Origin of the sequence: Citrobacter sp. C1, assembly GCF_014596895.2 — a bacterium.
Classification (GTDB): Bacteria; Pseudomonadota; Gammaproteobacteria; order Enterobacterales; family Enterobacteriaceae; genus Citrobacter; species Citrobacter gillenii.
Window position 1 is genome coordinate 455572 of sequence record NZ_CP115035.1, and the last position, 57164, is coordinate 512735.

A 57164-nucleotide genomic window follows, 5' to 3' on the forward strand; every position below is an offset into this window, starting at 1 on the left:
TGCAAATTCTGTGCTTCTTGTGTGTTCACCTGATTAACCGCCGCACTGGCGCCAAAAGAGAGAACGGAAAGAAGGCTTAAGGTTGCAACAGTCGTTTTGATTTTCATGATATTTACCTCGTCGAATTCTTTTATTGGGGTCTTCGTTTCGTGACCCTCATCACAAAATCAAGTATACACTAATCACTCGATAAATTAATACCACGCTAATGGTTTCTGCTGTAATTAAGTGTTAAGAAATGTGGTTTTAATAACTTATTGGAATTAAAAACGCATAATTGAACTCATTATTTTAAAAAATACAGTAAATTCATGGTGATAGTTAATTTCGCAATTTGTGCGTTTATAATTCGAGGTATTCACTGTGTGAATGTTTTTGGGTAGTGAAACGCACTATTTGTTAAATGGCAGGCAGAGGAAAAGAGTGGTCAGGAGTCAGAAAGAAAGGTTTTTCCCCGCCACGTGATGCGACGGGGAGGGGATCACAGTTCTTGTTCGAACAGTTCCAGAATAGCTTCGTACAGATCTTTTACCGAGAACCCCATCGCCGGAGTGGTGAAGATAGTATCGTCGCCCGCAATAGTGCCGAGGATACCTTCTGCTTTACCCAGTGAATCCAGCATACGTGCGATCAACTGTGCGGCGCCTGGGCTGGTATGAATGACCACCACGGCATCGTTGTAATCAATGTCCAGCACCAGATTTTTCAGTGGGCTGGAGGTTGTCGGTACCCCCAACTCTGCCGGAAGGCAGTACACCATTTCCATTTTGGCATTGCGGGTACGCACGGCGCCAAACTTGGTCAGCATGCGTGAAACCTTGGACTGGTTGATATTATCAAAGCCCTGATCCTGCAATGCGAGGACGATTTCGCCCTGAGAGCTGAATTTCTCTTCCTTGAGAAGCGCTTTAAACGCCTTTACTAATTCTTCTTGTTTTGCCGAGCTTCGCATAAGTCACCCGTAATATGGCGGTAGAAACAACATTATTGTGCATACAGATGAATTTTTATGCAAACGGTCTGCCTCATTCAAGGCTGAAATAATGTTATGAAAGAGCGGAATTTTATCAAATTTCGTTATCAAGAAACATGCCTATGTCACGGCATGCAAATAAGCTTAAAAGTAAATCAATTGTTATCAAATTGATGTTGTTTTGGGAGGGCAGTTAGGTATATTGTCAGCACCTGTTGGAAAGTTGCTCTACTGTGCGAGTCGTATTGAATTACGTAACTTAGCTTTTAATTTACGTAAGTTAAATGCATAAAAGCCAAATTTGCGCAACTACGCATTCTTGACGCGTGGTTGTTGTGTTCATCGGATTTGTGAATTATGGTCGCCGCCGCGGAGCAACAGACACTTTGCTTATCAATATAATAAGGAGTTTAGGATGAAAGTTGCAGTCCTCGGCGCTGCTGGTGGAATCGGTCAGGCGCTAGCATTACTGTTAAAAACCCAACTGCCTTCAGGTTCAGAACTCTCCCTGTACGACATCGCTCCAGTAACGCCTGGTGTGGCCGTTGATTTGAGCCATATCCCTACTGCTGTGAAAATCAAAGGTTTCAGCGGCGAAGATGCGACCCCGGCACTGGAAGGTGCTGACGTAGTACTGATCTCAGCAGGCGTCGCGCGTAAACCGGGTATGGACCGTTCCGACCTGTTTAACGTCAACGCAGGTATCGTGAAGAATCTGGTTCAGCAGGTTGCGACCACCTGCCCGAAAGCATGCATCGGTATCATCACTAACCCGGTGAACACCACCGTTGCAATCGCTGCAGAAGTGCTGAAAAAAGCAGGCGTTTACGACAAGAACAAACTGTTTGGCGTGACCACGCTGGACATCATCCGCTCCAACACCTTTGTGGCGGAACTGAAAGGCAAGCAGCCGACCGACGTTGAAGTTCCGGTTATCGGCGGACACTCTGGCGTGACTATTCTGCCACTGCTGTCACAGATCCCTGGCGTAAGCTTCACCGAGCAAGAAGCTGCTGAGCTGACCAAACGTATCCAGAATGCGGGTACTGAAGTCGTCGAGGCTAAAGCCGGTGGCGGTTCCGCAACCCTGTCTATGGGCCAGGCCGCAGCACGTTTCGGTCTGTCGCTGGTTCGCGCACTGAACGGCGAAAAAGGCGTGGTGGAATGTGCATACGTTGAAGGTGACGGCCAGTACGCTCGCTTCTTCTCTCAGCCGCTGCTGCTGGGCAAAAACGGCGTAGAAGAGCGTCAGTCTATCGGCAAACTGAGCGCGTTTGAACAGAGCTCGCTGGAAGGCATGCTGGACACGCTGAAGAAAGATATCACCCTGGGCGAAGAGTTCGTTAAGTAACGCGACAAGGGGCCGGATGCAAATACCTTATCCGGCCTACGGTCAGCGTGTATTTGTAGGCCTGATAAGCGTAGCGCCATCAGGCATTACGTGCTAAGTCCCTACGATATCGCCTAATAAAAACCGGAGCTAATTCAAATTGCTCCGGTTTTTTATGGTAAGTGGGAGACGTGATGTTAATTGGTGGCCGGGTATTCCTGAATGGTGACCTGCAGCGTTAACTGTTTATCATCACGCATCACGACGACGGAGATCACTGAGCCTGGGCGAATTTCCGCTACCTGATCCATGGTCTCCAGCGCAGAGACGGCCGGTTTATTATTGACCGAGATAATCAGATCGTTAACCTGAATGCCTGCTTGTGCCGCCGGGCCATCCGGGGAGACTTCGTTAACCACAATCCCCTGAATTTGATCCATTCCGCCGCCCTGCGCGTGCAGTGGCGCAATCTCGCGACCGCTAATCCCGATATACCCGCGAATGACGCGACCATCACGAATCAGCTTATCCATAATCTTGGTTGCTAACTGGAACGGAATAGCAAAGCCGATCCCTTCCGGCGTTTCGCCATCGTTGCTCTTATCAAACGACAGGGTGTTAATGCCCATCAGCTCACCCAGCGAGTTGACCAGCGCACCGCCGGAGTTGCCGTGGTTGATAGAGGCGTCTGTTTGCAGAAAGTTTTGCCGTCCCGTGGGGTTCAGGCCAATACGACCGGTGGCGCTGATGATCCCCTGAGTAATGGTTTGCCCGAGGTTGTACGGGTTCCCGATAGCAAGAACGACGTCGCCAATGTGCGGTATCCGTTTGTTGTTGATAGGGATTGTGGGCAGCCCACCAGAGGCGTTGATTTTCAGCACCGCCAGGTCAGTCAGGGTATCGGAGCCGACCAGCAGCGCTTCAAACACGCGTCCATCCTGCAGAGCGACGATGATTTGGTCGGCATCATTAATCACGTGTTTGTTGGTGATGATATAGCCGCGCTGATCCATGATAACGCCGGAGCCGAGCGTGCGGATCTCGAGCTGGTTGTGCGTCGTGCTGTTCATACTGCGGTTATACACGTTAACAACGGCGGGGGCGGCACGGCGAACCGCCGGGTTATAGCTGGCAGGCGTTTCATCAGCACTGTCAAACTGGGGTGCTGTAAGCGTATTAATTTTGCGCAGAGAGGGCATCGCGGCCAGCAGAATGGCGCCGACGATTAAACCAATCGCGACCGAACGTAAAAGCTTCACAAACATGATAGCGGCGTCATTAAAAAGGGGAACGGCAGCAGCATATCACGAGTTTACCGGACATCACACGGTGGGCTGATGTCCGGTCTACCAGCTTAACGCAGGAGCAGATAAATATTCTCGTTACCGCGTACCACCTGCAACGCGATGATCGACGGTTTCGCTTCCAGCACCTTGCGCATTTCGGCAATGGAGTTCACGCGATCGCGGTTTACACCGATGATAACGTCATCTTTGTGCAGACCGGCTTGCGCGGCTGGGCTGCTTTTTTCGACGTTATCAATCTTGATGCCTTTAGTGCCGTCTTTTAACTGACCGTCGCTAAGCGTTGCACCTTGTAATGCTGGGGCGATCATTTCCGCACTGGCGGACGACGACGTGCTGGTATCCAGTGTGACTTCCACCTCCAGTGGCTTACCGTTACGTAGCAGACCCAGTTTAACCTTGGTGCCCGGTTCAGTGGTGGCAATACGCGAACGTAACTCGGCAAAACTGTTCAGCGGCTTGCCGTTGAGGCTGGTAATGACGTCACCGGATTTCACGCCCGCCTTCGCGGAGCCAGAGTTCGGCAGCACTTCGCTAACAAACGCGCCGCGCTGTACATCCAGCTTGAACGCTTTGGCGATGTCGGCGGTCATTTCCGTCCCTTTAATACCCAACAGGCCGCGTTTGATTTCGCCAAACTGCATTAACTGCTGCGCCAGCGTGCGCGCCATGTTGCTGGGAATGGCAAAGCCAATGCCGATACTGCCGCCGCCCGGTGCCAGAATGGCGGTGTTAATACCGATCAATTCACCATTCAGATTAAGCAGCGCGCCACCGGAGTTACCCCGGTTAATGGACGCATCGGTCTGAATAAAGTTTTCCAGACCTTCCAGATTCAGGCCGCTGCGACCCAATGCCGAGACGATGCCGGAGGTTGCCGTTTGCCCCAGCCCGAACGGGTTACCGACGGCGACGGCAAAATCACCCACGCGGAGTTTGTCGGAGTCGGCGATGGCAATTTGTGTCAGGTTGCTAGGGTGCTGGATTTGCAGCAGGGCGATATCGCTCTGATCGTCGCTACCAATCAGCTTGGCGTCAAACTCGCGACCGTCGTTGAGCTGGATACTGATCTTCTGTGCCTGATTAATAACGTGGTTATTGGTTAGCACGTAGCCTTTGGCGGCGTCGATGATGACTCCTGAACCCAGGCCTTCGAACGGTTGTGACGGCTGATCGGGTAGGTCATCGCCAAAAAATTTTTTGAATTCTTCCGGGACTTTCTGCCCCTGCGCGGCGGTACCTTCGACCCTCACGCTCACGACCGCAGGTAACACTTTCTCCAGCATTGGTGCGAGGCTGGGGAGTGCGGCTTGACCGGGAACCTGGCCGGGTATCGACGCAATGGCCTGAAACGGCGCCGAGAGAGTTAACCCGACACTTAACGCTAATGCACTCAACAGCTGGGTTTGTTTTTTCATTGATCCTGCTCTCGTACCTTGAGTAAACGGAAGATGATTCAAAACAGTTTGATGTTATTGAATTTTCGGTTTGGTCACAATGCGGCTAACGACTAAATAATAGCTGGGACGGGAAGAGAAGCGGAGGGCGCAATTGCTGCGCCCAATAAATTTCTTAACGATGTGCAGTTAGTCGCGCTTTGCGCCACTACGCAGCAGGCCGGAGGCCCCTTCGGAATAGTCGCGTGGCATCTGAACCGGTGCCTGATCGTTGCCTGCTTCAGACTCTGCCAGACGGTTACGGAACGGGTTGGATTCTGGCGACATACCCGGCAGCAGGTTGCTGGAACTTTTTGCCATATGTTGGTAGATCTGACGATAGTCGTCGGCCATGTTATCCAGTAGCTCAGCGCTGCGGGCAAAGTGGCTTACCAGCTCTTCACGATACTCTTCCAGCTCAGCTTTGTTTTTTTCCAGTTCGTACTGCAATGCCTGCTGTTGGCGTAATTTACGATTACCAAAACGCATGGCTACGGCACCAATAATGATACCGACGACTAACCCAATTAGCGCATATTCCCAGGTCATGAACATCTCCCGTTGTCTTGTGTTTCCGTAGGGTGTTGGCTTTAGGCTCCATGCCTGCGCCTGATTATGCCACTATAACCGCTAATCCCGTAGAAGTGGAATCCCGACTTTATATCGCGTAGTGTAGAACGGCCTTTTTTTCGTCAACCGTGAGCGACGGCACATCGATTCTCAAGGAATAACAATAACATCATGCAAAGCTTTTCCCCGACATCGCGTTACCTGCAGGCCCTCAACGACGGCAGTCATCAACCCGACAACGTACAGCAAGAGGCAGTGAATCGACTGGATATTATTTTCCAGGAACTGACTGCCCCAGCCCGTCCTGCGTTGCAGGAAAGTGGGCTGATTGCTCGCTTTAGCAAATTTTTGGGTAAACGTGAACCGACGGAGAGCACGCCGGTGCGTGGTCTGTATATGTGGGGGGGCGTGGGGCGCGGGAAAACCTGGCTGATGGACCTTTTCTACCATAGCCTGCCGGGCACGCGTAAACAGCGTTTGCACTTTCACCGCTTTATGCTGCGCGTACATGAAGAGTTGACCGCCCTGCAAGGGCAAAGCGACCCGCTGGACGTGATTGCCGACCGCTTTAAGGCAGAAACCGACGTGCTGTGCTTTGATGAGTTTTTTGTCTCGGATATCACCGATGCGATGCTACTCGGTGGATTAATGAAAGCGCTGTTCGCCCGCGGCATCACGCTCGTGGCGACATCCAATATTCCGCCTGATGACCTGTACCGCAATGGTCTGCAACGTGCCCGCTTTCTTCCGGCGATTGAGGCTATTAAACAGTACTGCGACATCATGAATGTGGATGCCGGAGTTGATTACCGTCTGCGTACGTTAACCCAGGCGCATTTATGGTTATCGCCGCTGAATGATGAAACCCAACGGCAGATGGATAAGCTGTGGCTGGCGTTAGCGGGAAGCAAAAGTGAACATGCGCCGACGCTTGAGATAAATCATCGCCCGATGCAGACACTGGCCGTCGAAAACCAAACGCTGGCCGTCTCGTTTACTACCCTGTGCGTCGATGCCCGCAGTCAGCACGACTATATTGCGCTATCGCGCCTGTTTCACACTGTGTTGCTCTCTGACGTCCCAGTGATGACGTCGTTGATGGAGAGCGAAGCACGCCGCTTTATCGCGCTGGTAGATGAGTTCTACGAACGCCACGTCAAGCTGGTGGTGAGTGCGGCAGTTCCTTTATATGAGATCTACCGGGGAGAGCGCCTAAAGTTTGAATTCCAGCGCTGTTTGTCGCGTTTGCAGGAGATGCAAAGCGAAGAGTATCTGAAGCGCGAACATTTAGCCGGTTAAACCCATCGCAAATCACATAAAGGGGTCGATCTTTGACCCTGACTTCTCTATAATCTTGCGACCCCACGTTACGAGAGAGTTTTTTTCCCAAAACTTTCTATGTGCCGGCATAGGCTATTCGAAGGGGTAGGTTTGCTGGACAATGTCGTGTGAACCTCAACTGACAAAACGTTTGGGTGTTCACCAACGTGTAACTAATTTATTTGGGTAAGCTTTTAATGAAAACTTTTACAGCTAAACCAGAAACCGTAAAACGCGACTGGTATGTTGTTGACGCGACCGGTAAAACTCTGGGCCGTCTGGCTTCCGAACTGGCTCTGCGCCTGCGCGGTAAGCACAAAGCGGAATACACTCCGCACGTAGATACCGGTGATTACATCATCGTTCTGAACGCTGACAAAGTTGCGGTAACTGGCAACAAGCGTACTGACAAAATGTACTACCGTCACAGTGGCTACGTCGGTGGTCTTAAAGAAGCGACCTTTGAAGAGATGATTGCTCGCCATCCTGAGCGTGTGATTGAAATCGCGGTTAAAGGCATGCTGCCAAAAGGCCCGCTGGGTCGTGCAATGTACCGTAAACTGAAAGTTTACGCGGGCAATGAGCACAACCACGCGGCACAGCAACCGCAAGTTCTTGACATCTAATCGGGATTATAGGCAATGGCTGAAAATCAATACTACGGCACTGGTCGCCGCAAAAGTTCTGCAGCTCGCGTTTTCATCAAACCGGGCAGTGGTAAAATCGTTATCAATCAACGTTCTCTGGAACAGTACTTCGGTCGTGAAACTGCCCGCATGGTAGTTCGTCAGCCGCTGGAACTGGTCGACATGATTGGTAAACTGGACCTGTACATCACCGTTAAAGGTGGTGGTATTTCTGGTCAAGCTGGTGCGATCCGTCACGGTATCACCCGCGCACTGATGGAATATGACGAGTCACTGCGTGGCGAACTGCGTAAAGCAGGCTTCGTTACTCGTGATGCTCGTGAAGTTGAACGTAAGAAAGTCGGCCTGCGTAAAGCACGTCGTCGTCCTCAGTTCTCCAAGCGTTAATTGGTTTCTGCTTCGGCAGATTGCAATTTGCGAAAAAACCCGCCTCGGCGGGTTTTTTTATGGATTTTTACCCGCGAATAAGCACGGTAATCTGCTGATTGCCACCTCTTTTTTCCCATTTCCAGAATCGACTCACCACAAAGGTCACAAAATCTGGTAAACTATCATCCAATTTTCTGCCCAAATGTGCGGTATTGTTCATTTTTTGTTTGTATTTTGAACAGCAATGGCTTTCCGAATCTGGGTGACATCACTTCTGGCTGGCCACCTGGTGGCTGGTAGCAGTAAAATTCTTAATATACCTGGAGGTTTTCATGGCTGTCGCTGCCAACAAACGTTCGGTAATGACGCTGTTTTCTGGTCCTACTGACATCTATAGCCATCAGGTCCGCATTGTACTGGCGGAGAAAGGTGTTAGTTTCGAGATTGAGCATGTGGAGAAAGACAATCCACCTCAGGATCTGATCGACCTCAACCCGAATCAGAGCGTACCGACACTGGTGGATCGTGAGCTGACCCTATGGGAATCTCGCATCATTATGGAATACCTGGATGAGCGTTTCCCGCATCCGCCGCTGATGCCGGTTTACCCGGTTGCGCGTGGTGAAAGCCGCCTGTACATGCAGCGTATTGAAAAAGACTGGTATACGCTGATGAACGTCATCGTAAACGGTTCTGCTTCTGAAGCGGACGTCGCACGTAAGCGACTGCGCGAAGAGCTGCTGGCAATTGCGCCAGTGTTTAGTCAGAAACCGTATTTCCTGAGCGATGAGTTCAGCCTGGTAGACTGCTACCTGGCGCCGCTGCTGTGGCGTTTACCGCAGCTGGGTATTGAATTCAGTGGTGCTGGTTCGAAAGAGCTGAAAGGGTATATGACCCGCGTATTTGAACGTGACTCTTTCCTGGCTTCTCTGACTGAGCCTGAACGTGAAATGCGTCTGGGCCGGGGTTAATCTGTATGGATTTGCCACAGCTATCACCGCGCCGTCCGTATCTGCTGCGCGCATTCTATGAGTGGTTGTTAGACAACCAGCTCACGCCGCACCTGGTGGTGGATGTGACGCTTCCGGATGTGCAGGTTCCTATGGAATATGCGCGTGACGGGCAAATTGTTCTGAATATTGCTCCACGTGCAGTGGGCAACCTGGAACTGGCAAACGACGAAGTGCGTTTTAACGCGCGCTTTGGCGGTATACCGCGTCAGGTTTCCGTGCCGCTGGCTGCTGTTCTGGCTATCTATGCCCGTGAAAACGGTGCAGGTACCATGTTCGAGCCAGAAGCGGCCTACGACGAAGATGTCGCCAGCTTAAATGATGACGACAACGACACGTCCGGCTTTGAAAGCGAAACGGTCATGTCCGTCATTGATGGCGATAAGCCCGATCACGGTGATGACAACGACCCGGATGATACGCCGCCACCTCCGCGTGGTGGGCGTCCGGCGCTACGCGTAGTGAAGTAAAATCAAACAGGCCCTTGCGGGCCTGTTTTGCTTTCTGTGCCAGCCATCAATAAAACAGCACAATCGTGGCTATCATATTCACCACAAATCCTACCGCCATTGGGATCGCCGTGCGTTTAACCACCTCAAAAGGCGATACACCCGCAATACCGGAAGTTACTACAATGACCGCAGTAATGGGTGAAACCGCGCGGGCCAGGGTAGTGGCAAAGTGCATTGGCATAATCATTACCACCGCCGGAATATGCAGCCCTGCGGCGATGTCCGGGATCAGGCTGGCGAAAGACATAAACGGCGCGTTACCGGAACCCATGACAATGGCGCAGGCGGCGATGACCACCGCCATGATGATCATCACGCCGATACCGCCAAGCCCGGAATGTTCCGCCCCCCTAATCACCGCGTCGACAGTGCCGATGGTGGTTAAGCCTTTGGCAAAGATCTCACCGGCGACAACCAGCGTAACGACGTTGGCAAACTGGGTGCCCATGCCATCAAAAAACGCCTGCACATCATCCATGGTTTCGCGCAGATTATGGGTGCGAAAGAATTCGACAAGCATGGTGACTGTCATGCTCATCAGCATCACCACCACCAGATTCAGCTCTGTTTTCATGAGTCCACTATGTGCAAGGAACAGCGAGCCTAGCATCAGGATCAGTGGCATCACCGGTAAAATGGCGTAATAGAGCGGCGGAACATCTTCCAGCACCTTTTGTTCGGTAAAGCCGATGTTTTCTGGTGCCGCTTTTTTATCAAACTGGCGCTGCACAAAAAAGTGCGCAATAGCAACGGCGATAATCACGCACGAGGCCACGGGTAACTGGTAGTGGAAGAAGTAGGTGGCGATTTTCATTCCCGCTACCTGAGCGGCAAAAATCGAGTTTGTTTCCAGAATACCCCATTCAATCGACATTGACGTGGCAATGACCGCTACTGCCGACAAACGGCTTACGCCAAGGCTGACCAGCGTCGGGAAGAGGGTGACCATCAGCAACATCCCTAACCCGGAGGCGCTGGTAATGAACTGCGCCATGATCTGACCGATCACATAGGTGGCGGCAAGCACGATATACGGTGATCGGATAAGCTTTAGCGGACGGCTCAGCAAGCTCACCATCGCCCGACTGGCTCCCATCCTGTCCATATAGCGGGCATAGCCACCGACGGCCATAATCGACAGCCCCAAACCTGCTGCACGACTGGAGAGCATGCGCAGAATTTCGTTATAAATATCAACCAGCAGGTAGCCGCTGCTTTTTTCGGGTGCAACCAGCGCACCGTACCCCAGCCAGACGCCGCAGATCATTAGGAAGATCCCGGCAGCCGCAAGGACCACCTGGGGTTTGTAGTTTTTGAGGATCAGGTAACCCATCGTTAATAAAACGATGACAGAAAGTATGATGCCGAACATTTTTTCACTCCATGCAGGAAAGAAGATAAATCCGGTAATAGCGCTGTTATAAAAGCGGATGTTATATTTTTTTTACCGTTTTTTATGGAGTGAATATCGTATTTTTAAAATCGAGATTAAATTATTTTTTGTTTTAAAATAGTAGGTTATGATAATTTTTCACGATCATATTCGCAGATTTCATAAATTCGATGTCATACTCAGAAATTAAAATTCATCATATTGTTTTTGAGTGAAAATATATTTGTATTTCATATGTTATCAATAAGCGGGCTAACCCGATTGACCTCCATTTCACCCCGCTTTCGATCCTGTGTTACGATGAACCCGCTGTTGTTTTTCACCAATGACTTAGCTGAATGGACCCTATGAACGCATTTGATTCGCAAGCTGAAGACTCTCCATCCACCATTGGCCGTAGTTTACGTAACCGCCCGCTGGCGCGTAAAAAGCTGTCTGAAATGGTTGAAGAAGAACTGGAACAGATGATTCGTCGTCGGGAGTTTGGCGAGGGTGAACAGTTGCCGTCCGAGCGGGAGCTGATGGCCTTCTTTAACGTCGGTCGTCCCTCGGTACGAGAAGCCCTGGCGGCGTTAAAACGTAAAGGCCTGGTGCAAATCAACAACGGCGAACGTGCCCGCGTTTCGCGTCCATCTGCGGACACCATCATTGGTGAACTGTCGGGGATGGCGAAAGATTTTCTCTCGCATCCCGGCGGCATCGCGCACTTTGAACAGTTGCGACTGTTCTTTGAGTCAAGCCTGGTGCGTTACGCCGCAGAGCATGCAACCGACGAGCAAATTGACAGACTGGCGAAAGCGCTGGAGATTAACAGCCAGTCGCTGGATGACAACGCGCTGTTCATTCGTTCGGACGTGGATTTTCACCGTGTGCTGGCGGAGATCCCTGGTAATCCTATCTTTATGGCGATCCATGTCGCGCTGCTGGACTGGCTGATCGCCGCACGTCCGACCGTCGCTGACCGCGAATTATACGAGCACAATAGCGTAAGTTATCAACAGCATATTGCTATTGTCGACGCCATTCGTCAGCACGATCCTGATGAAGCAGACCGCGCATTACAAGACCATCTCAACAGCGTTTCCGCTACCTGGCACGCCTTCGGTAAAAATAAAAAATTGAGGAAGTGATCGCGATCCTGATGATCGTTTAGTGAGGCAGATCGCAATATAAGCGTTCTGTATTGTATTGCTGCTTATTTGATCTGGTATAACAGGTATAAAGGTACGCAGTTAGACAACACTAATCATCGACAGAGGTAGTTATGGCAAGAGATTTAAGAGGCGTAATGCCAGCGTTGTTAACCCCATTTGACAACCAACAGCGACTGGACATTGAGAGCCTACGTCGTCTGGTACGTTTCAACATTGGGCAGGGTGTTGATGGCCTGTACGTCGGTGGCTCAACGGGTGAAGCGTTTGTCCAGAACCGGGCTGAAAGAGAGCAGGTACTGGAGATCGTGGCGGAAGAAGCGAAGGGTAAAGTCACGCTTATCGCACATGTGGGCACGGTGAGCACCGAAGAGAGCCAGCAGTTGGCGAGCGCAGCCCATCGCTACGGCTTTGATGCTGTCTCTGCCGTCACACCGTTTTACTATCCGTTCAGTTTTGAAGAGCACTGCGATCACTACCGTGCAATTATTGATTCCTCTGATGGCTTGCCAATGGTGGTCTATAACATCCCGGCGCTGAGCGGCGTAAAACTGACGCTGGATCAGATCAACACGCTGGTCACGTTGCCGGGTGTTGGCGCGTTGAAGCAGACCTCTGGCGATCTCTATCAAATGGAGCAGATCCGTCGCGCCCATCCGGATCTGGTGCTGTACAACGGCTATGACGAAATTTTCGCGTCAGGCCTGCTGGCTGGGGCAGACGGTGGTATCGGCAGTACCTACAACATTATGGGCTGGCGCTATCAGGGAATAGTGAAAGCACTCAAAGAAGGTGACATCCAGACGGCACAAAAGCTGCAAACCGAGTGCAATAAGGTTATCGATTTACTGATTAAAGTCGGCGTGTTCCGTGGACTGAAAACGGTTCTGCACTATATGGACGTGGTTTCCGTCCCACTGTGCCGTAAGCCGTTTGCCCCTGTTGACGAAAAGTACCTGCCAGAACTGAAAGCGCTGGCTGACCAACTGCTGGCAGAAAAGGCGTAACAGCGGATTGCCGGGGGCTCTTTGCTTGCCCGGCCTACACAGGCAGACCGTAGGCCGGATGAGGCACAGTCGCCCACCAGTACAACAATGAAAATCGTCGGGAGAGTCACATGAGTACTTCTACCCAGAGCATTCCGTGGTACCGCCATCTCAACCGGGCACAATGGCGTGCGTTCTCTGCCGCCTGGCTGGGATATTTGCTGGATGGTTTTGATTTTGTCTTAATTGCCCTTGTGCTGACGGAAGTACAAGGTGAATTCGGGTTGACGACGGTGCAGGCTGCCAGCCTGATCTCGGCCGCCTTTATTTCTCGCTGGTTTGGCGGGCTGATGCTGGGGGCGATGGGCGATCGCTACGGGCGTCGCCTGGCGATGGTCACCAGCATTATTCTGTTCTCGCTAGGGACGCTGGCTTGCGGTTTTGCACCGGGCTACACCACCATGTTTATCGCCCGCCTGGTCATCGGCATGGGGATGGCAGGTGAGTACGGTTCAAGTGCGACCTATGTGATTGAAAGTTGGCCTAAACAGTTGCGCAATAAAGCCAGTGGTTTCCTGATTTCTGGCTTCTCCGTGGGGGCCGTGATCGCCGCTCAGGTCTACAGTCTGGTGGTACCGGTGTGGGGGTGGCGCGCGCTTTTTTTCATCGGCATTGTACCGATTATCTTCGCCCTCTGGCTGCGTAAAAATATTCCGGAAGCCGAAGACTGGAAGGAAAAACACGAAGGCAAAGCGCCGGTGCGCACGATGGTGGATACCCTCTATCGGGGTGAACATCGGGTCATTAATATTCTGATGACGCTCGCCGCCGCAACCGCACTGTGGTTCTGTTTTGCTGGTAACCTGCAAAACGCGGCTATCGTGGCGATCCTCGGTCTGGTCTGCGCGTTTATCTTCATTAGCTTTATGGTGCAAAGCAGCGGTAAACGCTGGCCGACGGGCGTAATGCTGATGGTAGTGGTGCTGTTCGCCTTCCTCTACTCGTGGCCAATTCAGGCGCTGCTGCCGACCTACCTGAAAACTGAATTGATGTATGACCCGTCGACGGTCGCCAGGGTGCTGTTCTTCAGCGGCTTTGGGGCGGCGGTAGGCTGTTGTGTCGGTGGTTTTCTGGGTGATTGGCTGGGTACGCGCAAAGCCTATGTCTACAGCCTGCTGGCCTCACAGTTGCTGATTATTCCCGTGTTTGCGATTGGCGGTGCCAACGTCTGGGTACTGGGTTTGCTGCTGTTTTTCCAGCAAATGCTCGGGCAGGGGATCTCCGGGATCTTACCCAAACTGATCGGCGGTTATTTCGATACCGACCAACGTGCGGCGGGTCTGGGCTTTACCTACAACGTGGGTGCGCTGGGCGGGGCACTGGCGCCGATCATCGGTGCGCTGATTGCACAGCGTCTGGATCTGGGCACGGCGCTGGGATCGCTGTCGTTTAGCCTGACTTTCGTGGTGATCCTGCTGATTGGCCTTGATATGCCGTCCCGCGTGCAGCGCTGGCTGCGCCCGGAAGCGCTGCGTACCCATGATGCCATTGATGGTAAACCGTTTAGCGGAGCCGTGCCGTTTGGCAGCGATAAAAGCGCGCTGGTGAAATCAAAAAGTTAATCCGATAGCCCGGTCCTGCACCGGGCTATTTTGGTAAGGGAGTAAGTATGTCGTTACTTGAGCTACTGACGCTGAAAAAGGTCGTGCTATGACAACGCTGGCGATTGATATTGGCGGCACCAAACTGGCCGCTGCACGGGTAGACCGCGATTTACAGATCCGCGAACGCCGTGAACTGCCGACACCTGCCAGCAAAACGCCGGATGCCCTGCGGGCCGCGTTACAGACGCTCATTGAGCCACTGCAGGCGCAAGTAGAGCGCGTTGCCATTGCCTCCACCGGTATTATCCGCGAGGGCACACTACTGGCGATTAATCCGCTCAATCTTGGCGGGCTGATGCACTTCCCGCTGGTACAAACCTTAAGAGAGTTGACCGGCCTGCCGACCATGGCGGTCAATGATGCGCAGGCGGCGGCCTGGGCGGAATACCACGTAATGGCTGACGAGATAAGCGACATGGTATTTATCACCGTGTCGACCGGTGTGGGCGGCGGCGTGGTCAGCAACGGCAAGTTACTCACCGGGGCTGGTGGTCTGGCGGGGCATTTAGGGCATACGTTGGCAGACCCTAATGGACCAGTCTGTGGCTGCGGTCGTACCGGCTGCGCGGAGGCTATTGCATCTGGTCGCGGAATTGCCGCTGCCGCACAAGGCGACCTTGCTGGTTGCGATGCCAGAACGGTGTTTACGCGTGCGGTGCAAGGGCATGAACAGGCCACGCGGTTGATTGCACATTCTGCACAGGTGCTGGCGCGACTGATTGCCGACGTCAAAGCGTCTACCGACTGCCAGTGCGTAGTTGTGGGTGGCAGCGTTGGGCTGGCTGAAGGATATCTGACGCAGGTCCGCACGCTGCTGGCGCAGGAACCCTCGGTGTATCACGTCCCACTGCGCACCGCACATTACCGACATGACGCCGGGTTGCTGGGCGCAGCATTGTTAGCACAAGGAGAGTTATCATGATATTAGGCGAGTTACAGTCGCTATCCGCCGCGGGATTACCCCCAGTTCTGCTTGATGCGCTGACCCTTGCGCTGGCGGCAGACGTGCAGAATAACGCGCCGGGACACTATGTACTGAAAGGCGACGATCTGTTTATGAACGTGATGCAGTTCGCCACGCAACCGCCACAAGAAAAAAAGGCGGAGCTGCATGAATGCTATATTGATATCCAATTGCTGCTGGCAGGTGAAGAGCGTATTTTTTTCGGTTTGGCAGGTTCCGCACGTCAGTGCGAAGACGTGCATGTTGAAGAGGATTATCAACTGTGCAGCGAGATTGCCGATGAACAGGTTGTTACCCTGAAACCGGGGATGTTCGCGGTGTTTATGCCTGGCGAGCCACATAAACCGGGCTGCGTGGCGAGTGCATCTGGAGAAATTAAGAAGGTGGTGGTGAAGGTCCGAGCCAGCTTGCTACACGCCTGATAGGAATGCGCCAACATGGTAATTGCCGCAGCTGCGTGTCTGCGGCAATTATCCAAAAGACAACCTACCGCTTAAACGTCACTGTTTCCGGCTGCGACAGATGCAACGTTGTTTGGCTCGGTACGGTCTCGGCGATGACCCGCCCGTGGCGAATGGAATAACGGGCAGGTGTTTGGCGACGAACTGCGTCAAACCCATTTTCTGCCGGTAAAATTACCAGGTTAGCGGAATTTCCAACGCTCAGGCCGTAGTCTTGCAAGTGCAGGGTTTTTGCGCTGTGAGTGGTTATCAGGTTCAGCCCATCATTAATCTGCCCGTATCCCATCAGTTGGCACACGTGTAATCCCATATGCAGCACCTGCAGCATATTCGCGGTGCCCAGCGGATACCACGGATCAAAGACATCATCATGGCCAAAGCAGACGTTGATCTCTGCCTCCAGCATCTCTTTGACGCGGGTGACACCGCGACGCTTGGGATAGGTGTCAAAACGTCCCTGCAGGTGAATGTTCACCAGAGGATTCGCAACAAAGTTAATACCTGACATTTTCAGCAGACGGAAAAGACGGGAAGCATACGCGCCGTTGTAGGAATGCATCGCTGTGGTATGGCTGGCAGTAACGCGCCCGCCCATTCCGTCGCGATGTGCCAGTGCTGCAACGGTTTCAACAAAGCGTGATTGTTCATCATCAATTTCGTCACAGTGCACATCGATAAGGCGGTCGTACTTCTGGGCCAGGGCGAAAATTTTATGCAGCGACTCCACGCCATATTCACGCGTAAATTCAAAGTGGGGAATCGCACCAATCACGTCGGCGCCCAGGCGTACCGCTTCCTCTAACAGTGCCTCACCGTTGGGGTAAGATAGAATCCCCTCTTGTGGGAATGCCACAATTTGCAGCTCCACCCACGGTGCGACCTCTTGCTTCACTTCCAGCATCGCTTTCAGTGCCGTTAGTGTGGGATCGGAAACGTCAACGTGCGTACGAACATACTGGATGCCGTTGGCCATCTGCCATTTCAGGGTTTGCATGGCACGCGTCTTCACGTCTTCGTGAGTCAGCATCGCTTTACGTTCAGCCCAGCGCTCAATACCCTCAAACAGCGTACCCGACTGATTCCAGTTTGGCTCGCCTGCCGTTTGCGTGGTGTCCAGATGGATATGCGGCTCGACGAATGGCGGGATGGCGAGTCCACCTTCAGCGTCCAGTACCTCACCTTGCGGTAAAGAGGCGGCTTCCTGGGATTCAATACGGCTAAAACGCCCGTTTTCAATTGTAAGTTGCCATAACCCTTCGCGTCCCTGTAAACGTGCCTGACGAATGGTGAGGGTATTAGTCTGCATGGCTGACCTCCGTGGACTGAGCAAGACTGCGATTAAAAAGTGGATTCAGCAGGATATAGCTGACTACACCGCCGAGTACGGCGTTGACGGGCACAATACCGGGAATATAGTGGCCGGCAGCGATGCCCAGTGCAACGGACAGAATGGCTATCCAATTCACCGGCGTAAATTGTGCGTTGTTGAAATCGGCGTATCGGCGGTGGTTTAACAGATAGTCGGCAATAATCACCCCGCCAATCGGAGGGATCGCGGCCGACAGAAATGTCAGCCAGCCGACAAAGTTATTGTACAGCCACAGCGCGCACAGCGTGCCAATAATACCGTTAACCACCGACAATGTACGGCTGGAAAAACCGGTAATATTGGCAAAGCCCAGACCCGACGCATACAGCGCGTTGTCGTTGGTTGTCCAGATATTCAGGCCGAGAACGACAATCGCTGGCAGCAGGAGCCCCTGGGCAATCATCACGTCGGAGATGTCCGCCTGTCCTACAGCGGCAGCGCCAGCAGCACCGAAGATAAACATCAGGGAGTTGCCGAGGAAAAAAGCCACCATGGCAATCAGCACCGCAGCTTTGGCATTACGGCCAAAGCGAACGAAGTCGGCCGTCAAGGTACCTGCGCTGACAAACGATCCCACGACCAGCGCCAGCGCGGTTGAAAAATCCAGCGGCGTCTGTGGCACAATCGTTTTTAAATGATCTAAGCCGCCCACGTCGGATACTGCAAGCCAGACGGAGTAACTACCAAGAATAACGATAGCGGGTACGGCGATAATCGATAAAACCGTCAGCGCCGAAATGCCAAAAAAGATGGTCATGGTCATCAACAGGCCAGACACAGCAATCAGGATATTAACGTCGATTCCCGTCGCTTTGCTGACTGGGATAGCAAACATCGCCACGCCAACACCAAACCAGCCCACCTGCGTGCCGCCTAACAGCATTGAGGGAAGCCATGAACCTTTTACGCCAAATGAGTAACGCGCCAGGAGATGGGTAGAGAGTCCGGTTTTTGCGCCGATGAAACCAAGAAAGGCAGTGTAAATACCGAGGAGAAGATTACCGAAGAGAACTGCCAGGAAGAAATCATTATAGGAAAGACCGGTACCGAGTGTGCCCCCGGTCCACATACTGGCGGAAAAAAACGTTAATCCCAACATTACAAATGTCAGTGGAACTACGCCTTTCCGCGCGGCCAGAGGGACGGGGCCCTGGCTATAATTGTTATCTTGCGACACAACGCCTCCATGAATTTTGCCCAAAAAATCCGCCGCATAATATACACTTTTCAGAAGAATGCAAACGTTTACGTACTGGCTTTTTAAGCTGGTTGGTCGCGAATTTATGCTATGTAGCAACTACGTATTTTTAGAAGAGAAGACGGATATCCGGCATCTCATCCATATGTGCGGACGAGATGCCAGAAAAGATGTGTTTATACTTCCAGGTAATTCAGGATCCCGTCAGCGGCTTTACGGCCTTCGGCAATTGCCGTCACCACCAGACCCGAACCGCGCACGATGTCGCCATTGGCTCAGTCGCTCCGTGAATGATCTCATTGAGACGCTAATCGAGTTTGTGAACGGGCCACGTATTGCTTGTTATTTTGAAAATAAAGATAAAAAGCTCGAATTTGTCGCAAGTTTCCCGTGGAAACCCCACGTTTGTATCGCTGGTTTAAACCGACGGCCAATCTCCCAATAGGTTGCCGTCATAATTGTGTTGATGCTGCGGACCGTTTCTGTCCTGGCGTTTTCCAATAAATGAATTATACCGTCATGGATTTGCTGATAATCCTCAGCATGGTGTGTCGAGGGGAGTGTATTCATGTCTTTCCTGGCGTGATAGTTGCGAAATAAAAATATATCGCGTATCAATACGCTCGAGGTCTAATGCTGTTAATCCATGCCGATTGCATTACATGGACTTGCATCAGTATTTGCGAGTCGCTTTCCAGGAATGACGTGAATGTGTGAAGCAGAAGAAGACAGGGCCTACCCAGCAATGTGAATTTTGGCTGGGAGCCAGAAAGGTTTTTACACTATCAATCAATATATAATTTAAAGTTATCAATGGATAGTATAAATATTCTTGGTGTTATAATGATGAATGTGAATCTATTTTTCGGATTTTATTTATTCATTTTTTATCAACGGTTATAGTAATTGAACTGATTTTATGTTGGGTTAAGTTTTAATTAATTTCGTATTTAATATTATTAACTTTATTCTATTGATGCCGATGGCATATCCTATCCTGGTCATTCATGGGTTCATTAAGTGAATGATTTGTTTGCATTCAAACACATCTATTTTTCATTTCATACGTTAAGGATTAACCGTGAAAAAACTCCTTCTGGCAGCGTCGTTAGGCGCTGCTCTGCTCACCTCATTCAACGCCAGCGCCAGCAGTGATGTTACCCTGAAAGTGACGGGTTCAATTATCCCAGGTGCTTGTGTTCCAACATTGCCAAATGGCGGCGTGGTGGATTACGGTACTATCCGTAATGTGGCAATCGAACCTACAGGGACCACTAACAAGCTGGTTCAACTGGGGCAAAAGACTATCACCCTGACAGTAAACTGCGACACTGAAATTGCAGTGGCCCTGACTTCAACGGATAACCGTAGCGATTCTCGTGTTCCTCTTTCCTCGACCAGCTATATTGAATCAGCTAACTCGAATGGTGAGAATCTGACCCTTAGCCCAAATGCTTTTGGGTTAGGTAAGGCGCCAGATGGCACAACGAATATCGGTGATTATGCTGTCGCTTTTGATATTGGATCTGTGACCGCAGATGGTGATGTGGTTGATGTTATTACAACAGCTGACATTACCGCATCAACGGTAACGTGGGTAGCTACTACAAGAGCGGCATTTTGTGCATTGAACAATAGCTGCTCAACTGATAAGCCAGCATTATCTGTTGCTGAAACTGGCACTGTAGTACCTAAAGCATTCAAAGTATTGACCGCACCACTATTGGTTACTACTGCGGTACAGGATAATACTGTACTGGGAACAGAAGATACTATCACGCTGGATGGTAATGCCACCATCAGCCTTGTTTATCTCTAATAAATAATAAGTACGGTGAATTCGTTTTTATTAACGGATTTATCGTACTCATTTTTTCGCTAAATATTGAAAGGAATGGATACCTTGAAACATTTAAATGGATGCCGGAAGTTATCTCTTTTTGCCCTTATGCTTTGTTCCTTAAATAGCTTTGCTACTGGAATGGTGCCGGAAACATCAATACTACTGGTTGATGCGCAGAAAGGTGAAGCCAGTATGAACGTCACCAACACCGATTCATTTCCGGTGCTGTTGTATAGCAATATTGTCGAATTACCAGACGGTGATAAATCTGTACGTTTAATTGTCTCCCAGCCTGTCGTACGTGTGGAAGCGGGCCAGGTGCAGCGCATGCGCTTTATGCTCCAGACGCAAGCACCGCTGAAATATGAGCAGCTCAAACGTGTGACATTCGAAGGTATCCCGCCAAAAGAGAAAGGCAAGGATCGCGTGGCGGTGACGGTGCGTCAGGATTTGCCGGTAATTATCCACCCGGCAGGTTTAGCTGAAGAAACGCAGCCGTGGAAATTCCTGGAATGGAAAAAAGAGGGCAGCACGTTAACGATCAGCAATCCCAGCGACTATGTGGTGCGCATGACCCAGGCGTTTAAAACACTGCCGTCGAAGAAAGCCGGTGCGCTGAATAAAACCTATATGTTGCCCCATACCAGCACGACGGTAGCACTACCAGCCTCGACCGATACTCAGGTTGAATTTTATCCGGCCAGTCGCTATGGCTACAAAGGCCAGATTCAGGTTGCAGACTTAAAATAAGCCCAAACAAGGATGAGTGCGGTAATGTATAAAAAGACACTACTGGCCAGCCTGGTCAGTCTGCTGCTCACCCATAATGTCAGGGCTGAAGGTATTGATCTGGCCGCCGTCGATTTTGATCAAGAGACGCTTAAATCCCTTGGCGTTAATCCTAATGTCGCACACTATTTTTCGAGCAAATCCCGCTATATGCCGGGGAGTTCATCTGTCTCTCTGAATATTAATGGCATAGACAAAGGCAGTGTGATTGCCCGCTTTGATGACAATGGCCAACTCTGTTTTGATAAAGAATTCCTACAACAGGCAGGGCTGAAAGTACCCTCGGATTACGAGAGCGGCTGTTATCCCTATGAACAGGCTTACTCAGGAACGGTGGTAGATGCATCTCCGGCACAGGAAAAATTAACCGTCGTTGTTCCCGCTGATGCAGTGATTCCTGTTGGTGCGGATATGTCGGGCTACGCTTCGGGTGGCACAGCAGCGTTACTCAACTACTCATTGATGTCCTCCCGTAATGAGTTTAATGGTGGAAGCGCTGATTATTCTCAGGCGTTGCTTGATGGGGGCCTCAATTTTAATGACTGGCTGTTGCGCAGTCACCAGCTGTTGAGCCGCTCTGACGGCAAGTTCAACAGTGAAAACTCATCGACTTACATGCAGCGTACCTTTACAGGAATTAAGAGTACGGCGCGTTTTGGCGAAGTGAACCTGAACAATATTTTACTGCAGGGAGCAGGGATTTATGGGGTTGAGCTATCACCCGAAAACGCCCTGACGAAAAGTGGCGGTAATGTTCAGGTTCAGGGTATTGCTAACACCGCGCAGGCGCGCGTTGAAGTGCGCCAGCAGAACGTGCTGATTTTCTCCACGCTGGTGCCGGCAGGCGCGTTTACGCTTACCGATATTCCGATGCGTAACCTCAACAGTGACTTAAACGTCACGGTGGTTGAAACCGATGGTAGCCAGCACAGCTACGTCGTTCCTGCCAGTTTATATAATCAGACCGTCGGCAGCGCGGGCGGCCTGTATCTTTCCGTCGGGCGCGTTAACGATGATTATGACCATAAGCCGTGGGTCATGAGTGCAGCAGGTGGCTGGCAGCTTAACAGCCGGATCAATACACATCTGGGCGCGCTGGCGGCGGAAGATTATCAGGCCATTGCGGGGAGCGTGGATACGCTTCCGCTGGCGGATCTTACTCTTGGCATGCAGGTTAATCAGACGAATGATACCCGCCAGTCGTTACAGGGACAGAAATACACGGTGTCTGCGAATTATGCTGCGCCATATGGGTTCGGTTTAACCACGTCGTATTCTCGCCTGACTCAGGATTATCGTGAGTTCAGTGATTCCCTCGACGAAGATTTTGATGAAACCACCAAAAATGAGTATTCCGCCGGGATCAACTGGTCTCATCCGCTGATTGGCGGGCTGAGTGCCAGCTTCTATGAAACCAAAGGTTATGACAGCATCAATGATTCGCGTTATGTCTCTGCTGGCTGGAGTAAGTCATTCCGCTATTTCTCCGCATCGATTAACTGGCAGCATCAAATTTCAGCCGGGGGTGACGACGATGATGATGACGTCAATGAAGATGATGGCGATCTGTTTTACGTCAATATAAGCATCCCATTGGGTAACCATAGCGTGAATACCTACAGCCGTCGCGACGATCATAAGACGCGTTATGGCGCGTCGGCGATGGGAACAGTGAGTGAAAATACCTCCTATTCTGTTGGGGCTGAACACGATCAGGCTCAGAGCCAGAATAACTTTAATGCTGGCATAAGCAGCAATCTTCACTACACCCAGCTTGGACTTAATACCAGTATGGGCAGTGAACATAACCGCAGCTACTCCGGAACATTGCAGGGGGGCGTTGCTGCTCATAGTCAGGGGGTAACGTTCTCCCCGTGGGCAATACGTGACACCTTCGCGATAGCCTCACTGGATAAACCGGTTTCGGGCATCAAGCTCGATACCCCGCAAGGACCGGTGTGGACGGATTATCGCGGTATGGCAGTGATCCCTTCCGTGGGCGCCTGGCGTACCTCACGGGTGGAAGTGAACACTGAAACATTGCCGAAGAATATGGATATCGGTAACGGTACACGAATGCTGAAACAGGGGCGTGGTGCGGTAGGGCGAGTCGGCTTCAGTGCGGTAACTCAGCGACGTGCGTTGCTGACAGTCACGCTGGCTGACGGGCGTAAGTTACCGAAAGGGCTGGCAGTTTCAGATAACGAGGGGCGTTACCTGACAACTTCCGTTGATGAAGGCGTGGTGTTCCTGAACGATGTGACTCCGCAGCAGTTGTTGACGGTGCAGCTGGATAACAGTACCTGCCAGTTCGCTTTAAACCTGCCAGAACAAGCCAACCCGGATGTCTTTTATGAAACCGCGAAGGGAGTATGTCAATGAAGCGCTTTTATATGGCGGTAGCACTGTTGCTCAGTACTTCCCAGGTGCTGGCAGAATGCACGCTGTTACAGAATCATCAGAGCTTAAGCTATGGTCGTCTCAGCGCTGCAGAGCGACAGGCTCAGGGTGATATTATCGATCTTCCGGAAAAGCAGATTGTTATCAATATTACCTGTGATGAACCACAACAGATTCGCCTGTTTACCGGCACGACTTCTCCGAAGGGGGGGCAATTTGGTTTTGGTGATGACGGCGTGATGACGGTGACGGCCTCACAAGCGATAGTTGATGACAATTCAGTGCGTCTGGCAGTGGTACATGCTGGAGATGCCTCCCAGATAACCAACGGTTCACAAGAAATAACACCACAGGTGAATCAAGGGATCGCATTTGTGAATGGGCAGGAACTGAAAGGCAAAGCAGCGTCGGTTACCCTGACTATTAAACCGCGCTTTAAAAATGGATCTATCACCGATAAAACAACCTGGCGTGGAAACCTTCGCGTAAGGATGGTTACGCAATGAAAAAATTGAGCCTGTTGTTGATGCTATACATACCCTGTCTAGTCAGCGCAAACAACGATGTGGTTGATATCAACGTTGACGTGACTTCCGATGCTGCTGCCTGTACGCCAGTACTCAGCAACGGTGGTGTTGCAGACTTTGGTACCCGTTACGCTGGCAGTTTATCGCAGAAATTTTTTAATCAGCTTGGGACCCGTGATCTGACATTAACGATCACTTGTGAGTCTGCAACTGGTGTAGCGATTACCGCCCGAGATACGCGTGTAGATTCAATGACTTCCGGGAAGGATGATACCGGCACGGCTGGGGCTAAATTTCAGATTAATGGCGCTGGCTATATCAGTGATGCCTCACGCCTGTTTGGCCTGGGCGTGACGTCTGAAGGTAAAAAGATTGGCAGCTACGCGGTGCAAATCAACGCTGGCTCGGTTGTGGCGATGGATGCAGATGCGGAAGTTAAAGTGGATATGGCCGGTGCGACTGATAAAAGCGGTCCATGGTCAGCTGTTACGATGTTACCTCTGCCGACCAATCAGGATTATTTTTATACCTTTGTCCAGAAGGGAACGACCACGCCACAGCCCATTATGACGGCTAGCGTTCCCTTGCAGGTGAGTGCTACGGTAGCGCCAGATATCAGCAGTGACCAGGCGATAACGCTGAACGGTGAAGCTGTGATCACTATCGCGTATCTATAAATGAGACGTTGCCGGATGGCAAAGCATCCGGCATTTCTTTTTACACTTCCAGGTAATTCAGGATCCCGTCAGCGGCTTTACGGCCTTCGGCAATTGCCGTCACCACCAGATCCGAACCGCGCACGATGTCGCCACCGGCGAAGATTTTCGGGTTGCTGGTCTGGAACGCGTTGTCGCTGCGTTCCGGGGCGATAATGCGGCCCTGCGAATCCAGCTCGACGCTGTGCTTTGCCAGCCATTCCATGCTGTGCGGACGGAAACCGAATGCCATCACCACGGCATCGGCGGGTACCACGTGTTCAGAACCGGGCACGATCTCCGCACGGCGGCGGCCTTGTGCGTCCGGTGCACCCATTTCAGTATGCGCCATTTTCACACCGCACACTTTGCCGTTGGCGTTAATTTCCACGCCCAGCGGCTGCACGTTGAACTGGAATTCTACACCTTCTTCACGCGCGTTTTTTACTTCGCGTTTCGAGCCAGGCATGTTTTCTTCGTCGCGACGATAGGCGCAAATCACGTGTGAGGCGTTCTGACGAACGGAAGTACGTACGCAGTCCATCGCAGTATCACCGCCGCCCAGCACCACCACGCGTTTGCCTTCCATACTGATGTACGGCTCGTCGCTGCTTTCGCCAAAGCCCATCAACTGCTTGGTATTGGCAATCAGGAACGGCAGGGCATCGAATACGCCATCGGCATCTTCGTTTTCCAGCCCACCGCGCATCGACTGATAGGTTCCGACGCCGAGAAACACAGCGTCATAATCTTTCAGTAGATCGTCGAGCTGCACGTCACGACCCACTTCTACATTGAGTTTGAACTCAATGCCCATACCGGTGAAGATTTCACGACGACGGGTCATCACCTCTTTTTCCAGCTTGAAGGCTGGAATACCGAAGGTCAGCAGGCCGCCAATCTCCGGATGACGGTCAAACACCACCGCCTTTACGCCGTTACGGGTGAGTACGTCGGCACAGGCCAGCCCTGCCGGACCGGCACCGATAATGGCGATGCGTTTATCGGTCTGGCGTACGCCGGTCATATCCGGGCGCCAGCCCATTTCAAATGCTTTATCGTTGATATAGCGCTCAATGTTGCCGATGGTTACCGCGCCGAACTCATCGTTCAGCGTGCAAGAACCCTCACACAGACGGTCCTGTGGACACACGCGACCGCAGACTTCCGGCAGCGTGTTGGTCTGGTGTGACAGCTCGGCTGCTTCAAAAATACGTCCTTCGTTAGCCAGCTTCAGCCAGTTCGGGATGTAGTTGTGCACCGGGCATTTCCACTCGCAGTACGGGTTGCCGCAGGACAGGCAGCGATCGGCCTGCGCCTTAGCCTGGCCTTCGGAAAACGGCTCGTAGATTTCGATAAACTCGATCTTGCGGATCTTCAGCGGTTTCTTCGGCGGATCAACGCGCTGCAGGTCGATAAATTGGTATACGTTCTGGCTCATTGCTGCTACCCCTTACTGCGCCTGCACGCGCAGCTCAGCTGCGCTACGACTACGGTGACCCAACAGTGCTTTCACATCACTGGACTTCGGTTTAACCAGCGCGAATTTCGCTGAGAATGCCGGCCAGTTGGCCAGGATCTCTTCTCCGCGTGACGAACCGGTATGCTGTACATGCTCGGTGATCAGTCCACGCAAATGCTCTTCGTGGATAGCCAGCGAGTCCACGCTCAGGACTTCGACCAGCTCTGGATTCACGCGTTTGCGGAATTCGCCGTCTTCGTCCAGCACGTAGGCGAACCCGCCCGTCATGCCTGCGCCGAAGTTGACGCCCGTTTTACCGAGAATACAGACGATGCCGCCGGTCATGTATTCACAGCCGTTGTCACCGATGCCTTCGACCACGGTGATGGCACCTGAGTTACGAACCCCAAAGCGTTCACCCGCGCGACCTGCGGCAAACAGACGACCGCCGGTTGCGCCGTACAGGCAGGTGTTGCCGATGATGCTCGCTTCATGGCTGCGGAAGGCAGAACCGACCGGAGGACGTACCGCCAGCAGGCCGCCCGCCATACCTTTACCGACATAGTCGTTGGCATCGCCGGTCAGATACAGCTCCACGCCGCCCGCGTTCCACACGCCAAAGCTCTGGCCTGCGGTACCGCTGAAATGCGCCTTGATCGGGTCGGAAGCCAGCCCCTGATCGCCGTGTGTCTGAGCGATATAGCCCGACAGTGATGCGCCGACAGAACGGTCGGTGTTGCGGATGTCGAACCAGAAAGTTTTACTCTGGCGCTCATCAACAAATGGTTTGGCCTGTTGCAGCAACTGCGCGTTGAGCACGCCGTTGTCGAACGGTGGGTTGTTCTCAGTACAGTACACCGCTTTGCCTGGGTGAGGTTGTGCGGTTTCCAGCAGATGAGACAGCTCCAGTTTCTGCTGCTTGGCAGTATACCCGTCCAGCTCTTTGAGCAGGTCGGTACGGCCAATCAGATCCACCAGGCGTGTTACGCCAAGCGATGCCATCAGCTCGCGGGTTTCACGGGCGACAAACTCAAAGTAGTTGGTCACTTTGAACGGCAGACCGTGGTAGTGGTTCTTACGCAGTTTTTCGTCCTGGGTTGCTACACCGGTTGCACAGTTGTTCAGGTGGCAAATACGCAGGTATTTACAGCCCAGCGCAACCATCGGGCCGGTACCAAAGCCGAAGCTTTCCGCGCCGAGAATGGCTGCTTTGATGATGTCGACGCCGGTTTTCAGACCGCCATCAACTTGTAAACGGATCTTATGGCGCAGACCGTTAGCCACCAGTGCCTGCTGAGTTTCTACCAGCCCCAGTTCCCACGGACAACCTGCGTATTTCACCGAAGAGAGCGGGCTGGCGCCGGTGCCGCCGTCGTAACCGGCAATGGTTATCAGGTCCGCGTAGGCTTTTGCCACGCCGGTGGCGATGGTACCGACGCCCGGTTCGGAAACCAGCTTCACAGAGATCATCGCCTTCGGGTTAACCTGTTTTAAGTCGAAAATCAGCTGCGCCAGGTCTTCGATAGAGTAGATATCGTGGTGTGGCGGCGGGGAGATCAGCGTCACGCCCGGCACCGAATAACGCAGTTTGGCGATGTACGGAGTAACTTTATCTCCCGGTAACTGACCGCCTTCGCCGGGCTTCGCGCCCTGTGCGACCTTAATCTGAATGACGTCAGCGTTGACCAGATACGCCGGGGTTACACCGAAGCGACCAGAAGCCACCTGCTTGATGCGCGACACCTTGTTGGTGCCATAACGTGCAGGGTCCTCACCGCCTTCGCCGGAGTTGGAATTGCCGCCGATGCTGTTCATCGCTTCGGCCAGCGCTTCGTGCGCTTCCGGGCTTAACGCGCCGATGGACATGGCTGCGGTATCAAAACGTTTAAACAACTCGGTTGCGGGTTCGACGTCGTCAATACTTACTGCTTCATTGCCAGGTGCGATAGCCAGCAGATCGCGCAGCGTTGCTGCCGGACGCTCGTTAACCAACTTCGCGTATTGCTGGTAGTCGCTGTATTCGCCGCTTTGTACTGCCTGTTGCAGGGTGCGTACCACGTCCGGGTTGTAGGCGTGGTATTCGCCACCGTGAACGTACTTCAGCAGGCCGCCCTGGCTAATCGGTTTGCGCGCCAACCAGGCATGTTTGGAGAGGTTCAGCAGATCCTGCTGGAAGTCGGCAAAGCCTGCGCCGCTGATGCGACTGACCACGCCCTGGAAGCACAATGCCACCACGTCATCATGCAGGCCGACGGCTTCAAACAGCTTCGAACAGCGGTAGGAGGCAATGGTCGAAATGCCCATTTTGGACATGATTTTGTACAGACCTTTGTTGATGCCGTTACGGTAGTTCAGCATCACGGTCCGGTAATCTTTGGCAATAGCGTGAGTGTCAATCAGACGCCCCAGCGTTTCATAGGCCAGATACGGATAGATTGCTGTGGCACCAAAGCCGAGGAGTACCGCGAAGTGATGTGGATCGCGGGTACTGGCGGTTTCGACGATGATGTTAGCGTCGCAGCGCAGGTTTTGTTCCACCAGACGCGTTTGCACCGCACCAACCGCCATCGGTGCCGGGACCGGCAGGCGATTTTTGGCGATGTTACGGTCAGAGAGCACCAGCAATACCGTGCCGTTACGCACCATCTGTTCGGCTTTATCGCACAGCGCCTTGACGGTCTCTTCCAGCGTGGTTTCACTCACGTCGAAGGTGATATCGAGCCGGTCAGCGCGATAATGTTCCTCTTTCATGGTGGTGAGCTGGGTGAAATCAGAGTACAGCAGGATCGGTGATTTAAAGCTCAGGCGATGCGCCTGGCCTTCGGCTTCACAGAAGACGTTCATCTCACGACCAATGCTGGTGGCCAGCGACATCACGTGCGCCTCACGCAGCGGATCGATAGGCGGGTTGGTCACCTGCGCGAACTGCTGACGGAAGTAGTCATAAATGATGCGCGGCTGGCTGGAAAGCACGGCAAACGGGGTGTCATCGCCCATTGAACCGACCGCTTCCTGGCCGTTTTCACCCAACACGCGAATCACGGAATCCAGTTCTTCGGCGCTGTAGTTAAACTGTTTTTGGTAGCTGGCAAGGGTGTCGTCGTCCAGCTCACGGCTGCCGACTTGATCGTCAGCCAGGTCTTCAAACGGCACCAGACGGCGGACGTTCTTTTCCATCCACTCTTTGTACGGATGGCGACTTTTCAGGTCATCATCGGTTTCCGCCGAGTGCAGAATGCGACCCGAGCGGGTGTCGATCACCATCAGTTCGCCGGGACCGACGCGGCCTTTCTCGACGACTTCATCGGGCTGATAATCCCAGATACCCACTTCGGAGGCGCACGTGATGAGCTTGTCTTTGGTGATGACGTAGCGCGCCGGGCGCAGGCCGTTACGGTCAAGGTTACAGGCGGCAAAGCGACCGTCAGACATAACAATGCCTGCCGGGCCGTCCCACGGCTCCATGTGCATGGAGTTAAAGTCAAAGAATGCGCGCAGCTCCGGGTCCATATCTGGGTTGTTCTGCCAGGCCGGTGGCACCAGCAGGCGCATCGCGCGGATGATGTCCATCCCGCCTGCCAGCAACAGTTCGAGCATGTTATCCATTGAGCTGGAGTCGGAGCCGGTTTCGTTGACGAACGGCGCGGCATCGTGGAGATCCGGGATCAGCGGGGTCTGGAACTTATAAGTACGGGCGCGCGCCCACTGGCGGTTACCGGTAATGGTATTGATTTCGCCGTTGTGTGCCAGGTAGCGGAACGGCTGGGCCAGCGGCCAGCGCGGTACGGTGTTGGTGGAAAAGCGCTGGTGGAACAGGCAGATGGCCGATTCCAGACGCAGGTCCGCGAGGTCCAGGTAAAAGCGCGGCAGATCCGCCGGCATACACAGACCTTTATAGATATTGACCAGATTGGACAAGCTACAGACGTAGAAGTCTTTATCGTCCTGTAAACGTTTTTCGATGCGGCGACGCGCGATGAACAGACGGCGCTCCATATCGCGTGGACGCCAGCCCGCAGGGGCGTTAACAAAAATTTGCTCAATACGGGGCAGGGAGGAGAGGGCAATTTCACCGAGAACACCGTCGTTGGTCGGCACGTCGCGCCAGCCCACAATCGACAGGGTTTCCTGCTGTAACTCTTCTTCAACGATGCGACGAGACGCCGCCGCCAGTTCAGCGTCTTTATTTAAAAAGATCATGCCGACCGCGTAGTTTTTGGCTAAACGCCAGCCGCGCTCTTGCGCAACAATGCGGAAAAAGCGATCGGGTTTTTGTAATAACAGGCCACAGCCGTCGCCGGTTTTACCGTCCGCGAGGATGGCTCCACGGTGCTGCATACGGGCCAGTGCGTGTATGGCGGTACGCACTACCTTGTGGCTAGGTTCGCCTTCTATGTGGGCGATCAGGCCGAAACCACAGTTATCCTTCTCAAGGGATTTATCGTACAACATATCAGTGAACCTCCCCAGGCTCTGCGGGACGCCTCTCCGATACCGTTTGCGCACAGGCACACCAAGAGCATGGCGACGGGGGTTGCGCGTTATACGCTCACCTCGCATTCGCCCTCTTTAATCCTTTTCGCATAGGTCAAACAAGTTTGAGGACTTGCTTCAGAGGGAATCTCAATTACTGCATAAATATGATGAGCAGGCTGCTCATCCAGAAAGCTTCCAGCGGATTTCCACGTTATCGGGAATCCACACACAGGTCAAATGGCAATCTTATTTATGCAAAAATGTGCTATAGGTCGATTAACGATATGAATATATTGAAATTAATAGCATTTTTACATTGATTTAACGCACAGTGGATGGCGAGGGAAGTGTGATCTGTCTCACTGTCAGAAAGGTCCGTTATCGCTTGTCCTCCCTTTGTTTATCGCGATGTTTGGTATTTTATGCTGGTTTATAGAGTTTACGCGTCTTAAAGATACTGTTTTTATCCGTTGGCCGTCGGAAGATAAAAAAAATCATCGGATATAAGGAAAAGTAATCACATTTTGATTGAATGAAATTTCATTTATTTTGCTTGAATATGCAATGAATAAAAGCACGCCTGGGCGATTGATCCAGGTCATCGCCGACGGGGGCTAAAAATGGCAGGCTTTGGCCTCTTTTCAAGGCGCGGTCTATCAGATTATGCAGTTACAGAAATTAGTCAATATGTTTGGTGGGGATCTTTCTCGTCGTTATGGGCAAAAGGTTCATAAACTCACGCTGCACGGCGGGTTTAGCTGCCCAAATCGCGATGGCACCATTGGACGTGGCGGGTGCACCTTCTGTAATGTCGCCTCCTTTGCCGATGAGGCACAGCAGCATCATTCGATTGCTGAGCAGCTCGAACATCAGGCTCAACTGGTGAATCGCGCCAAGCGCTACCTGGCCTATTTTCAGGCTTATACCAGCACGTTTGCCGAAGTGCAGGTGCTGCGTTCGATGTACCAGCAGGCGGTCACTCAGGCCAATATTGTCGGGCTGTGCGTCGGGACGCGCCCTGACTGCGTGCCAGAGGCGGTGCTCGATCTGCTGTGCGAATATAAAGATCAGGGCTACGAGGTGTGGTTGGAACTGGGGCTGCAAACGGCCCATGATAAAACGCTGCACCGTATTAACCGTGGGCATGACTTTGCCTGCTATCAACGCACCACGCAGTTGGCGCGTGAGCGTGGGTTGAAAGTGTGCTCACATCTGATTGTTGGCCTGCCGGGAGAAGGGCAAGCGGAATGTCTGCAAACGCTGGCGCGCGTGGTGGAGACCGGCGTTGATGGCATTAAGCTGCATCCGCTGCATATCGTGAAGGGCAGCATTATGGCGAAGGCCTGGGAAGCAGGGCGTCTGAGCGGTATTGAGCTGGCCGATTACACCGTGACGGCGGGCGAGATGATTCGCCATACGCCGCCAGAGGTTATTTATCATCGTATTTCTGCCAGCGCCCGTCGCCCGACGTTACTGGCGCCGCTGTGGTGTGAAAATCGCTGGACCGGGATGGTCGAACTGGACCGTTATCTCAATGAGCATGGTGTACAAGGCTCCGCTCTTGGAACGCCGTGGGCTCAGCCGGGGAGCTAACCCTTTGTAGGCCGGATAAGGCAAAGCCGACATCAGGCAATCTGCGCCTGCTTGCCTGATGGCGCTTCGCTTATCATGTCTACGATGGCCTCTCCTCAGTCATTTCACCGATAGCCTCCGCATTTATTGCACAATCTCAAACGTCACGCCGAGAATTGAGTATTATTGTGCCAAGTTGTCGTGAAGGAACCCTCTATGAAGCAAATTCGAATGCTGGCGCAGTATTATGTCGACCTGATGATGAAATTAGGTCTGGTGCGCTTTTCGCTGCTATTGGCGCTGGCTCTGGTGGTGTTGGCCATAGTGGTGCAAATGGCCGTCACCATGGTGCTGCATGGCCAGGTAGAAAGTATTGATGTAATACGTTCCATCTTTTTTGGCCTGTTAATTACCCCCTGGGCGGTCTATTTCCTGTCAGTGGTCGTGGAGCAACTGGAGGAGTCCCGGCAACGCCTGTCACGACTGGTGCAGAAGCTGGAAGAGATGCGCGAACGCGATCTCAAGCTTAACGTGCAGTTAAAGGACAATATTGCGCAGCTTAACCAGGAGATTGTCGAACGTGAAAAGGCGGAAGCGGAGCGCCAGGAAACGTTTGAACAACTCAAAGTCGAAATTAAAGAGCGTGAAGAAGCGCAGATCCAACTGGAACAACAATCCTCTTTTCTGCGTTCTTTTCTCGATGCTTCACCGGATCTGGTTTTTTATCGCAATGAAGATAAAGAGTTCTCCGGCTGTAACCGCGCCATGGAATTGCTGACAGGCAAGAGCGAAAAGCAACTGGTGAATTTAAAACCGATTGAAGTTTACTCGCCAGAAGCGGCTGAAAAAGTTATCGAAACCGACGAGAAAGTGTTCCGCCATAATGTCTCGTTGACCTATGAACAATGGCTGGATTACCCGGACGGACGTAAAGCCTGCTTTGAAATTCGTAAAGTGCCTTATTACGACCGCGTCGGTAAACGACACGGCCTGATGGGCTTTGGCCGCGATATTACCGAGCGCAAGCGCTACCAGGATGCACTTGAACGTGCCAGCCGTGACAAGACGACCTTTATTTCCACCATCAGCCACGAACTGCGTACGCCGCTGAACGGTATTGTCGGTTTGAGTCGGATCCTGCTGGATACGGATCTGACCGCTGAGCAGGAAAAATACCTGAAAACTATCCATGTTTCCGCCGTTACGCTTGGGAATATTTTCAACGATATTATCGACATGGATAAGATGGAGCGGCGTAAAGTTCAGCTCGATAACCAGCCGATAGATTTCACCAGCTTTATGGCGGATCTGGAAAACCTCTCCGGCCTGCAGGCGCAGCAAAAAGGGCTGCGCTTTGTACTTGATCCGACCTTGCCGCTGCCGCATAAGGTCATTACCGACGGGACGCGTCTGCGTCAAATCCTGTGGAATCTGATCAGCAACGCCGTGAAGTTTACCCAGAAAGGGCAGGTCACCGTGCGGGCGCGCTATGACAAAGGCAACATGCTGCATTTTGAAGTGGAAGATTCTGGTATCGGTATTCCGCAGGATGAGCAGGATAAAATCTTCGCCATGTATTATCAGGTGAAGGACAGCAATGGCGGTAAACCGGCCACCGGGACCGGGATTGGTCTGGCAGTGTCTCGTCGTCTGGCGAAAAACATGGGCGGCGATATTACGGTTTCCAGCCAGCCGGGGAAAGGTTCCGTCTTTACCCTTACCGTTCATGCCCCAGCCGTTGCGGAAGAGATTGAAGACGCCTTTGAAGAAGACGACATGCCGTTGCCTGCCCTGAATGTGCTGCTGGTTGAGGACATTGAACTGAACGTGATTGTCGCCCGTTCGGTGCTGGAAAAACTGGGTAACAGCGTGGACGTCGCCATGACCGGGAAAGCCGCGCTGGAAATGTTCAAACCGGGTGAGTACGACCTGGTGCTGTTGGATATTCAGTTGCCGGATATGACGGGTCTGGATATCTCCAGAGAGTTAACGCAAAAGTACGCGCGGGAAGATCTGCCGCCGCTGGTGGCGCTCACCGCTAACGTTCTGAAAGACAAAAAAGAATATCTGGAAGCGGGTATGGATGACGTGCTGAGTAAGCCGCTGTCGGTACCGGCGTTAACCGCCATGATTAAAAAATACTGGGATACCCGAAACAAAGAGGAGAGCACTGTGACATCTGAAGAAAGCAGTAAATCGCAAGCGCTGTTAGATATTCCCATGTTGGAACAATACCTCGAGCTGGTGGGACCGAAGTTAATTACCGACGGATTGGCGGTATTTGAGAAGATGATGCCGGGTTATTTAAGTGTGCTGGAGTCCAACCTGACCGCGCGTGATAAAAAAGGCGTTGTTGAGGAAGGCCATAAAATCAAAGGTGCCGCGGGGTCAGTGGGACTGCGCCATCTGCAGCAGCTGGGTCAGCAAATTCAATCCCCGGACCTTCCTGCCTGGGAGGACAACGTGGGGGAATGGATTGAAGAGATGAAGCAGGAGTGGCAGCACGACGTGGCGGTATTAAGAGCCTGGGTGGCGAGTGTTGAAAAAAAATGACCCCGGCTTAGCCGGGGTGCGCGAATACTGCGCCAACACCAGGGAAATCGTGGCTGCGCCGTAAATTATTATCATTGTTTACAAGGGCGCAGCCCTAATTTTCAGGCCGCACGCAGTTAAGATAGCAAATCTTAAATAATTTGTTACATGAATCAGTTAAATGTGTGAAGCGTAGCATTTTAATAAGAATTATTAATATGCTACAGCCAGTTGCGAAAGGAGTCTCACGATGAAGAAAATTGGCGTAGTGCTCGGTGGATGCGGTGTGTATGACGGCTCTGAGATCCATGAGGCCGTGTTAACGCTGCTGGCTATTGCCCGCAACGGGGCTCAGGCCATCTGCTTTGCGCCGGATAAACAACAAGCAGATGTGATTAATCATCTGACGGGCGAACCCATGCAGGAGACCCGCAATGTCCTGATTGAGGCTGCACGTATAACCCGTGGTGATATCCGCCCGCTTGCCCAGGCGGTCTCTGCTGAACTGGATGCGCTGATTGTCCCAGGTGGATTCGGTGCAGCGAAGAACCTGAGCAATTTCGCCAGCCAGGGAAGCGAATGCCGGGTGGATAGCGACTTAGCCGCGTTGGCAGTCGCCATGCATCAATCCGGTAAGCCGTTGGGGTTCATGTGTATTGCCCCAGCGATGCTGCCTAAAATATTCGATTTTCCGCTGCGTCTGACGATTGGCACCGATATCGATACTGCGGAAGTGCTGGAGGATATGGGGGCAGAGCATGTGCCGTGTCCAGTCGATGATATTGTGGTTGATGAAGACCACAAAATCGTCACCACGCCGGCTTATATGCTGGCACAGGATATTGCCCAGGCGGCGAGCGGTATCGACAAGCTGGTCTCGCGTGTGCTGGTGCTGACTGAATGAAAAAAGGGGTGACCGCCAGTTTGCGGCGACTCTTTCTGCGGGCGGTCATTGTCCTCGCCGTGTTCTGGGGCGGGGGCATCGCCCTCTTCAGCGTGCTGCCCGTGCCCTTTTCAGCGGTGATGGCTGAACGACAAATTAGCGCCTGGTTGCACGGTGATTTCGGCTATGTGGCGCATTCTGACTGGGTCAGTATGGATGAGATCTCACCGTGGATGGGGCTGGCGGTTATTGCCGCAGAAGACCAAAAATTTCCGCAGCACTGGGGATTTGATGTCTCTGCGATAGAAAAGGCGCTGGCGCATAATGAGCGCAATGAAAGCCGCATTCGTGGAGCATCGACGCTCTCGCAGCAGACAGCAAAAAATCTCTTTCTGTGGGATGGACGCAGTTGGGTGCGTAAAGGTCTTGAGGCCGGACTCACACTGGGCATGGAAACAGTGTGGAGTAAGAAACGTATTCTGACGGTTTATCTGAATATCGCCGAGTTTGGCGACGGTGTATTCGGCGTAGAAGCGGCAGCACAACATTATTTCCATAAACCGGCCAGCCGCCTGAGTCAGTCTGAAGCAGCGCTGCTGGCGGCGGTGCTGCCAAATCCTCTGCGTTTTAAGGCGAATGCCCCGTCAGGCTATGTACGTAATCGCCAGGCATGGATCATGCGGCAAATGCGCCAGTTAGGCGGTGAGTCGTTTATGCGGGAAAATAAGCTGTATTAGTCGATGCTGACGCTGTTTTTGTAGGCCTGATAAGCGCAGCGCATCAGGCAGAATACGACACAACAACATTGCCGGATGCGGCGTAAAAGCCTTATCCGACCTACTCGCTACGTGCTGAAATGGTAGCTCTGTACTGACTAATCCTCGTCAAACCCCGAATTAAACAGCGCAATCACCGCCGCCAGGGCTTCTACTTCCTGTGGGCCAGAGGCTTCAACCTCTATCTGGCGACCTTTGGCGGAATCCAGCATCAGCAGGGCGATGACGCTGTTCGCCTCCGCCTCTGTACCTTCATCGTTACGCAACAGCACTTCCGCCTCAAAACCCTGCATTAATTCAAACAGCTTCATCGCAGGCCGGGCGTGCATGCCCAGCTTATTGGTGATTTCGACAGTCTGTTTTACGGTCATGATTTGCGTTTTTCCAGCGTGCGATGGCGTGACTGCACGTTTTTACCGCGAGAGCGGAAGTAGTCAGCCAGTTGCTCAGCAATATACACCGATCGGTGTTTCCCGCCGGTACAGCCGATGGCTACGGTGAGGTAGCTGCGGTTGTTAGTCTCCAGCATGGGTAACCATAGCTCAAGATAGCTGCGAGTCTGGTAGATAAAATTGTGTACTTCTGTGTGGCGGTCGAGAAACGCGGCAACGGGCCTGTCCAGACCGGTCATCGGACGCAGTTTAGGATCCCAGTGTGGGTTTGGCAGGAAGCGCACGTCAAAGACGTAATCCGCATCAATCGGGATGCCGTGCTTGAAGCCAAAGGACTCGAATACCATGGTCAGTTCACGTTCACGTTTGCCCAGCAGTCGGGTACGCAACATTTCTGCCAGCTCGTGCACGGACATTTCAGAGGTATCGACGATCAGGTCCGCGCGAGAACGCAGTGGCTCCAGTAAGTCACTTTCCTTATCGATAGCACTTTCAAGTGACAGATTTTTGCTGGAGAGTGGGTGCAGTCGACGGGTATCACTGTAGCGACGGATCAGCGTGTTACGGTCAGCATCGAGGAACAGCAGCTGCGGCGAGAAACCTTCAGGCAGGTTATTCATTGCCTGCTCGAAAATTTCTGGTGACTCAGGCATATTGCGCACATCAATGCTGACGGCCGCAGAAATTTGGCTATCGGCCAGGGTGCGGGCCAGATCGGGCAACAGCACTACGGGAAGGTTATCCACGCAGTAAAAACCCATATCTTCCAGCGCTCGCAGGGCAACAGATTTGCCTGACCCTGAACGACCGCTGACGATCATCAGTACCATGTACTGTTTCTCCTCACAACGACAAAAAAGGGTGCCATTGGGTTGTTATGCTTCATCCTGTACACCTTCGGTGTCCGTGATGATTTGATACAGCTCCTGATCGCTCTGCGCGGAACGCAGACGGCGACAGATGGTTTTATCCGCCAGACGTTTTGCAACCAGTGACAAGGTGTGCAAATGCGTCTTGGTTTGGTCTGCGGGAACCAGTAGGGCGAACAACAGATCGACCGGTTGATTATCAATGGCGTCGAACGCGATAGGCGTTTCGAGCTGCACAAACACGCCGACCGCGCGCATCGTGTCTTCTTCCAGCTTTCCGTGCGGAATGGCAATACCATTGCCGATGCCGGTACTGCCCATTTTTTCACGCGTCAGAATGGCTTCAAATACCACCTGAGAAGGCAAGCTGAGCTGCTTTGCTGCCAGTTCGCTGATGATTTCCAGAGCGCGTTTTTTGCTTTGGCAGTGAACACCAGAGCGCGTACATTCCTGGTTAAGAACAGTACTCAGTTGTAGAGTCGTATCGTTATTTGTCATAATTTCACCTAAGCGCTAACTGTACAAATGGCCCGTTGTGCTGCACAACAGGCCGTCCTGCACCCGCTAACTGCCCGGACAAGTTAGTGCTGTTTCAGTTTATCTTTATGTTTTGTTAACTGCCGAGCCAGTTTATCAATTAAACCGTCAATGGCGGCGTACATATCCTGACCTTCCGCGCTGGCATGAATTTCGCCACCGTTCACATGCAGTGTTGCATCCGAGATGTGTGTCACCTTCTCCACCTTCAACACAATATAGACCTGATTAATCCGGTCGAAATATTGCTCAAGTTTGGCGAACTTTGTGTTCACAAAGTCACGCAGTGCTTCAGTGATTTCGACGTTGTTTCCAGTGATGTTGAGCTGCATAGTGTCTTCCTTATCGGTTGGGTCAGACCAGCTGTTTGCGCTGGTTAGACGGCGGAATGGATAAAGACTCTCGGTACTTCGCAACGGTGCGGCGTGCCACCATGATACCCTGTTCTGACAGCATAGAGGTTAACTTGCTGTCACTCAGCGGTTTCGCAGGGTTCTCCGCAGCAATTAATTTCTTCACCAGTGCGCGTATCGCTGTAGAAGAGGCTTCGCCCCCGCCCTCAGTGTTGACGTGGCTGGAAAAGAAATACTTGAGTTCAAAAATGCCGCGTGGACTGTGCAGATACTTTTGCGTGGTCACTCGGGAAATGGTTGATTCGTGCATCTCGACGGCTTGGGCGATATCCGCCAGCACCATCGGCTTCATAAATTCTTCGCCTTTCTCAAAGAAGGCTTGCTGTTGCTCAACGATACATCGACTGACGCGCAACAGCGTGTCGTTACGGCTTTCCAGACTTTTAATCAGCCACTTTGCATCCTGGAGATTGGTGCGAATAAACTGGCTGTCGGCATCGTTGCGCGCGCCATTGCACATGGCGGCATAGTGCTGATTAATCTGTAGACGCGGAATGCTGTCGCTGTTCAGTTCGACGACCCAACGATCGTTATGTTTGCGCACCAGTACATCTGGGATCACGTACTCTGGCTCACCGGTTTGGATCGACTGCCCGGGTCTCGGATCCAGCGACTGGATCAGGTTGACGGCTTCTTTCAGCACATCTTCTTTCAACCGGGTAACGCGCATGAGCGAGCGGAAATCGTGATTGGCTAACAGATCGAGGTGATCGCTGATGATCAGGCGGGCTTCTTCCAGCCATGGTGTGGCTTTGTCGAACTGCGACAGTTGAATCAACAGGCAGTCGCGGAGATCTTTCGCCGCCACGCCAACCGGATCAAAACGTTGAACGCGTTTTAGCACGGCTTCGACTTCATCGAGACCAATGTCGTCATCACCCATGCTCTCGAGAATATCATCCAGAGAAACGGTGAGATATCCGGTGTCATCAACCGCATCGACAATTGACGTCGCAATGGCGCGATCGGTATCCGAGAACGGGGTCAATCCCACTTGCCACATCAGGTAATCTTGTAATGATTGCGTGGTTTCACCCTGATAAACAGGCAGTTCGTCGTCGATGTAATCCCCACTGGTGCCCGACGGTGTGCCTGCGGTGTAAATTTCATCCCAACTGGCATCCAGCGGCAGTTCTTCCGGCATCTCTTTTTGTTCGAGAGCATCTGCGGTATCGAGGGAATCGCTGTCCTGTTTTTCCTGGGTATCAATTTCGTCGTGAAGATCGGTTTGCTCGAGCAGTGGGTTACTTTCCAGCGCTTGCTGAAGTTCTTGCTGAAGTTCCAGCGTAGACAACTGCAACAGACGGATAGCCTGTTGTAGCTGAGGCGTCATTGCCAGTTGTTGGCTAAGCCTGAGTTGCAAACCTTGCTTCATGTTCAGAGTGGTTTTCTCCTGCAGTAACGTGACGTCTTCTACCCTATCAGAGTCTGAAGTCTTCCCCAAGGTATACGCGCTTAACGTGTTCGTCTTGCAGTATTTCGGTTGGCGTGCCGTGTGCTATCAGATGTCCCTGACTCACAATATAGGCGCGTTCACAGACCGCCAGCGTTTCACGCACGTTATGGTCGGTGATCAGCACGCCCAGTCCGCTGTCGCGCAGGTGTTCAATGATACGTTTGATATCAATAACGGAGATCGGGTCAACGCCCGCAAATGGTTCATCCAGCAGGATAAATTTCGGATTTGCAGCCAATGCACGAGCGATTTCCACACGGCGACGTTCCCCCCCGGATAGCGACTGTCCCAGGCTGTCCCGCAGGTGTTCGATATGGAACTCTTCCATCAATTCGTTAGCACGATCTTCGCGCTGTTCGCTGGAGAGATCGTCACGAATTTGCAGTACCGCCATCAGGTTATCAAACACGCTCAGACGACGAAAAATAGAGGCTTCCTGCGGTAAATAACCGATGCCGCGACGGGCGCGTGCATGCAGCGGCAGCAGGCTGATGTCTTCGTCATCGATGATGATGTTGCCCGCATCGCGCGGCACAATGCCCACCACCATGTAAAAGGTCGTTGTTTTGCCCGCACCGTTAGGGCCGAGCAGACCGACGATCTCCCCGGAGTTGACGGTCAGACTGACGTCTTCCACCACACGGCGGCCTTTATAGGCTTTTGCAAGGTTCTTTGCAGTTAATGTTGCCATAACGAATCAGTTACCTTTTTTCTCTGCCGGAGCTTTGGTTTTGTTTTTATCCTGCAGCTGTGACGGCACCAGAACGGTAGTGACGCGTTTGCCTTTATCGCTGAAGGCCTGCATTTTCTGCTCTTTTACCAGATAGGTAATTTTGTCGCCGGTGATGTTGCTGTCCACCTGCTCCAGATAGGCTTTACCCGTCAGCACAACGAAATCTTTTGCCAGTTCATAGTGCATCTGTAAGGCATGGCCGTTAACGGGTTTACCGTTATCCTGCATCTGGTAAAACGTTGCCGGATTGCCGTAGCCATCGATTACTTCTTTACCGTCTTCACCGCCCGGACGGGTCACGACAACCTTATCGGCATTAATTTTGATGGTGCCCTGCGTCACGATAACATTACCGGTAAACGTCACCACGTTACCCTGCATATCCAGGGACTGCTGATCCGATTCAATGTGAATCGGCTGCTCGGTATCGCCGGTGACGGCAAATGCCGGAATGCTGGCGGCCAGAAGGGAGCTGGCAAGCACAAGATTAAGGCTGAGTTTGTTTGTTTTGGATTTCATATGAGGTTCTAACCTTTTCAATCAGCTCGGCGTTCTTGCTGCGTAAATTGCCGCGCATCTTCAGTCCGCTGGAGTTAAATGTTGTTCCATACAACGTGACCAGATCGTTTGAGGTGACATCTTGCGTCACCAGGTTAATCTGCGCGTTATCGGTCGTAATTCTGCGTAGTTGAGAGTCTGCCACCAGGGCGTTGACTTCAACATGGCCATACAGATACAGCATCCGATCCTCAGTCAATTTTGCTTTATCAGCCTTGATAGACCAGGTCGGCACTTTATCCTTATCAAACGTGGTTAATACCGGTTGAGTAAACCACGAAACAGCCTGATCGGAATAATATTCAACGTGTTGAGCGATAAGTCGATAGCTCAGTGCGCCTTCCGGGCTATACACGACGCTGTCGGTATGTTCGCTCTTATAGGTCGGCTCGTTGTTATTGATTACCACCTGAGTGGTGTCGTCTTTGTCTGCCAGGTTAATACCGATCAGCACAAGGACGGCCAGCGACAGTAGAATGATAACCCAACGTCTGGTTTTGCTCATATCGATTGACCTTTGGCCTCGTCCAGTTTGCCCTGCGCCAGGAGTAATAAATCGCAGACCTCACGTACCGCGCCGCGCCCTCCATCAATGCGCGTGACATAGTCGGCACGGGGGATCAGCAGCGGGTGGGCATCCGCTACCGCCACGCTTAATCCGACTTTCGCCATCACCGGCCAGTCGATCAGATCGTCGCCGACGTATGCCACCTGTTCCGGCGCGATCGCCAGCTTGTTGAGCAGATCGTCGAAGGCGACCAGTTTGTCCGACTGTCCCTGGTACAGATGGGTAATCCCCAACGTGTTACAGCGGTCTTCTACAAGTTTAGCCTTTCGTCCGGTAATAATAGCAACCTCGATACCGGAAGTGAGCGCACAACGAATTCCGTAGCCATCACGGACGTTAAACGCCTTGAGCTCTTCGCCGTTGTTGCCCATATAAATCAGGCCATCAGACAGTACGCCATCCACATCAAGGATCAGCAGACGAATATTCTCTGCCCTGGTGATGACTTCAGCGCTGACGGGTCCATAACAGGTCGCAAGCGACGCACCTGCGTTACTCATTTCTTTTATCCTTGCGTTTCTACTCTACTTTTTACACTACGCCTGCACGCAGGAGATCATGCATATGTAACACACCGAGTAAACGGTCGCCATCAGCAACCATCACCGAGGTAATATGGCGGGATTGCATTAAATTCAGAGCGTCCACGGCAAGAATGCCCGGACGCACGCGAATGCCCCCGGGGGTCATCACGTCGGCAATCCCCAACTGGCGAACGTCAACGCCCATATCAAAGACGCGGCGTAAGTCACCATCCGTGAAGATGCCGTCGATCTTCATGGTGTCATCGCAAATGACGGTCATGCCGAGATTTTTACGCGTAATCTCAAGTAACGCATCGCGCAGGCTGGCGTTTTTATTCACATGCGGGATCTCGTCGCCCGTATGCATAATATCGTTAACGCGCAGCAAAAGCTTACGCCCCAGTGCGCCACCGGGGTGCGACAACGCAAAATCTTCCGCAGTAAAGCCGCGGGCTTTCAATAATGCCACGGCGAGCGCATCGCCCATCACCAGCGTCGCGGTTGTGCTGCTGGTCGGCGCCAGACCTAATGGGCAGGCTTCCTTGGGTACTTTAACACACAGATGCACATCTGCTGCACGCGCCATGCTGCTTTCCGGACGACCGGTCATGCAGATAAGCGGGACGTGAAGGCGTTTGAGCACCGGAATTAATGCGGCAATCTCATTGGATTCACCGGAATTAGAAATGGCGATCACCACGTCCTGCGGCGATACCATGCCCAGATCGCCGTGTGCGGCTTCACCAGGATGTACGAAAAAGGACGGCGTACCGGTACTGGCAAACGTGGCGGCCATTTTGCGCCCGATATGCCCGGATTTCCCCATTCCCATCACCACAACTTTACCCGCGCAGTTGACGATTTTCTCACAGGCGAGGGTAAAGTTCAGGTCGATGTACTGATCAAGCTCCGCCAGGCCTTCACGTTCAATAGCCAGGACTTCCTTGCCAGCTTGCTGAAAGTCAAAACCCGGTTGCAACTCTAAGTGCGACATAATGCGTTTCCAGTTATCCAACGAGAAGTGGCGATACCCAATACAGCATCGCCAGCCATATGATAAAACCGCCGGTCAGCAGTGCACCCGCGCCGCGACCAATCTGGCGCGGACGTCGCCAGCAGAGTAATGCAAAAATAACACTTACCAGTAGCATCACACTGTAGTCACGGACGAAGGCCATCGGATTGACCTCGCCCGGTGTGATCAGTGCGGGGAGTCCGAGAACGATAACAATATTAAAAATGTTGGCCCCGATGATGTTGCCGACAGCAATATCATTTTCACCCTTACGCAGGCCCGCGATAGCCGTTGCCAGCTCTGGCAGGCTGGTGCCAATCGCCACCACCGTTAATCCGATGGTGAGTTCGCTCATGGCAAAGTAATTCGCCAGTACGGTGGCGTTATCGACCACCATTCGCGTTGCCATTGGCATAATAATCAGCGCAATGCCCAGCCACAGAAAGGCGACAGGTAGTCCCCCTTCGCGCGGCAGTTCTGCCACTTGCTCCCGGGTCAGGCTGTCATTGCCTTCCCGTTCCGCCAACCGCGCGATTTTAACAATGAATAGCAGCCATAGCACGGCCAGAAGCAGAAGAAAAAAACCATCGCTGCGGCTTAGTTCCCCGTCGTACAGCACGGATGCGGCCAGAATACTGACCAGCAACATTAGCGGTAATTCGCGACGCAGAACATCAGAATGCACGGTAAAAGGGTGAATCAGCGCTGACAGGCCTAAAATCAGGAGAATATTGGTGATGTTTGAGCCGAGCGCGGTGCCGACGGCTAAATCGAGCTGCCCATTCATAGAGGCGGCAACGGAGACAATAATTTCAGGTAACGATGTGCCTATGCTGACGACGGTCATCCCAATGATGATGGGGGGAATGCCGAAGGTGCGGCATAAAATAGAGGCGGCAAATACCAGACGGTCGGCACCGTAGACCACCAGAAGTAAACCAATTATTAACAGCGCCGTCGCTAAAAGCATCTAAAGTCCTTTCTTCAGGTATACTCGCCGGTCCACGTGAAGGATCTTCTGGAAGCCGTAACGAAGTCTTAATTTTGACTTTATGCGGCTAAAAAGTAAAACAAATGCCAGCTTTCGCTAACCAGAGCGGGTAATAATCTGTAAATATGTTGGGTTCATGGCTAAATTGAGCGCCAAACTCTTCGATCAACGAGGCAATAGTAAAGGATGAATCAATGGGTCAGTCTGTGGCGAATCTAGTCGATATGCACGATGTCAGCTTTTCCCGAGGCGACCGCTGCATTTTTGATAATATTTCCCTGACGGTGCCGCGCGGCAAGATAACGGCGATCATGGGGCCATCAGGCATCGGCAAAACGACGCTGTTGCGTCTGATTGGCGGACAAATTCCCCCGGATAAGGGTGAGATCCTGTTTGATGGCGAGAACGTCCCGGCCATGTCTCGTTCGCGGTTATACACCGTGCGTAAACGTATGAGTATGCTGTTTCAATCGGGTGCGCTGTTTACCGATATGAACGTGTTCGACAACGTCGCTTATCCGCTACGTGAGCATACGACGCTACCCGCGCCGTTGCTGAAAAGCACGGTGATGATGAAGCTTGAGGCCGTTGGCCTGCGCGGTGCAGCAAAATTAATGCCTTCTGAATTATCTGGTGGGATGGCGCGACGTGCCGCACTTGCACGTGCCATTGCGCTGGAGCCAGACCTGATCATGTTTGATGAGCCGTTTGTCGGTCAGGACCCCATCACCATGGGCGTGCTGGTGAAGCTGATCTCTGAACTGAACAGCACGCTGGGCGTCACCTGTGTGGTGGTGTCTCATGATGTGCCGGAGGTTCTGAGTATTGCGGATTACGCCTATATAATGGCGGATAAAAAAATTGTGGCCTACGGTAGTGCTCAGGCACTGCAAGAAAATGCCGATCCGCGTGTACGTCAGTTCCTCGATGGCATTGCTGATGGGCCGGTTCCGTTCCGCTACCCGGCGGGTGATTACCACTCCGATTTACTTAAAACAGGGAGTTAAGCCATCCATGTTGTTAAATGCGCTGGCCTCACTCGGACATCGAGGGATTAAAACCCTCAGAACGTTCGGGCGTGCCGGATTAATGTTGTTCAATGCGGTAGTCGGCAAGCCGGAGTTTCGCAAACATGCGCCGCTTCTGATCCGTCAGCTCTATAATGTCGGCGTCTTATCGATGCTGATTATTATCGTTTCTGGCGTGTTCATCGGTATGGTGTTGGGGCTGCAGGGATACCTGGTTCTGACCACCTACAGTGCGGAAACCAGTCTTGGTATGCTGGTGGCGCTTTCGCTGCTGCGTGAACTGGGACCGGTTGTGGCGGCGCTGCTGTTCGCCGGGCGAGCCGGGTCGGCCTTAACCGCAGAAATTGGTCTGATGCGGGCAACCGAGCAGCTTTCCAGTATGGAAATGATGGCGGTTGATCCCCTGCGTCGGGTGATATCCCCACGCTTTTGGGCGGGGGTGATTTCACTGCCGCTGCTGACGATTATTTTTGTCGCGGTAGGTATCTGGGGCGGTTCACTGGTCGGCGTAAGCTGGAAAGGTATTGATGCAGGCTTTTTCTGGTCTGCGATGCAAAATGCCGTCGACTGGCGCCTGGACCTGGTCAACTGTTTAATTAAGAGCGTGGTGTTCGCCATTACGGTCACATGGATTGCATTGTTCAATGGTTATGATGCAATCCCGACCTCTGCCGGGATTAGCCGGGCAACGACACGTACCGTTGTGCACGCCTCTCTTGCCGTTCTGGGGCTGGATTTTGTGCTGACCGCACTGATGTTTGGGAATTGAGTTCATGCAAACGAAAAAAAATGAAATTTGGGTCGGGTTATTCCTGTTGGTTGCGCTGCTGGCGGCGCTGTTCGTCTGCCTGAAAGCAGCTAACGTCACCTCTATGCGTACTGAGCCGACCTACACGATTTATGCGACCTTTGATAACATTGGCGGCTTGAGAGAACGCTCTCCGGTGCGGATTGGCGGGGTAGTTGTTGGACGCGTGTCGGACATTTCGTTGGATCCGAAATCGTACCTGCCGCGTGTGACGCTGGAGATTGAATCGCGCTTTAACCAGATTCCAGATACCAGTTCGCTGAGTATCCGCACTTCCGGTCTGCTGGGTGAGCAATATCTGGCATTGAACGTCGGTTTTGAGGATCCTGAACTGGGAACCGCTATTCTCAAGGATGGTGATACGATCCAGGACACCAAATCGGCGATGGTGCTGGAAGATATGATTGGTCAGTTCCTTTACAACAGTAACAGTAAAGGCGATGACAATAAGAATTCTGGCGATGCGCCGACTGCGGCTCAGGGTAATAATGAAGCCACCACGCCTGCGGGCGCGACGAAATAATCTCAGGAGAATCGACATATGTTTAAACGATTGATGATGGTGGCTATGCTGGTCATTGCTCCACTTAGCGCAGCAACGGCAGCGGATCAAGCCAACCCTTACAAACAGATGGATGAGGCGGCGCAGAAAACCTTCGACCGTCTGAAGAACGAACAGCCGAAAATCCGTTCTAACCCGGATTACCTGCGTGATATCGTCGATCAGGAGCTGTTGCCGTACGTGCAGGTGAAATATGCCGGCGCGCTGGTGCTGGGTCGTTATTACAAAGAAGCGACGCCTGCACAACGTGACGCGTATTTTGCTGCGTTTCGTGAGTACCTGAAACAGGCCTACGGCCAGGCGCTGGCGATGTACCATGGCCAGACTTATCAGATTGCCCCGGAACAACCGCTGGGTGACGCGACCATCGTGCCGATCCGTGTCACCATTATCGATCCGAATGGCCGTCCTCCGGTACGTCTGGATTTCCAGTGGCGTAAAAACTCCCAGACCGGTCACTGGCAGGCGTATGACATGATCGCCGAAGGCGTCAGCATGATCACCACCAAACAAAATGAGTGGAGTGACCTGCTGCGGACCAAAGGTATTGATGGCCTGACGGCGCAGCTGAAATCTATTTCTCAGCAGAAAATCACGCTGGAAGAGAAAAAATAATGACGCAGTCACTCGCCTGGGCGCGTGAAGGTGACAAGTTGTTGCTGGTGGGGGAACTGGATCAGGACGTGTTAAACCCATTATGGGATGCGCGTGTTGAAGCGATGAAAGGGGTTACCTGCATCGATCTGAGCCAGGTTTCCCGGGTTGATACCGGTGGGCTGGCACTGTTGGTCCATCTTATTGACCAGGGCAAGAGGCAGGGGAACCGTGTTGTACTCAGCGGTGTGAACGATAAGGTTTATACGCTGGCAAAGCTTTACAATCTGCCTGACGATGTCCTTCCGCGTTAATTTTTTGTAGGCCGGATAAGGTCTTGTGCCGCCATCCGGCAAACCCCCTGAGGGGGTAGCAGCCACCAAAGCCTTGTCTGATTTATCGGCGAGGCTTTTTGCTTATTTATGACAGCGCAACTTTGCTCTAAGATGTTGGGCTGTTTTCACTATCTGACGAATGAAGAGCCCATGGAAAATAATGAAATTCAGAGCGTGCTGATGAACGCACTCTCCCTCCAGGAAGTCCACGTCTCTGGCGATGGCAGTCACTTTCAGGTTATTGCCGTGGGTGAGATGTTTGACGGCATGAGCCGGGTCAAGAAGCAGCAATCGGTCTATGGCCCATTGATGGAGTACATTGCGGACAACCGCATTCATGCCGTGTCGATCAAAGCATTTACCCCAGCGGAATGGGCACGCGATCGCAAACTTAACGGTTTTTGAGCTACGGGTGATGCGCCGGTAGCGAATATGAATTCTTAACAGAGAACAGAATAATGGATAAGTTTCGTGTACAGGGGCCGACTAAGCTCCAGGGCGAAGTCACAATTTCAGGCGCTAAAAACGCCGCACTGCCAATCCTGTTTGCGGCATTGCTGGCAGAAGAACCTGTCGAAATCCAAAACGTCCCGAAACTGAAGGACGTTGACACCTCGATGAAGCTGCTGAGTCAGCTGGGCGCAAAGGTTGAACGTAACGGTTCCGTGCACATTGATGCTCGTGACGTTAACGTCTTCTGCGCGCCATACGACCTGGTAAAAACCATGCGCGCGTCCATCTGGGCGCTGGGTCCGCTGGTGGCTCGCTTTGGTCAGGGCCAAGTATCACTGCCGGGCGGCTGCACGATTGGCGCGCGTCCGGTTGACCTGCACATTACCGGTCTGGAGCAGTTAGGGGCGACCATCAAGCTGGAAGAAGGCTATGTGAAGGCGTCCGTTGATGGCCGTCTGAAAGGCGCGCACATCGTGATGGATAAAGTGAGCGTCGGCGCGACGGTCACTATCATGTGTGCGGCTACGCTTGCCGAAGGTACGACCATCATCGAGAACGCCGCGCGCGAGCCGGAAATCGTTGATACCGCGAACTTCCTGATTGCACTGGGTGCGAAGATCACCGGTCAGGGCACCGATCGTATCACCATCGAGGGCGTTGAGCGTCTCGGTGGCGGCGTGTATCGCGTTCTGCCAGACCGTATTGAAACCGGGACGTTCCTGGTGGCAGCGGCGATTTCTCGCGGCAAAATCATCTGCCATAACGCACAACCGGACACGCTGGATGCCGTTCTGGCGAAACTGCGTGATGCAGGTGCGGATATTGAAGTCGGGGCCGACTGGATTAGCCTCGACATGCACGGCAAGCGTCCGAAAGCGGTCAATGTGCGCACTGCTCCGCATCCGGCGTTCCCGACTGACATGCAGGCACAGTTCACGCTGCTGAATCTGGTGGCAGAAGGCACCGGTTTCATCACGGAGACCGTGTTTGAAAACCGCTTCATGCACGTGCCTGAACTTAGCCGTATGGGCGCTCACGCAGAGATTGAAAGCAATACCGTGATTTGTCACGGCGTTGAAACGCTCTCCGGCGCGCAGGTGATGGCAACGGATCTGCGTGCGTCAGCAAGCCTGGTACTGGCAGGCTGTATTGCAGAAGGCACCACTGTAGTTGATCGCATTTATCACATCGATCGTGGCTATGAGCGCATCGAAGATAAGCTGCGTGCGCTGGGCGCAAATATCGAGCGCGTGAAAGGCGAGTAATAGCCAACGTGTCTAGTGACCCCTTGGTTTTTGCTCAGGGGTCACTGTTCAGCACTTCACTCGAGGGGCATTTTCTCTTTACGCACTCTCATCATCCGTGTTCTGTCGATGAATTCATGCGTCTTTGCGTCGTGATATCGTGACGGCCAAATTACCCAGGGTTCCGTGCCTAGCGCTTTCGCGATAATGACTTCTCCTTTTGGCCATGGACGAGTTAACGCATTTGCCAGCGTTGATGAACTCAACCCATTTCTCCGCGACTCTGCGGCCATTGAGGTCCCTTTCTTGCGCAGTCCTGCGATGATATCAGCTGGATGCCAGTCAATGAGTTTGCTTTCCATACGTCCCTTTCTCCTTTGGTTCACCACTTATGGTTTAACAATTAGCCAGTAGTGACACTATACTCGCGGAGAACGAATGTTCTAAAATGTTCGTGTAAAGGGTTTGTATATTCAGAATAAATCAAGATTTTTTCTAGTGTTATGTAAAATTGTTGTGTTTATTGGAATTTACTGGAATGTAAAAAAAATCCCGTGCAGTGCACGGGATGATGTTATACGAAGAAAGGTGAGGAAAGGATTAACGGTCGCGCTGTACGGCGATATGTGCCAGGCCAATCAGGGCTTCTTTCCATTGCGTTTCAGGGAGTACCTGAAGCGCGGCGATGGCCTTGTCGGCCTCTTCTTCTGCACGCTGGCGGGTCCATTCCAGCGAGCCGCAGGCGTTCATGGCCTCCAGAACCGGCTCCAGAAGATGACGCCCGTTTCCTTGCTCGATAGCCTGACGAATCATTTGCGCCTGTTCTGGGGTACCGTGGCGCATCGCATGCAGCAGCGGCAGCGTCGGTTTCCCTTCGTTGAGATCGTCGCCCACGTTTTTACCCAGTTGCTCGCCGTCTGCGCTGTAATCGAGTAAGTCGTCGATTAACTGGAAAGCTGTGCCAAGATAGCGGCCATAATCCTGCAAGCCTTTCTCTTGTTCTTCGCTGCAGCCGGCAAGAATACCAGAGCACTGTGCTGCCGCTTCAAACAGGCGCGCTGTCTTGCTGTAGATGACGCGCATGTAGTTTTCTTCGGTAATGTCAGGGTCGTTGACGTTCATCAATTGCAGAACTTCACCCTCAGCAATGACGTTCACTGCCTTAGACATCACTTCCAGCACTTTCAGTGAGCCAAGGCTGGTCATCATCTGAAAGGCGCGGGTATAGATAAAATCGCCGACCAGTACGCTGGCTGCATTACCAAACGCTGCGTTTGCCGTTGCTTTCCCACGGCGCATGTCGGATTCATCCACCACATCGTCATGAAGCAGGGTTGCGGTGTGGATAAACTCGATTAGGGCCGCGATCGTAACGTGGGCGTTTTCCTGATAGCCAACGGCGCGAGCAGCAAGTACGGCGATCATTGGGCGAATGCGTTTTCCGCCGCCGCTGATGATGTAGTACCCCAACTGATTGATCAGCTGGACGTCGGAATTGAGCTGTTCAAGGATTGTCGCATTGACACCCGCCATATCTTGCGCGGTTAACTCATTGATTTTTTCTAAATTCATCGCAAAAGCCGGGCTTCTCGCCCCGATTACCTCACTGTATGGCAAGGTAACTACGGGTTTAGGGTTAGAAATATATGCTGATTGTACTGAAAAAACGCCACAGATAAACGTTACCATACACGTTGTGTTTTTTTTCTGCATGTATTGACGGTAGCACTTGTCAAAGGCTCGCGTTTTGCGTAATATTCGCGCCCTATTGTGAATATTTATAGCGCACTCTGAATCATCAAAAAGGTGTGCGCGGAAGCGGAGTTTTTTATGTACGCGGTTTTCCAAAGTGGTGGTAAACAACACCGAGTAAGCGAAGGTCAGACCGTTCGCCTGGAAAAGCTGGACATCGCAACTGGCGAATCTGTTGAATTCGCAGAAGTTCTGATGATCGCAAACGGTGAAGAAGTCAAAATCGGCGTTCCTTTCGTTGATGGCGGCGTTATCAAAGCTGAAGTTGTTGCTCACGGTCGTGGCGAGAAAGTTAAAATTGTTAAGTTTCGTCGTCGTAAACACTACCGTAAGCAGCAGGGCCATCGTCAGTGGTTCACTGATGTGAAAATCACTGGCATCAGCGCTTAAGTTAAGAGGAGCAGATTAAATGGCACATAAAAAGGCTGGCGGCTCGACTCGTAACGGTCGCGATTCAGAAGCTAAACGTCTGGGCGTAAAACGCTTTGGCGGCGAAACAGTTCTGGCAGGTAGCATCATCGTTCGTCAACGTGGTACTCAGTTCCACGCTGGCTCTAACGTAGGCTGCGGCAAAGACCACACTCTGTTTGCTAAAGCAGACGGTAAAGTGAAATTCGAAGTGAAAGGCCCGAAAAACCGTCGTTTCATCAGCATTGTTGCTGAATAAGTTTTTCGCGTCCCGGTAACGGATGAAAGCCCCGCAACGTGTTGCGGGGCTTTTTACATTCGATGGCCGGTAAATATGCTCGTCTCGCCGTGACAACCCGGAAACGAGCTCTTGCAGGGAATACGGCATGAAGCAGCAGGCAGGTATTGGTATTCTTTTAGCGCTGACGACGGCAGTCTGTTGGGGCGCTTTACCAATAGCGATGAAGCAAGTGCTGGAGGTGATGGAGCCTCCTACGGTAGTGTTCTACCGTTTTTTAATGGCAAGTATTGGCCTTGGGGCGATTCTTGCGGTTAAAAAAAAGCTCCCGCCATTGCGTATTTTTCGCAAAGCGCGTTGGTTGGTACTGTTGGCAATCGCCACCGGTGGGCTGTTTGGTAACTTCATTCTGTTTAGTTCATCTTTGCAATATTTGAGCCCAACGACTTCGCAGGTTATCGGACAATTGTCACCGGTTGGCATGATGGTCGCCAGCGTCTTTATCCTGAAGGAAAAGATGCGCGGTACGCAGATTATTGGCGCCATAATGCTGCTGAGTGGACTGGTGATGTTTTTTAATACCAGTCTGATCGAGATTTTTACCAAACTCACTGATTACACTTGGGGTGTGATCTTTGGTGTGGGTGCGGCGACGGTCTGGGTGAGCTATGGGGTTGCGCAAAAGGTGTTATTGCGTCGCCTGGCATCACAGCAGATTCTGTTTTTACTGTACACTTTATGTACGCTCGCGTTGTTGCCGCTGGCTAAACCCGGTGTGATAACGCAGCTCAGCGACTGGCAGCTGGCTTGCCTGATATTCTGCGGCCTGAATACGCTGGTAGGATACGGCGCACTTGCGGAAGCAATGGCGCGCTGGCAGGCGGCTCAGGTGAGCGCCATTATTACGCTCACACCGCTGTTTACGTTATTATTTTCAGATTTATTATCACTGGCCTGGCCCGATTTCTTCGCCAGACCGATGCTAAACCTTTTAGGTTATCTCGGTGCGTTTATCGTGGTTGCGGGCGCGATGTATTCCGCCATTGGTCATCGTATTTGGGGCGGTTTACGTAAGCATGAAACGGTGGTTTCGCAACCCCGCTCAGGCGAATGATTTACGGAGAGTAAAATGAAGTTTGTTGATGAAGCATCGATTCTGGTCGTTGCAGGTGATGGCGGTAATGGTTGCGTCAGCTTCCGCCGCGAAAAGTACATCCCGAGAGGCGGTCCGGACGGCGGTGATGGTGGTGATGGTGGTGACGTCTGGCTGGAAGCCGACGAAAACCTGAACACGCTGATCGATTACCGCTTCGAAAAATCGTTCCGTGCGGAACGTGGTCAGAATGGCGCGAGCCGTGATTGCACCGGTAAGCGTGGTAAAGACGTTACGATTAAAGTGCCTGTCGGTACGCGTGTGATCGATCAGGGCACTGGCGAAACCATGGGCGACATGACCAAGCACGGTCAGCGTCTGATGGTCGCTAAAGGCGGCTGGCACGGTCTGGGTAACACCCGTTTCAAATCCTCGGTCAACCGTACTCCACGTCAGAAAACAATGGGTACGCCGGGCGATAAACGCGATCTGATGCTGGAGCTGATGCTGTTAGCGGATGTCGGTATGCTGGGTATGCCAAACGCCGGTAAATCAACGTTTATCCGTGCGGTCTCTGCAGCGAAACCGAAAGTGGCGGATTATCCGTTCACCACGCTGGTGCCGAGTCTGGGCGTTGTGCGTATGGACAACGAAAAGAGCTTTGTGGTTGCTGACATCCCGGGTCTGATTGAAGGCGCTGCGGAAGGCGCGGGTCTGGGGATCCGATTCCTGAAGCACCTGGAGCGTTGCCGCGTCCTGCTGCACCTCATCGATATCGATCCGATTGACGGTTCAGATCCGGTAGAAAACGCCCGTATTATTATTGGCGAACTGGAGAAATACAGTCAGGATCTGGCCTCCAAGCCGCGTTGGTTAGTGTTCAACAAAATTGATTTGATGGACAAAGACGAAGCGGAAGAGAAAGCGAAAGCGATCGCTGAAGCGCTGGGCTGGGAAGGTAAATATTACCTGATCTCTGCTGCCAGTCAGTTGGGCGTGAAGGATCTTTGCTGGGATGTGATGACGTTTATCATTGAGAACCCAATTGTTCAGGCTGAAGAAGCGAAGCAGCCAGAGAAAGTGGAGTTCATGTGGGACGATTATCACCGTCAGCAGCTCGCTGAAGTCGAAGACGAAGCGGAAGATGACTGGGATGAAGATTGGGACGAAGACGACGAAGAAGGCGTTGAGTTCATCTACAAGCGTTAATCCTGGTGCCGGATGGCGACGCGATTGCGTCTTATCCGGCCAACAATATCAACGGGCCGCAAATGCGGCCCGTTTTGTTATGTGCGCTGTAGGTCGGATACGCGCAAGCGCTATCCGACAGCATCACCGTCAGTTGTTCTGATAAATATCTTTGTACAACCGGCTTTCAAAGCGTACCAGCGGGATACGGCGGTTACGCTGGTCAGCGGGTTCTACAGCATAGCCAGACAGATACTGTACAAACGCCATGCGTTGCCCGCTTGCCGTGGTAATGAATCCTGCAAGGTTATACACCCCCTGTAACGAGCCGGTCTTCGCGGAGACTTTGCCATCCACGCCAGCCTGATGCAGACCCGCACGGTATTGCAGAGAGCCGTCATGGCCTGCCAGCGGCAGCATCGTAATAAAGTTCAGCTCGTTGTCATGCTGTGCGATGTACTGCAGCACCTGCATCATGGTGGCGGGCGCAATCAGGTTGTGGCGAGAGAGGCCGGATCCGTCGGCAATGATCGTGTTACCAATATCGACACCCGCCTGCTGGCGCAGGATCTGGCGTACGGCATCGGAACCTGCGCGCCAGGTGCCAGGGACATTAAATCGCGCGTGGCCGATCATACGAAAAACGGTGTCAGCAATCATGTTGTCCGACTTTTTCAGCATAATCTTAAGCAGGTCATGTAAAGGCGCTGACTGCTTGCTGGCGACAACGGTACCCGGCTCGTTGACCTGCGTCTGGCGCAGCAGCGTACCGCTGTAGGTGATACCCGCTTGTTTCAGCTCATCTTTAATAATTGCCCCGGCATAGCTGGCGCCGTCCTGAATGGCAAACGCCAGCGGCAGTGGGTCGGTGCGCTGGGGCAGACAACCGGTTAGCGTGAAGCGGTTTAAATCGCCAGGAACGACATCCAGTTCACAATATTGCGCTTCTGCAGAACCACGTGCGAGGGTGCGAACCTGGCTGAACATGGTTACCGGGTAGTATGATGCCACGCGAATAAAGGCGAGATCGTTGGGTTTTTGCGCACTGTAAAGCGACACCGAGAAGCAGTTACGATCAACAATCGCTGCCGCAGGCGGTGCGCTAAAACACTGCGTCATGTCGTTCCAGGGCCAGCCAGGTGCTTTATCATGACTGGCGAAAATGGACGTGTCGATGAGGACATTTCCGGCAATTTGCGTCACGCCTGATTTTTTCAGGGTTGCTACCATATTGCGAATATCCTGACGTTTTAGCGTCGGATCGGCACCAAATCGCGCCACCAAGTCACCTTTCAATACCCCGCCTTCCACGCGACCTTTGGTTTCTAGCGTAGTAGTAAAACGGAAGTCCGGCCCAAGCTGGATCAAGGCCGCCAGGGCGGTGATGACTTTTTGGGTGCTGGCGGGTAGGGCCATTTGTTGGCTATGGTAATCAATAGCAGGCGTCGGAGCCCCAACCTTCTGTACCATAAGGGCGAGGTTGGCCCCGGCAGGGAGCTGGTTGATATACTCGTCAACATTCGCAGCCTGAACGCTGAACGCCGCAATACTGGCAGTCAATCCGATGGTAAATCTGGGAAATCGCATAATCTCGCGCTAACAACCTGGAAACAGGCCGTCATACTACGGCGCAACGCCCCAAAAAGTAAACGATGACCCATAGGGAACTCCAGGGTAAAATGATCATCAAATAGAGAATTGTAGCTGACCTGGGTCCTCGGGCCCGGGTCGGTATTTTTTTGCTTCTGACTCTGGCATCGCGTTTGCCAGGGTGGGCTTAGCAGCCGGGGTGAGGACAACCGCCCCCTACAGGAATGTTCAAGAGGTATAACAAATGCAAGCTATCCCGATGACCTTACGTGGTGCTGAAAAACTGCGTGAAGAGCTGGATTTTCTGAAATCTGTGCGCCGCCCTGAAATCATTGCCGCGATCGCCGATGCGCGTGAGCACGGTGACTTGAAAGAGAACGCGGAGTACCACGCGGCCCGTGAACAGCAGGGATTCTGCGAAGGACGCATTAAAGATATCGAAGCTAAGCTGTCTAACGCGCAGGTTATCGACGTCACTAAAATGCCGAACAATGGCCGTGTCGTTTTCGGTGCAACGGTGACCGTTCTGAATCTTGATAACGATGAAGAACAGACCTGGCGCATCGTAGGTGATGACGAAGCCGATTTTAAACAGAACCTAATTTCAGTTAACTCGCCTATTGCTCGTGGCCTGATTGGCAAAGAGCAGGATGACGTGGTGGTTATCAAAACGCCGGGCGGTGAAGTGGAATATGAAGTGGTGAAAGTAGAATACCTGTAATTCGCATCTTGGTTAAGATGTTGATACATTGTAAAGAAAGGAAAAAGGCCGCATAGCGGCCTTTTATCAACGAAGAGAGCGTGGCATTTTGCTCTCCTGCTAGCGGAAATTCCCGCGTTTTACACAAACTACGTGTTCAACTTTGGGATATTCTTAGCGTGGCAGCGAGATTTTACGTTCTTTAGTCGGGCGATACAGTACCAGCGTTTTGCCGATGACCTGTACGTTACAGGCGCCGGTTTCGCGTACGATAGCTTCCACGATCAAGGTTTTGTTATCGCGATCTTCCGAGGCGATTTTCACCTTGATAAGTTCATGGTGCTCTAGCGCTTGTTCAATCTCGGCCAGTACCCCTTCGGTCAAACCATTATTGCCAAGCATGACTACAGGCTTGAGCGGATGTGCCAGACCTTTCAGGTGCTGTTTTTGTTTAGTACTCAGATTCATCGTATATTTTTGCTTAGGTTGGGATTGAAAACGGG

Annotated in this window: 57 protein-coding genes and 1 pseudogene (1 of these 58 running past the window's edge); 32 read left to right on the forward strand and 26 right to left on the reverse strand. The window is 52.4% G+C overall.

What is annotated here, in order from left to right:
• Both yhcN-B and argR read right to left on the reverse strand, forming a co-directional pair.
• A protein-coding gene (gene yhcN-B / locus IB214_RS02275; protein WP_096755476.1) for a DUF1471 family stress response protein YhcN-B crosses the window boundary here: on the reverse strand, positions 1-107 show its 5' end (the start). Its footprint begins 160 nt before the window's first position; the window shows 107 of its 267 coding nt (coding positions 1-107); its start codon is at positions 105-107; the stop codon falls past the left edge of the window.
• A 374-nt stretch (positions 108-481) separates the two neighbouring features.
• Positions 482-952 carry a transcriptional regulator ArgR gene (gene argR, locus IB214_RS02280; protein WP_115257360.1) on the reverse strand — a complete coding sequence of 157 codons (471 nt, stop codon included), beginning with the start codon at positions 950-952 and terminating at the stop codon, positions 482-484.
• Positions 953-1388: 436 nt separating this feature from the next.
• On the opposite strand from argR, the gene mdh reads away from it, so the two are divergent.
• Positions 1389-2324: a malate dehydrogenase gene (mdh, locus tag IB214_RS02285; RefSeq protein ID WP_115257361.1), complete on the forward strand. Its 936-nt coding sequence runs from the start codon at positions 1389-1391 to the stop codon at positions 2322-2324.
• 176 nt (positions 2325-2500) lie between these two features.
• On the opposite strand, the gene degS is transcribed toward mdh, so the two are convergent.
• The 3 genes from degS to zapG all read right to left on the reverse strand — a co-directional run bounded on the left by degS (position 2501) and on the right by zapG (position 5592).
• Positions 2501-3568 carry an outer membrane-stress sensor serine endopeptidase DegS gene (gene degS / locus IB214_RS02290; protein WP_115257362.1) on the reverse strand — a complete coding sequence of 356 codons (1068 nt, stop codon included), beginning with the start codon at positions 3566-3568 and terminating at the stop codon, positions 2501-2503.
• An 89-nt stretch (positions 3569-3657) separates the two neighbouring features.
• Positions 3658-5025 (reverse strand): serine endoprotease DegQ, encoded by a 1368-nt coding sequence (gene degQ, locus IB214_RS02295; protein ID WP_096755480.1) that lies wholly within the window; start codon positions 5023-5025, stop codon positions 3658-3660.
• A 168-nt stretch (positions 5026-5193) separates the two neighbouring features.
• The gene (gene zapG, locus IB214_RS02300) at positions 5194-5592 is read right to left on the reverse strand and encodes a Z-ring associated protein ZapG (protein WP_045448139.1); all 399 of its coding nucleotides are present in this window, start codon (positions 5590-5592) and stop codon (positions 5194-5196) included.
• 192 nt (positions 5593-5784) lie between these two features.
• Between zapG and zapE the strand changes: the two genes are divergently transcribed.
• The 5 genes from zapE (at position 5785) to sspB (ending at position 9429) form a co-directional block, all read left to right on the forward strand.
• Positions 5785-6912, forward strand: coding sequence for a cell division protein ZapE (zapE, locus tag IB214_RS02305; RefSeq protein ID WP_117342749.1), 1128 nt, complete (start codon positions 5785-5787; stop codon positions 6910-6912).
• Positions 6913-7130: 218 nt separating this feature from the next.
• Entirely contained in the window at positions 7131-7559 is a 429-nt protein-coding gene (gene rplM, locus IB214_RS02310) for a 50S ribosomal protein L13 (protein WP_096755482.1), read from the forward strand.
• Between the two features lie 15 nt (positions 7560-7574).
• Complete coding sequence (rpsI, locus tag IB214_RS02315) at positions 7575-7967, forward strand: 30S ribosomal protein S9 (protein WP_062774136.1); 393 nt, start codon at positions 7575-7577, stop codon at positions 7965-7967.
• A 314-nt stretch (positions 7968-8281) separates the two neighbouring features.
• The gene (gene sspA, locus IB214_RS02320) at positions 8282-8920 is read left to right on the forward strand and encodes a stringent starvation protein SspA (RefSeq protein WP_096755483.1); all 639 of its coding nucleotides are present in this window, start codon (positions 8282-8284) and stop codon (positions 8918-8920) included.
• A gap of 5 nt (positions 8921-8925) precedes the next feature.
• Positions 8926-9429 carry a ClpXP protease specificity-enhancing factor gene (gene sspB, locus IB214_RS02325; protein ID WP_096755484.1) on the forward strand — a complete coding sequence of 168 codons (504 nt, stop codon included), beginning with the start codon at positions 8926-8928 and terminating at the stop codon, positions 9427-9429.
• A gap of 46 nt (positions 9430-9475) precedes the next feature.
• Here the strand turns inward: sspB and dcuC are convergent, their stop codons facing one another.
• Complete coding sequence (gene dcuC / locus IB214_RS02330) at positions 9476-10843, reverse strand: anaerobic C4-dicarboxylate transporter DcuC (RefSeq protein ID WP_115257364.1); 1368 nt, start codon at positions 10841-10843, stop codon at positions 9476-9478.
• A gap of 359 nt (positions 10844-11202) precedes the next feature.
• Between dcuC and nanR the strand changes: the two genes are divergently transcribed.
• The 5 genes from nanR (at position 11203) to nanQ (ending at position 16051) form a co-directional block, all read left to right on the forward strand.
• Positions 11203-11994 carry a transcriptional regulator NanR gene (nanR, locus tag IB214_RS02335; protein WP_115257365.1) on the forward strand — a complete coding sequence of 264 codons (792 nt, stop codon included), beginning with the start codon at positions 11203-11205 and terminating at the stop codon, positions 11992-11994.
• Positions 11995-12128: 134 nt separating this feature from the next.
• Entirely contained in the window at positions 12129-13022 is an 894-nt protein-coding gene (gene nanA, locus IB214_RS02340; RefSeq protein ID WP_117342748.1) for an N-acetylneuraminate lyase, read from the forward strand.
• Between the two features lie 110 nt (positions 13023-13132).
• Entirely contained in the window at positions 13133-14623 is a 1491-nt protein-coding gene (gene nanT, locus IB214_RS02345) for a sialic acid transporter NanT (protein WP_117342747.1), read from the forward strand.
• A gap of 88 nt (positions 14624-14711) precedes the next feature.
• Positions 14712-15587 (forward strand): N-acetylmannosamine kinase, encoded by an 876-nt coding sequence (locus tag IB214_RS02350; protein ID WP_117342746.1) that lies wholly within the window; start codon positions 14712-14714, stop codon positions 15585-15587.
• On the forward strand, positions 15584-16051 hold the full coding sequence (gene nanQ / locus IB214_RS02355; RefSeq protein ID WP_117342745.1) for an N-acetylneuraminate anomerase: 468 nt from the start codon (positions 15584-15586) through the stop codon (positions 16049-16051). Before IB214_RS02350 ends, nanQ begins: the two co-directional genes overlap by 4 nt.
• Positions 16052-16115: 64 nt before the next feature.
• Here nanQ and IB214_RS02360 read toward each other — a convergent pair whose 3' ends face one another.
• The 3 genes and pseudogenes from IB214_RS02360 to IB214_RS02370 form a co-directional block, all read right to left on the reverse strand.
• Positions 16116-17396 carry a cytosine deaminase gene (locus IB214_RS02360; protein ID WP_117342744.1) on the reverse strand — a complete coding sequence of 427 codons (1281 nt, stop codon included), beginning with the start codon at positions 17394-17396 and terminating at the stop codon, positions 16116-16118.
• The gene (gene codB, locus IB214_RS02365) at positions 17386-18636 is read right to left on the reverse strand and encodes a cytosine permease (protein WP_115257370.1); all 1251 of its coding nucleotides are present in this window, start codon (positions 18634-18636) and stop codon (positions 17386-17388) included. Before codB ends, IB214_RS02360 begins: the two co-directional genes overlap by 11 nt.
• Before the next feature lie 368 nt (positions 18637-19004).
• A pseudogene (locus IB214_RS02370) lies at positions 19005-19227 on the reverse strand (DUF1016 domain-containing protein); the annotation flags it as partial.
• A 511-nt stretch (positions 19228-19738) separates the two neighbouring features.
• Here IB214_RS02370 and IB214_RS02375 point away from each other — a divergent pair.
• The 5 genes from IB214_RS02375 (at position 19739) to IB214_RS02395 (ending at position 24893) form a co-directional block, all read left to right on the forward strand.
• Positions 19739-20476: a DUF1120 domain-containing protein gene (locus IB214_RS02375; RefSeq protein ID WP_117342743.1), complete on the forward strand. Its 738-nt coding sequence runs from the start codon at positions 19739-19741 to the stop codon at positions 20474-20476.
• Positions 20477-20605: 129 nt separating this feature from the next.
• The gene (locus IB214_RS02380) at positions 20606-21250 is read left to right on the forward strand and encodes a fimbria/pilus chaperone family protein (protein WP_249415000.1); all 645 of its coding nucleotides are present in this window, start codon (positions 20606-20608) and stop codon (positions 21248-21250) included.
• A 24-nt stretch (positions 21251-21274) separates the two neighbouring features.
• On the forward strand, positions 21275-23671 hold the full coding sequence (locus IB214_RS02385; protein WP_117342741.1) for a fimbrial biogenesis usher protein: 2397 nt from the start codon (positions 21275-21277) through the stop codon (positions 23669-23671).
• A complete protein-coding gene (locus IB214_RS02390) occupies positions 23668-24195 on the forward strand; it encodes a hypothetical protein (RefSeq protein ID WP_117342740.1) in 528 nt (175 codons plus the stop codon). Before IB214_RS02385 ends, IB214_RS02390 begins: the two co-directional genes overlap by 4 nt.
• Entirely contained in the window at positions 24192-24893 is a 702-nt protein-coding gene (locus tag IB214_RS02395; protein ID WP_117342739.1) for a DUF1120 domain-containing protein, read from the forward strand. The genes IB214_RS02390 and IB214_RS02395 overlap by 4 nt, the downstream gene beginning before the upstream one ends.
• Positions 24894-24933: 40 nt before the next feature.
• Here IB214_RS02395 and IB214_RS02400 read toward each other — a convergent pair whose 3' ends face one another.
• Both IB214_RS02400 and gltB read right to left on the reverse strand, forming a co-directional pair.
• The gene (locus IB214_RS02400; protein WP_117342738.1) at positions 24934-26352 is read right to left on the reverse strand and encodes a glutamate synthase small subunit; all 1419 of its coding nucleotides are present in this window, start codon (positions 26350-26352) and stop codon (positions 24934-24936) included.
• A 12-nt stretch (positions 26353-26364) separates the two neighbouring features.
• Positions 26365-30825 (reverse strand): glutamate synthase large subunit, encoded by a 4461-nt coding sequence (gene gltB / locus IB214_RS02405; RefSeq protein WP_135953049.1) that lies wholly within the window; start codon positions 30823-30825, stop codon positions 26365-26367.
• A 687-nt stretch (positions 30826-31512) separates the two neighbouring features.
• Here gltB and IB214_RS02410 point away from each other — a divergent pair.
• The 4 genes from IB214_RS02410 (at position 31513) to mtgA (ending at position 36573) form a co-directional block, all read left to right on the forward strand.
• Positions 31513-32442 carry a TIGR01212 family radical SAM protein gene (locus IB214_RS02410; RefSeq protein ID WP_115257371.1) on the forward strand — a complete coding sequence of 310 codons (930 nt, stop codon included), beginning with the start codon at positions 31513-31515 and terminating at the stop codon, positions 32440-32442.
• Between the two features lie 195 nt (positions 32443-32637).
• Positions 32638-34974, forward strand: coding sequence for an aerobic respiration two-component sensor histidine kinase ArcB (arcB, locus tag IB214_RS02415; protein ID WP_117342737.1), 2337 nt, complete (start codon positions 32638-32640; stop codon positions 34972-34974).
• Between the two features lie 229 nt (positions 34975-35203).
• Positions 35204-35857, forward strand: coding sequence for an isoprenoid biosynthesis glyoxalase ElbB (elbB, locus tag IB214_RS02420; protein ID WP_117342736.1), 654 nt, complete (start codon positions 35204-35206; stop codon positions 35855-35857).
• Positions 35854-36573 carry a monofunctional biosynthetic peptidoglycan transglycosylase gene (gene mtgA / locus IB214_RS02425; RefSeq protein WP_117342735.1) on the forward strand — a complete coding sequence of 240 codons (720 nt, stop codon included), beginning with the start codon at positions 35854-35856 and terminating at the stop codon, positions 36571-36573. Before elbB ends, mtgA begins: the two co-directional genes overlap by 4 nt.
• A gap of 137 nt (positions 36574-36710) precedes the next feature.
• Here the strand turns inward: mtgA and npr are convergent, their stop codons facing one another.
• From npr to IB214_RS02480, 11 genes are all read right to left on the reverse strand, one after another.
• Positions 36711-36983: a PTS phosphocarrier protein NPr gene (gene npr / locus IB214_RS02430; RefSeq protein ID WP_096755498.1), complete on the reverse strand. Its 273-nt coding sequence runs from the start codon at positions 36981-36983 to the stop codon at positions 36711-36713.
• Positions 36980-37834: an RNase adapter RapZ gene (rapZ, locus tag IB214_RS02435; RefSeq protein WP_096755499.1), complete on the reverse strand. Its 855-nt coding sequence runs from the start codon at positions 37832-37834 to the stop codon at positions 36980-36982. The genes npr and rapZ overlap by 4 nt, the downstream gene beginning before the upstream one ends.
• Before the next feature lie 45 nt (positions 37835-37879).
• On the reverse strand, positions 37880-38371 hold the full coding sequence (ptsN, locus tag IB214_RS02440; RefSeq protein WP_096755500.1) for a PTS IIA-like nitrogen regulatory protein PtsN: 492 nt from the start codon (positions 38369-38371) through the stop codon (positions 37880-37882).
• 83 nt (positions 38372-38454) lie between these two features.
• A complete protein-coding gene (gene hpf / locus IB214_RS02445; RefSeq protein WP_003025078.1) occupies positions 38455-38742 on the reverse strand; it encodes a ribosome hibernation promoting factor in 288 nt (95 codons plus the stop codon).
• Between the two features lie 22 nt (positions 38743-38764).
• Positions 38765-40198, reverse strand: coding sequence for an RNA polymerase factor sigma-54 (gene rpoN, locus IB214_RS02450; RefSeq protein WP_115257376.1), 1434 nt, complete (start codon positions 40196-40198; stop codon positions 38765-38767).
• Between the two features lie 46 nt (positions 40199-40244).
• Positions 40245-40970 (reverse strand): LPS export ABC transporter ATP-binding protein, encoded by a 726-nt coding sequence (gene lptB / locus IB214_RS02455; protein WP_040234138.1) that lies wholly within the window; start codon positions 40968-40970, stop codon positions 40245-40247.
• Positions 40971-40976: 6 nt separating this feature from the next.
• Positions 40977-41531, reverse strand: a complete 555-nt coding sequence (gene lptA, locus IB214_RS02460; protein ID WP_115257377.1) for a lipopolysaccharide ABC transporter substrate-binding protein LptA — start codon at positions 41529-41531, stop codon at positions 40977-40979.
• Positions 41500-42075 carry an LPS export ABC transporter periplasmic protein LptC gene (gene lptC / locus IB214_RS02465; RefSeq protein ID WP_117342734.1) on the reverse strand — a complete coding sequence of 192 codons (576 nt, stop codon included), beginning with the start codon at positions 42073-42075 and terminating at the stop codon, positions 41500-41502. Before lptC ends, lptA begins: the two co-directional genes overlap by 32 nt.
• Positions 42072-42638, reverse strand: a complete 567-nt coding sequence (gene kdsC, locus IB214_RS02470) for a 3-deoxy-manno-octulosonate-8-phosphatase KdsC (RefSeq protein WP_115257379.1) — start codon at positions 42636-42638, stop codon at positions 42072-42074. The genes lptC and kdsC overlap by 4 nt, the downstream gene beginning before the upstream one ends.
• Positions 42639-42669: 31 nt before the next feature.
• The gene (gene kdsD, locus IB214_RS02475; protein ID WP_096755505.1) at positions 42670-43656 is read right to left on the reverse strand and encodes an arabinose-5-phosphate isomerase KdsD; all 987 of its coding nucleotides are present in this window, start codon (positions 43654-43656) and stop codon (positions 42670-42672) included.
• A gap of 13 nt (positions 43657-43669) precedes the next feature.
• Complete coding sequence (locus tag IB214_RS02480; protein WP_096755506.1) at positions 43670-44647, reverse strand: calcium/sodium antiporter; 978 nt, start codon at positions 44645-44647, stop codon at positions 43670-43672.
• 215 nt (positions 44648-44862) lie between these two features.
• Between IB214_RS02480 and mlaF the strand changes: the two genes are divergently transcribed.
• The 7 genes from mlaF (at position 44863) to murA (ending at position 49713) form a co-directional block, all read left to right on the forward strand.
• Positions 44863-45675 (forward strand): phospholipid ABC transporter ATP-binding protein MlaF, encoded by an 813-nt coding sequence (mlaF, locus tag IB214_RS02485; protein ID WP_115257381.1) that lies wholly within the window; start codon positions 44863-44865, stop codon positions 45673-45675.
• Positions 45676-45682: 7 nt separating this feature from the next.
• Positions 45683-46465, forward strand: coding sequence for a lipid asymmetry maintenance ABC transporter permease subunit MlaE (gene mlaE / locus IB214_RS02490; protein ID WP_045448070.1), 783 nt, complete (start codon positions 45683-45685; stop codon positions 46463-46465).
• A gap of 4 nt (positions 46466-46469) precedes the next feature.
• Positions 46470-47027, forward strand: coding sequence for an outer membrane lipid asymmetry maintenance protein MlaD (gene mlaD / locus IB214_RS02495; RefSeq protein WP_115259895.1), 558 nt, complete (start codon positions 46470-46472; stop codon positions 47025-47027).
• 18 nt (positions 47028-47045) lie between these two features.
• Complete coding sequence (gene mlaC / locus IB214_RS02500) at positions 47046-47681, forward strand: phospholipid-binding protein MlaC (RefSeq protein WP_115257382.1); 636 nt, start codon at positions 47046-47048, stop codon at positions 47679-47681.
• Positions 47681-47974: a lipid asymmetry maintenance protein MlaB gene (gene mlaB, locus IB214_RS02505; protein WP_096755509.1), complete on the forward strand. Its 294-nt coding sequence runs from the start codon at positions 47681-47683 to the stop codon at positions 47972-47974. Before mlaC ends, mlaB begins: the two co-directional genes overlap by 1 nt.
• A gap of 171 nt (positions 47975-48145) precedes the next feature.
• Positions 48146-48400: a BolA family iron metabolism protein IbaG gene (gene ibaG / locus IB214_RS02510; RefSeq protein WP_005121314.1), complete on the forward strand. Its 255-nt coding sequence runs from the start codon at positions 48146-48148 to the stop codon at positions 48398-48400.
• Positions 48401-48453: 53 nt separating this feature from the next.
• A complete protein-coding gene (gene murA, locus IB214_RS02515; RefSeq protein ID WP_096755510.1) occupies positions 48454-49713 on the forward strand; it encodes a UDP-N-acetylglucosamine 1-carboxyvinyltransferase in 1260 nt (419 codons plus the stop codon).
• 56 nt (positions 49714-49769) lie between these two features.
• On the opposite strand, the gene sfsB is transcribed toward murA, so the two are convergent.
• Together sfsB and ispB are read right to left on the reverse strand one after the other, a co-directional pair.
• Entirely contained in the window at positions 49770-50054 is a 285-nt protein-coding gene (gene sfsB / locus IB214_RS02520; RefSeq protein ID WP_115257384.1) for a DNA-binding transcriptional regulator SfsB, read from the reverse strand.
• Positions 50055-50292: 238 nt separating this feature from the next.
• Positions 50293-51264, reverse strand: a complete 972-nt coding sequence (gene ispB, locus IB214_RS02525; protein ID WP_115257385.1) for an octaprenyl diphosphate synthase — start codon at positions 51262-51264, stop codon at positions 50293-50295.
• Between the two features lie 258 nt (positions 51265-51522).
• Here ispB and rplU point away from each other — a divergent pair, with 258 nt between their 5' ends.
• The 4 genes from rplU to cgtA all read left to right on the forward strand — a co-directional run bounded on the left by rplU (position 51523) and on the right by cgtA (position 54392).
• Complete coding sequence (gene rplU / locus IB214_RS02530) at positions 51523-51834, forward strand: 50S ribosomal protein L21 (RefSeq protein ID WP_003025032.1); 312 nt, start codon at positions 51523-51525, stop codon at positions 51832-51834.
• Positions 51835-51853: 19 nt separating this feature from the next.
• On the forward strand, positions 51854-52111 hold the full coding sequence (gene rpmA, locus IB214_RS02535; protein WP_096755516.1) for a 50S ribosomal protein L27: 258 nt from the start codon (positions 51854-51856) through the stop codon (positions 52109-52111).
• A gap of 127 nt (positions 52112-52238) precedes the next feature.
• A complete protein-coding gene (locus IB214_RS02540) occupies positions 52239-53204 on the forward strand; it encodes a DMT family transporter (protein ID WP_096755517.1) in 966 nt (321 codons plus the stop codon).
• A gap of 15 nt (positions 53205-53219) precedes the next feature.
• Complete coding sequence (gene cgtA / locus IB214_RS02545) at positions 53220-54392, forward strand: Obg family GTPase CgtA (protein WP_096755518.1); 1173 nt, start codon at positions 53220-53222, stop codon at positions 54390-54392.
• 129 nt (positions 54393-54521) lie between these two features.
• On the opposite strand, the gene dacB is transcribed toward cgtA, so the two are convergent.
• Positions 54522-55958: a serine-type D-Ala-D-Ala carboxypeptidase gene (gene dacB, locus IB214_RS02550; protein WP_115257386.1), complete on the reverse strand. Its 1437-nt coding sequence runs from the start codon at positions 55956-55958 to the stop codon at positions 54522-54524.
• 247 nt (positions 55959-56205) lie between these two features.
• Here dacB and greA point away from each other — a divergent pair, with 247 nt between their 5' ends.
• Entirely contained in the window at positions 56206-56682 is a 477-nt protein-coding gene (greA, locus tag IB214_RS02555; RefSeq protein WP_096755520.1) for a transcription elongation factor GreA, read from the forward strand.
• 153 nt (positions 56683-56835) lie between these two features.
• Here greA and yhbY read toward each other — a convergent pair whose 3' ends face one another.
• Positions 56836-57129, reverse strand: a complete 294-nt coding sequence (gene yhbY, locus IB214_RS02560; protein ID WP_096755522.1) for a ribosome assembly RNA-binding protein YhbY — start codon at positions 57127-57129, stop codon at positions 56836-56838.
• Between the last annotated feature and the right edge of the window lie 35 nt (positions 57130-57164).

Bases quoted from the DNA above. Each gene is read 5' to 3' on its own strand.
- argR (WP_115257360.1), bottom strand. From the start codon at position 952: ATGCGAAGCTCGGCAAAACAAGAAGAATTAGTAAAGGCGTTTAAAGCG.
- mdh (WP_115257361.1), top strand. From the start codon at position 1,389: ATGAAAGTTGCAGTCCTCGGCGCTGCTGGTGGAATCGGTCAGGCGCTA.
- degS (WP_115257362.1), bottom strand. From the start codon at position 3,568: ATGTTTGTGAAGCTTTTACGTTCGGTCGCGATTGGTTTAATCGTCGGC.
- degQ (WP_096755480.1), bottom strand. From the start codon at position 5,025: ATGAAAAAACAAACCCAGCTGTTGAGTGCATTAGCGTTAAGTGTCGGG.
- zapG (WP_045448139.1), bottom strand. From the start codon at position 5,592: ATGACCTGGGAATATGCGCTAATTGGGTTAGTCGTCGGTATCATTATT.
- zapE (WP_117342749.1), top strand. From the start codon at position 5,785: ATGCAAAGCTTTTCCCCGACATCGCGTTACCTGCAGGCCCTCAACGAC.
- rplM (WP_096755482.1), top strand. From the start codon at position 7,131: ATGAAAACTTTTACAGCTAAACCAGAAACCGTAAAACGCGACTGGTAT.
- rpsI (WP_062774136.1), top strand. From the start codon at position 7,575: ATGGCTGAAAATCAATACTACGGCACTGGTCGCCGCAAAAGTTCTGCA.
- sspA (WP_096755483.1), top strand. From the start codon at position 8,282: ATGGCTGTCGCTGCCAACAAACGTTCGGTAATGACGCTGTTTTCTGGT.
- sspB (WP_096755484.1), top strand. From the start codon at position 8,926: ATGGATTTGCCACAGCTATCACCGCGCCGTCCGTATCTGCTGCGCGCA.
- dcuC (WP_115257364.1), bottom strand. From the start codon at position 10,843: ATGTTCGGCATCATACTTTCTGTCATCGTTTTATTAACGATGGGTTAC.
- nanR (WP_115257365.1), top strand. From the start codon at position 11,203: ATGGACCCTATGAACGCATTTGATTCGCAAGCTGAAGACTCTCCATCC.
- nanA (WP_117342748.1), top strand. From the start codon at position 12,129: ATGGCAAGAGATTTAAGAGGCGTAATGCCAGCGTTGTTAACCCCATTT.
- nanT (WP_117342747.1), top strand. From the start codon at position 13,133: ATGAGTACTTCTACCCAGAGCATTCCGTGGTACCGCCATCTCAACCGG.
- IB214_RS02350 (WP_117342746.1), top strand. From the start codon at position 14,712: ATGACAACGCTGGCGATTGATATTGGCGGCACCAAACTGGCCGCTGCA.
- nanQ (WP_117342745.1), top strand. From the start codon at position 15,584: ATGATATTAGGCGAGTTACAGTCGCTATCCGCCGCGGGATTACCCCCA.
- IB214_RS02360 (WP_117342744.1), bottom strand. From the start codon at position 17,396: ATGCAGACTAATACCCTCACCATTCGTCAGGCACGTTTACAGGGACGC.
- IB214_RS02380 (WP_249415000.1), top strand. From the start codon at position 20,606: ATGCTTTGTTCCTTAAATAGCTTTGCTACTGGAATGGTGCCGGAAACA.
- IB214_RS02385 (WP_117342741.1), top strand. From the start codon at position 21,275: ATGTATAAAAAGACACTACTGGCCAGCCTGGTCAGTCTGCTGCTCACC.
- IB214_RS02390 (WP_117342740.1), top strand. From the start codon at position 23,668: ATGAAGCGCTTTTATATGGCGGTAGCACTGTTGCTCAGTACTTCCCAG.
- IB214_RS02395 (WP_117342739.1), top strand. From the start codon at position 24,192: ATGAAAAAATTGAGCCTGTTGTTGATGCTATACATACCCTGTCTAGTC.
- IB214_RS02400 (WP_117342738.1), bottom strand. From the start codon at position 26,352: ATGAGCCAGAACGTATACCAATTTATCGACCTGCAGCGCGTTGATCCG.
- gltB (WP_135953049.1), bottom strand. From the start codon at position 30,825: ATGTTGTACGATAAATCCCTTGAGAAGGATAACTGTGGTTTCGGCCTG.
- IB214_RS02410 (WP_115257371.1), top strand. From the start codon at position 31,513: ATGCAGTTACAGAAATTAGTCAATATGTTTGGTGGGGATCTTTCTCGT.
- arcB (WP_117342737.1), top strand. From the start codon at position 32,638: ATGAAGCAAATTCGAATGCTGGCGCAGTATTATGTCGACCTGATGATG.
- elbB (WP_117342736.1), top strand. From the start codon at position 35,204: ATGAAGAAAATTGGCGTAGTGCTCGGTGGATGCGGTGTGTATGACGGC.
- mtgA (WP_117342735.1), top strand. From the start codon at position 35,854: ATGAAAAAAGGGGTGACCGCCAGTTTGCGGCGACTCTTTCTGCGGGCG.
- npr (WP_096755498.1), bottom strand. From the start codon at position 36,983: ATGACCGTAAAACAGACTGTCGAAATCACCAATAAGCTGGGCATGCAC.
- rapZ (WP_096755499.1), bottom strand. From the start codon at position 37,834: ATGGTACTGATGATCGTCAGCGGTCGTTCAGGGTCAGGCAAATCTGTT.
- ptsN (WP_096755500.1), bottom strand. From the start codon at position 38,371: ATGACAAATAACGATACGACTCTACAACTGAGTACTGTTCTTAACCAG.
- hpf (WP_003025078.1), bottom strand. From the start codon at position 38,742: ATGCAGCTCAACATCACTGGAAACAACGTCGAAATCACTGAAGCACTG.
- rpoN (WP_115257376.1), bottom strand. From the start codon at position 40,198: ATGAAGCAAGGTTTGCAACTCAGGCTTAGCCAACAACTGGCAATGACG.
- lptB (WP_040234138.1), bottom strand. From the start codon at position 40,970: ATGGCAACATTAACTGCAAAGAACCTTGCAAAAGCCTATAAAGGCCGC.
- lptA (WP_115257377.1), bottom strand. From the start codon at position 41,531: ATGAAATCCAAAACAAACAAACTCAGCCTTAATCTTGTGCTTGCCAGC.
- lptC (WP_117342734.1), bottom strand. From the start codon at position 42,075: ATGAGCAAAACCAGACGTTGGGTTATCATTCTACTGTCGCTGGCCGTC.
- kdsC (WP_115257379.1), bottom strand. From the start codon at position 42,638: ATGAGTAACGCAGGTGCGTCGCTTGCGACCTGTTATGGACCCGTCAGC.
- kdsD (WP_096755505.1), bottom strand. From the start codon at position 43,656: ATGTCGCACTTAGAGTTGCAACCGGGTTTTGACTTTCAGCAAGCTGGC.
- IB214_RS02480 (WP_096755506.1), bottom strand. From the start codon at position 44,647: ATGCTTTTAGCGACGGCGCTGTTAATAATTGGTTTACTTCTGGTGGTC.
- mlaF (WP_115257381.1), top strand. From the start codon at position 44,863: ATGGGTCAGTCTGTGGCGAATCTAGTCGATATGCACGATGTCAGCTTT.
- mlaE (WP_045448070.1), top strand. From the start codon at position 45,683: ATGTTGTTAAATGCGCTGGCCTCACTCGGACATCGAGGGATTAAAACC.
- mlaD (WP_115259895.1), top strand. From the start codon at position 46,470: ATGCAAACGAAAAAAAATGAAATTTGGGTCGGGTTATTCCTGTTGGTT.
- mlaC (WP_115257382.1), top strand. From the start codon at position 47,046: ATGTTTAAACGATTGATGATGGTGGCTATGCTGGTCATTGCTCCACTT.
- mlaB (WP_096755509.1), top strand. From the start codon at position 47,681: ATGACGCAGTCACTCGCCTGGGCGCGTGAAGGTGACAAGTTGTTGCTG.
- ibaG (WP_005121314.1), top strand. From the start codon at position 48,146: ATGGAAAATAATGAAATTCAGAGCGTGCTGATGAACGCACTCTCCCTC.
- murA (WP_096755510.1), top strand. From the start codon at position 48,454: ATGGATAAGTTTCGTGTACAGGGGCCGACTAAGCTCCAGGGCGAAGTC.
- sfsB (WP_115257384.1), bottom strand. From the start codon at position 50,054: ATGGAAAGCAAACTCATTGACTGGCATCCAGCTGATATCATCGCAGGA.
- ispB (WP_115257385.1), bottom strand. From the start codon at position 51,264: ATGAATTTAGAAAAAATCAATGAGTTAACCGCGCAAGATATGGCGGGT.
- rplU (WP_003025032.1), top strand. From the start codon at position 51,523: ATGTACGCGGTTTTCCAAAGTGGTGGTAAACAACACCGAGTAAGCGAA.
- rpmA (WP_096755516.1), top strand. From the start codon at position 51,854: ATGGCACATAAAAAGGCTGGCGGCTCGACTCGTAACGGTCGCGATTCA.
- IB214_RS02540 (WP_096755517.1), top strand. From the start codon at position 52,239: ATGAAGCAGCAGGCAGGTATTGGTATTCTTTTAGCGCTGACGACGGCA.
- cgtA (WP_096755518.1), top strand. From the start codon at position 53,220: ATGAAGTTTGTTGATGAAGCATCGATTCTGGTCGTTGCAGGTGATGGC.
- dacB (WP_115257386.1), bottom strand. From the start codon at position 55,958: ATGCGATTTCCCAGATTTACCATCGGATTGACTGCCAGTATTGCGGCG.
- greA (WP_096755520.1), top strand. From the start codon at position 56,206: ATGCAAGCTATCCCGATGACCTTACGTGGTGCTGAAAAACTGCGTGAA.
- yhbY (WP_096755522.1), bottom strand. From the start codon at position 57,129: ATGAATCTGAGTACTAAACAAAAACAGCACCTGAAAGGTCTGGCACAT.